This window comes from Antarcticibacterium flavum (assembly GCF_006159205.1).
GTDB classification, from domain to species: domain Bacteria; phylum Bacteroidota; class Bacteroidia; order Flavobacteriales; family Flavobacteriaceae; genus Gillisia; species Gillisia flava.
Genome location: NZ_CP040812.1, coordinates 3055542 through 3113212, shown reverse-complemented (window position 1 = coordinate 3113212; position 57671 = coordinate 3055542). Strand labels below are relative to the sequence as shown.

Below are 57671 nucleotides of genomic sequence, written 5' to 3'. Positions count from 1 at the left end.
AGACGCTCAGGAAGGGAGTCCACATCGTATAGTCTGCGGTAATAAATCCAGTTGTGGAAATAATGGAGACAACCTGGAAGAGGGCGTGCCTAAAGGCACTCTCTGCTTCCCCATAAAGCATTGGATGCTCTATGGCAGAGAGGCGCACATTAGCCTGAAAGTATATTATCAAGGCCACTACTGCCGTAAAAGATGCTATAAAAATAAAATACCATTTAAACTCAGTATCTACCAAAACCTTCTGAACCCTGCCTTTAAAACTAAAGTAGCTCAACACGAAATTGGTCCCTGCTAAAAACATGAATAATATGGTGATATATTGAATAACCGGCTGATCATTCCAATAGGCCAGGCTTACATTTTTCGTAGAAAATCCTCCGGTGGCTATAGTGCTCATCGCATGATTTACCGCATCAAAAATGCCCATTCCTGCTACCCATAAGAGGATTGATTGTGCCACGGTGTATGAGATATAGATAAGCCATAACCTTTTAGCAGTATCAGCTATCCGGGGTTTTAATTTATCTGTGTTTGGTCCCGGGGCTTCAGCTGCAAAAAGCTGCATCCCCCCAATTCCCAGCAAAGGCAGGATTGCTATGGTGAGTACAATAATACCCATCCCCCCAATCCAGTGAGTAAGACTTCGCCAGAAGAGGATGCTCCTGGGCATTACTTCGATATCATTTAAAATTGATGCCCCGGTAGTGGTATAACCGGAAATGGTTTCAAAAAATGCGTTTGTAAAAGTTGGAATAGCTTCAGTAATAAAGTAAGGAAGTGTACCACTAAGAGAGATAAAGACCCATCCCAAACTTACTATAATATAGCCTTCCCGCTTCTTTAATTCCCGGCGGTGACTTCTTGTGAAATACATTAACAGTATCCCGGAAATCGTGGCAATAAGGGACGAGGAAAGGATTTGCAGGGTCACGCCATCTTTATAATACCAGCTTACCAGGACTGCCGCAAGCATAAACCCTCCATTAAATAACAGGAGCAATCCCATTATATGGAGTATAAGCTTGAAATTCATTCTAGGCATTAGAGAAAAAGTCTTTCAACTTTATTTATAGAACGCGGCAGGCAACAAACCACAATCCGGTCCCCTGCCCTTATCATAAAATCCCCCAGGGCTATTAAACCCTCTCCATTCCTGATAATACCTCCAATAATAGCCGACCGGGGAAAATCCAGATCTTTTATCTTCTTATTGGTAACCTGCGAAGTTGGTTTAACAATAAACTCCAGCAACTCTGCATTCATATTATTGAGCTTGGTCATCGCAACCACCTCTCCCTTTCTTATATACCTGAAGATATTATTGGCAGCCAGCAGTTTTTTATTGATAAGCGTATCAATTCCTATGGAATGGCTTAATTGAAAGTAATCCATATTCTCCACCAGGGCGATAGTTTTTTTTACACTCTTGGACTTGGCTACCAGGCAGGACATTATGTTTGTTTCAGAATTACCGGTAACAGCAATGAATGCATCCATATCGTGTATATTCTCCTCTTCAAGCAGCTCTACATTTCGGCCATCACTATTTATTACCAGGGTTTGCGGTAACTCATCAGCTAGATCAAAGGCTTTCTCCCTGTTACTTTCAATAAGTTTTACATTGAAATTATTCCTGCAAAGGTCGCGAGCTGTTTTTTTACCAATTTTGCTTCCCCCCAGGATCATAATATTCTTTATGGTGTGTTTTACTTTTCCGGTAAGTTTATAAAGCTCTTCCACCCCACTGCTCACGGTGATGAAATAAACCTGGTCCCCCTCCTTGAATTGGGTATCCCCACGAGGTATGAGGGTATATTGGGTCCCAAACCTTTGGATGGCTATGGGTACAAAATGCAACTTCGGGAAGATCCTCGCAGCCTCTTTTACCGTTTTCCCCACGAAGGTTGCTGTTCTTGAAAGATCCAATCCAATCATTGTGAGCGCCCCATCCTCAAATTCATAACTGTCATTAAAGGCAGACTGGTTAAGGAGCAGGGCAATTTCCCTTGCTGCCAGGGCTTCAGGAGAGATCAACTCGTCAATTCCAAACTGCTTAAAACCTATCTCATCCTTATTTTCAAGAAATTCTGTATTAGAAATACGCGCGATGGTCCTCTTTGCTCCCAGTTGTTTGGCTAGTACACAAACTGTAATATTGGTGGATTCACTGGAGGTGACCCCAATAACCAGATCCACATGCTTCACATGGGCATCCTTAAGGATTGCAATAGAAGTTGCATCCCCTTTAATAGTACGAATATCCAGGTGGGTATCTGCATAAATTAGATTATCCCGGTTATTGTCTATTAAGGTTATATCCTGTGATTCAAAGGAAAGTAATTTAGCCAAATGAAAGCCAACTTCACCAGCACCGGCGATTATTATCTTCATATAAAGCGTTCAAATTGAAAGAGTTTTCAAAGGTACATTATTTTAATGCAATTCAGAAATTCCTCATTTTTAATAAAGTTTGGATCCGGTAAACACAATTATTACATATCTCTTATCTTTGAACCAAATTTTGCAGATGGAAAAGAAAGTAACACCCTATAAAGATTCCCAACTCAATAAAAAGGAGCAGGTGGAACAAATGTTTGACAAGATCTCCGGAAATTATGACGGACTCAACAGGGTGATCTCTTTTGGGATTGATGTTAAGTGGCGTAAAAAAGTAATAGAACATGTTGCAGCTACTGCACCCAGGACTGTTCTGGATATTGCCACAGGCACCGGTGACCTTGCTATAAGCATGGCAAATACTTCAGCAAAAAGAATTGTAGGTCTGGATATTTCTGAGGGGATGCTGGAGGTAGGTCGAAAGAAGATAGCCGCAAAAAATCTTTCAGAAAAGATTGAGATGGTGCAGGCAGATGGTGAAGCCCTGCCCTTTGAAGATAATACCTTTGATGCCATAACAGTTGCCTTTGGGGTTCGTAATTTTGAACACCTGGAAAAAGGATTATCTGAAATCCTCAGGGTATTAAAACCAAACGGAATATTTGTAGTACTGGAAACATCTGTTCCAACGAAATTCCCCTTTCGCCAGGGGTATTATTTCCATACAAAAGTGCTGCTTCCCATTATAGGTAAACTCTTTTCCAAAGATAAAGTAGCTTACTCCTATCTTAGTGAAAGCGCTGCCTCCTTTCCCTATGGAAAGAGGTTCAACAATATTTTAAAGAAAATTGGGTTTACTAATGTGGAGGATAAGCCTCAAACTTTTGGTGTTGCGACCATTTATACAGCTTCTAAAGAATAGTATGAAAAAATATTTTGTCCTAACAGCTTTATTATTCTGTTATTTCCAGGGTAATGCCCAGCTTTTTTCCGGGGAACGCTTGTTAAATCAACCGGATATTGACAATAAAAGGTGGTCCTGGGGATATTTCCTGGGGTTCAATACTTATGATTATAATTACACCTATAAAGAATATATAGCCAGTCCTTCAACAGGAAAAGACCTTATCACGGAAAGAGGGATAGGATTTAATGTTGGCCTTATAGGTAATTTAAAACTGGGTAACAACCTTGACCTTAGACTGGAGCCTGGGGTAAGTTTCAACAATGCCGGGGTGAGGCCACCATATACTTCAGAAATTGATGAAATTAACAATACACACGTTCATATCCCGCTGTTGCTGAAATTTTCTGCGGACAGGCTAAATAATTTTCGCCCGTTTGTTTTAGGTGGGGTTTCTACCTCGCTCAATCTTTCCAGCAATGAGAACAATCCTGAAGCTCCTATTAGGATGACAACAGCCAATTATTATTACGAACTGGGGCTGGGAGTAGACCTCTACTTCTTCTATTTTAAACTCTCCCCCTCCCTTAGAGGTGTTTTTGGGATCAATGATGAGCTGGTGGCAGGCACTGCAGATTTCTATAATGTTAAGAGCATGAAGACCCGGGGCATCTTTCTTAACTTCACCTTTCAGTAATTTTCCTGCCGGCGAAATTCGCTTAAAAGTATAGCAGTGGCAGTGGCCACATTAAGACTTTCTGTATTTTCTTCCGCTCCAAACTGGGGAATAGTTAGTTTTTGGGTTACCAGCTCCTCCACGGTTGTGGATATTCCATTTGCCTCGTTACCAAGAATAATTATTCCTGAAGCCGGAAGGGTAGCGGTATAAACATTTTCTCCTTCAAGAAAAGTACCCATCACAGGTAACTGTGTGTTATTATTGACCACCTCCTGCAAATCGTGATAATGCAATTTTACCCTTGTGAGGCTTCCCATACTTGCCTGGACCACTTTAGGATTGTAACAATCTACCGTATCCCCCGAACATAGCAATTCTTTCACCCCAAACCAATCGCATAACCTTATTATTGTACCCAAATTCCCGGGATCACGAACGCCATCAAGGGCTACGGTTAAACCTGAAAGTTCCGGCAGGGTTTCTTCCGGAATTTTGAAGAGTGCAAGTGCAGTTTGAGAGCTATGAAGTCGGCTTATTTTTTTTAGTTCTTCCTCTTTAACCATAAGGGTTTTTGAAGCAGGGGCATTGAAACTATCTTCAATTGTAAATAGAGTTTCCAGTTCAAAAGTTGAGTTCAAAAATTCCTGTATACCCTTCTTCCCCTCTACTATAAAAAGGCCATTCTTAGTACGGTATTTTTTTTGCTCAAGACTGGTTATTAACTTAATTTGGCTTTTACTAACCATGCAATTGAAGTATTTTTGAATCCTTAATAAACATTTATTGAAACCCCTTCCTGCAAAAATATCGTTATTTATTTTAACCATCCTATTTTTAGCCTCCTGTAATGCCGTTAAACGAATTGAAAGCGATGAATTATTACTTACAGATAACACTATCTACAGGAACGGGGAAGAAGTAAAGGAAAACAGGATCTACAACCAGTTATATCAGGAGCCCAATACAACATTACTGGGTTTTCCCATACAGCTCCACTTTTACAACCTGGCCAAGCCACAACCTGATTCAGTTTTTTTAAATTGGTTGCACAAGAATCCTAACAGGGAACAACGCCTGGTGAATATCTATTCCCGCAAGCAGGTGGATAAAATGCGGGAATCTTATATCAACCTTAATCAATGGATAAAAAGAGCCGGGGAGGCGCCAGTGATCATTGATGAGGAACTGGCAAAAAAATCACGTAACCGGTTGCTGTCCTGGTATTTTAATCACGGCTGGTTCAATGCTGAGATTGATTACGAGATAAAACCTTCAGAAAAAGAAAAAAGAGGGGAAATCGATTATTTCGTAACCACCTATAAGCCTTATATAGTAGATTCCATACGCAGGCGAATTGCTTCCCCCGTTATAGATTCTCTTTATCAGGCGCACGAGGCAGAGTCAATAATCACGACAAACACCCAGTACCGTACCCTTGATTTTAATGAGGAACGGGACCGGCTCACCCAGCTTTTTAGGAACAACGGGGTGTACTATTTTGACCAGGAATATATTTCCTTTGAGGCAGATACCGTAGACACCAATCATAAGGTAAACGCTACCGTGATCATTAACAACAGGCAGGTAACAGAAGGGGATTACACCACCAGGGTCCCATTTAAGATCCATAAAATAAGCGAGGTAAATGTTTTTACAGATTATTCCTTCGCCAACCGCAACTCCCCGGTGACAGATAGTGTGCAGTTCAACGGCTACAACATCTATAGTTTCGATGAGATGGAATTCAAACCCCGGGCAATTACAGATGCTCTTTTTATAAGGCCGGGAGAGATCTTTCGCGACCTGGACAGGACCAGGACCTATAACAGGATAAGTTCCCTGCGGGTGTTTAAATATCCTACTATAGAATATACAAGGGATCCTGCAGATACTACAAATACCGCCCTTATCGCAAATATTTTTCTCTCACCACAGCAAAAATATTCCCTCGGTTTTGATTTTGACATTTCTCAAAGTAATATCCAGGATTTTGGGATTGGGTTTGGAGGAAGCCTTTTAATTAGGAATGTATTTGGTGGTGCTGAAAATTTTGAGATCTCCGGTAGGGGAAGTATTGGGGCATCATCTGATGCTGCCAGGGGAAGTTCCCGCGACAGGTTCTTCAATATATCTGAAGTGGGGGCAGATATAAAACTCACATTCCCACGCATCTTTCTTCCTTTTGATACAGAGAGTTTCATTCCAAAATACATGAACCCATTTACCTCCCTTAGCCTGGGGGTGAGCACACAGAATAATATTGGGCTTGACAAACAAAACCTAAACGGGATCCTGAATTACCGCTGGAACCCTTCCAGGATTTTATCCCACAGGATGGACCTGCTCAACATACAATATGTTAGGAATCTCAATACCGATAATTATTTTAATGTATACCGTAGCTCCTACAATAACCTGAATGAGATCATCCGTTCCGGGAACGTGGTTACCTCTCCGGAATATTTAAATGAGGTGGGAAGATTGACCATCCCGGAGGGGGCAGAGGGTTTCATTCGTGATGTCACCAGGGATCTACCAGGTACCTCCGGCCTTTCCCCTGCACAGGAACAGGAAGTGCGTAATATAGGAGAACGTAAAAATAGATTGACAGAGAACAACCTTATCTTCTCCTCCAACTTCACCTATTTACGCAATAACAAGCAAAATCTTTATGATAATGATTTTTCAAGGTTCAGGTTTAAGATCGAAACAGCAGGAAACATTCTCTCTGCAGTTTCCTCCTTAGCAGGGATGAGCAGGAATGAAGATGGAGCCTATGAAGTGGTGGGAGTAAACTTTTCACAATATGTGAAAACCGAAATAGATTATATAAAACATTGGGACTGGGGAAATAAGAACATTTTTGCCATACGCACATTTGGAGGTGTTGCTATTCCCTATGGCAATGCCAACAGCATTCCATTTATACGCAGTTTCTTTGGTGGCGGCCCCAATGACAACAGGGCGTGGCAGGTTTACGACCTGGGGCCGGGAAGCAGCGGCGGTAGAAATGAATTCAATGAGGCCAATATGAAAATAGCCCTGAATGCCGAGTACAGGTTCAACCTCTTCGGCGCCTTGAATTCTGCTTTTTTCATAGATGCGGGAAATATCTGGAATGTCCTGGATATAGTGGAAGATGAGGCTGCTACTTTCACTTCATTTTCAGATCTAAAGGAAATAGCAGTAGGTACGGGTACCGGTCTTCGATATGATTTTAATTTCTTTGTCCTGCGCTTTGACGTGGGTTTCAAAGCATACAACCCCGCACTCCCAGAGGAAGACAGGTGGTTTAACAACTTTAATTTCAATAATGCCGTATATAACGTTGGGATCAATTACCCCTTCTAACCGAACAAATTTTCCTATTTTTGTAAAACAAATTTTTGAAAAAACCTATTATGAGTCATAATATAAAACCCGGTGTTGCCACAGGAAAAGAAGTACAGGAAATCTTTAAATATGCCAAGGAAAAAGGCTTTGCACTTCCCGCGGTAAATGTTATAGGTTCCAGTTCCATCAACGCAGTACTTGAGACAGCAGCACAATTGAATTCCCCGGTTATCATCCAGTTCTCAAATGGAGGAGCACAGTTCAATGCAGGTAAAGGCCTCTCCAATGAGAACCAGCAGGCGGCTATTGCCGGCGGGGTTGCAGGAGCAAAGCATATTCATGAACTTGCAAAATTATACGGGGCAACGGTGATCCTTCATACAGATCATGCTGCCAAAAAATTACTTCCCTGGATAGATGGCTTACTGGATGCAAGTGAAAAGCATTTTGAGCAAACAGGAAAACCTCTTTACAGCTCACATATGATAGATCTTTCTGAAGAATCTCTTGAAGAGAATATCGATATCTGCAAGCAGTACCTCAAGCGGATGAGCAAAATGGGAATGACCCTTGAAATTGAGTTGGGTATTACCGGGGGCGAGGAAGATGGAGTTGATAATACAGATGTTGACGATTCCAAACTTTATACCCAACCGGAGGAAGTTGCCTATGCTTATGAAGAATTGAGCAAGGTGAGTGACCAGTTCACAATTGCCGCTGCCTTTGGAAATGTTCACGGGGTGTACAAACCAGGGAATGTAAAACTTACACCAAAGATCCTTAAGAACTCCCAGGAATTTGTAAGTGAGAAATATGGATTGGGTCCCAACCATATTGACTTTGTTTTTCACGGAGGAAGCGGTTCAACCCTTGAGGAAATTAGGGAAGGGATTAGTTACGGGGTAATTAAAATGAATATAGATACAGACCTACAGTATGCATACCTGGAAGGAATAAGGGACTATATGGGAAGCAAAAAAGATTATCTTGCTGCTCAAATTGGAAATCCGGATGGACCAGATTCGCCAAACAAAAAACATTATGACCCAAGGGTATGGGTGCGTGAAGGGGAAAAGACCTTTATTGCCCGTTTAAAGAAAGCTTTTGAGGATCTTAATAACGTAAACACTTTATAATCTATTTATACCAGCCGGAGCTACTTTAATGTACTCCGGCTGTTTTTATTTTAATTAAACCTTCATTTAAAACTGAAGGATTCTGTAATTTTGACGCGGAATAAATCTTTAATCTAAGAATTCATGGCCTGGTTTAAAAGAACACAAAAAGGTATTCAAACGCCCACTGAAGAAAAAAAGGATGTGCCTAAAGGATTATGGTACAAATCCCCAACGGGTAAGATCGTAGATGCAGAGCAGCTGGAAAAGAATTTTTACGTAAGCCCCGAGGATGGTTACCACGTGAGAATAGGGAGTAACGAATATTTCAAGATCCTTTTTGATAACAACCAATATAAAGAACTGGATAAAAATGTAAGTTCTAAGGATCCTCTTAATTTTGAGGATACTTCAAAGTATACAGACAGGCTAAAAGCCGCCCAGGAGAAAACCGGCCTGGTAGATGCGGTAAGAACTGCTGTTGGAAAATCCAAAGGCAAGGAACTGGTAGTAGCATGTATGGACTTTGCTTTCATTGGAGGTTCCATGGGCTCTGTGGTAGGTGAAAAAATAGCCCGTGCGGCAGATTATTCCCTGGAACACAGGATACCTCTACTTATAATTTCCAAATCTGGTGGTGCCAGGATGATGGAAGCGGCACTTTCTTTAATGCAGCTTGCAAAGACCTCGGCCAAACTTGCACAACTGGCAGATGAGGCTATCCCTTACATTTCCCTTTGTACAGACCCTACCACTGGTGGAACCACGGCATCTTTCGCAATGCTTGGAGACATTAATATATCAGAGCCGGGAGCTCTTATAGGTTTTGCCGGGCCAAGAGTAGTTAAAGATACTACAGGACAGGACTTACCAAAGGATTTCCAGACTGCGGAGTTCCTTTTGGAACATGGATTCCTGGATTTCATAACCCCACGATCTGAACTTAAAAATAAGATCAATTTATATTTGGATCTTATTCAAAATGAGAAGATAAGGGCCTAAAAATAAAAATTGGCAGGCAAACCGATTTTATGAAAAATATACTATCTTTGCCGCTTGACAGAAAAGCTGTCAATACATAAAAATCATTAAATTTAATATTGGAATGTATTTAACTCAGGAACAAAAACAGGAGCTTTTTGCAAAGCACGGTAAAGGAAAAGATGATACCGGAAGTGCAGAAGGACAAATCGCATTATTCACTCACCGTATCTCTCACCTATCAGAGCACTTAAAGAGAAACCGTAAGGATTTCAATACAGAGCGTTCATTAGTGAAGTTGGTAGGTAAAAGAAGAAGCCTGCTTGATTACTTGATGAAAAAGGATATTTTGAGATATCGTGCCATCGTAAAGGAATTAGGATTAAGAAAATAATTTTCAGGGGGCTTTATGCCCCCTTTTTTATATCTTACAATATTATTGTAAGGTCTTTTTATTTTTATTGTTACAAAACTATAACTCCAGGCCATCCGGCAGAGAGTAGTTTTTCATTGGTCTGCAACAACAACTACACAACAACAACACAGCAAGTCCCGATGAATTATTCATAGGGAGACCATTGTTTAACGTAATATGTAGTGATACATATTGAATTCAAAAAATTTTTATGATTCCAAAGACATTTAAAGAGGTTATCGATCTAGGCGATGGCAGGACCATCACCCTCGAAACCGGAAAATTGGCAAAACAAGCCCATGGCTCTGTTGTTGTTCAAATGGGAGACGCAATGCTCCTTTGTACAGTTGTTTCCTCTTACAAGGAAAGCACTATGGATTTCTTTCCATTAACTGTAGATTACCGTGAAAAATTTGCTGCGGCAGGACGTTACCCGGGCGGTTTCTTCAAGAGAGAAGCAAGGCCAAGTGACGGGGAAGTATTAACAATGAGGATCGTAGACAGGGTGCTACGTCCACTTTTCCCATCAGATTATAAGACAGAGACCCAGGTAATGATCCAGTTGATGTCTCATGATGAAGAGGTGATGCCGGATGCCCTTGCAGGATTGGCAGCATCTGCAGCTATACAGCTTTCAGATGTTCCTTTTGAGTGTGCTATTTCTGAAGCACGCGTTGGTAGGGTAAACGGTGAGTTCATCATCAACCCAAGCCGAAGCCAGCTATTGGAATCAGACCTTGATATGATCATTGGTGCCTCTGCAGACTCTGTAATGATGGTGGAAGGTGAGATGAAAGAGATTTCAGAAGAAGAAATGGCAGAAGCTATTAAATTTGCCCATGAAGCTATCAAAGAACAGATCAAAGCCCAGGAACGCCTCGTGGAAGCTGTTGGAAGAAAGCCGGTGAGAGAATATGAGCCTGCAAAGAAGGACGAATCCATTCAGCAAAAAATTCATGATACTGCTTATCAAAAGATCTATGATATTGCTAAGGGTGGACACGGAAAAAGAGAAAGAAGCGAAGCATTTGCAGCAGTAAAAGAAGAAGTACTTGCATTGTTTACTGAAGAAGAACTGGAAGAAAACAGGGATCTTATCAAATCTTATTTCAGCAAAACTGAAAAGGAGGCGGTAAGGGAACTTACCCTGGCTGAAGGTCTTAGACTGGACGGAAGAAAAACAGATGAAATTCGCCCAATATGGTGTGAGATAGATTATCTGCCATCTGTCCATGGTTCTGCGATCTTCACAAGAGGAGAAACCCAGGCGCTTGCAACAGTGACCCTTGGAACTTCCAGAGAAGCAAATATGATAGATATGCCAACCCACCAGGGCGAGGAAACTTTCTATCTACATTATAACTTCCCTCCATTCTCAACAGGGGAAGCATACCCAATTAGAGGGACTTCAAGACGTGAGATTGGTCACGGGAACCTTGCACAACGTGCACTAAAAGGAATGATCCCTGCAGACAATCCATATACTGTGAGAATAGTTTCTGAAGTATTGGAATCCAATGGATCTTCTTCTATGGCAACGGTTTGTGCCGGTACAATGGCAATGATGGACGCCGGGATCCAAATGAAGAAACCGGTATCCGGGATCGCAATGGGATTGATCTCTGATGGGGACCGCCACGCGGTATTATCAGATATTCTTGGAGATGAAGATCACCTTGGAGATATGGACTTTAAAGTAACCGGAACTACAGATGGAATTACTGCCTGCCAGATGGACATTAAAGTTAAAGGATTACCTTATGAGATCCTTGTAAAAGCCCTTAAACAGGCGCGTGCAGGAAGACTTCATATTTTAGAGAAACTTACAGAGGCAATTGCCCAGCCAAATGAAGGTGTGAAAGCTCACGCTCCAAAGATCGTTACCAGAGAGATCCCACAGGAATTCATTGGTGCGCTTATTGGACCAGGTGGAAAAGTGATCCAGGAAATGCAAAAAACTTCCGGGACCACTATCGTGATCAATGAGGTAGATGAAAAAGGAATTGTTGAGATCCTTGGAACGAGCCAGGAAGGTATTGACAGTGTTCTTGCAAAAATAGATTCTTTGCTATTTAAGCCTGAAGTTGGAGAAACCTATGATGTGAAAGTCATAAAGATGCTTGATTTTGGTGCTGTGGTAGAATTCCTTGTTGCCCCGGGTAATGAAGTATTGCTTCACGTATCTGAACTTGCGTGGGAACGTACAGAGAATGTAAGCGATGTGGTTAATATGGGAGATGAATTTAAAGTAAAATACTTTGGAATTGATCCTAAGACCCGTAAGCAAAAAGTTTCAAGAAAAGCGCTTTTACCTAAACCGGAAGGTTACCAGGCAAGGCCGCCAAGAGACAACAATGACCGTGGTCGTGATAACCGTGGTTCAAGAGACAACAGAGGCCGTGACGATAGAGGTCGTGATGACAGAAGGTCCAGAGACAACAGGAATAACGACTAAATAAAAGTCATTTTATATTAGAGATCCCGGGGCAAACATCCCGGGATTTTTTTATTTTGCCCCTGCCTTATTAGCGTTCTTACCCCTCCAAATTTAACAGCTCAATTCCACTCAATTAGGAAAATATCCTTAATTTTGGAATAAATCCAAATAAGGTAATTGAATGTCGTTTGAAAGAATAAAAGAGAAGCTGAACATCCTTGCAGATGCAGCCAAATATGATATTTCCTGCTCCAGTAGCGGCAGCAAAAGAGCCAATAAGAACAAAGGACTGGGCAATAGTGACGGGATGGGCATTTGCCATAGCTACACAGAAGATGGCCGTTGTGTATCCCTCCTAAAGATCCTGCTTACCAATCACTGCATTTTTGATTGTGCCTATTGCGTAACCAGAAAGAGCAATGATATTCCCAGAGCTGCTTTTAAAGTTCAGGAGGTGGTAGATCTCACCATGAGCTTTTACAGAAGAAATTATATAGAAGGCCTTTTCCTGAGTTCCGGCATCTTTAAAAGTCCAGACCATACCATGGAACGGCTGGTGCAGGTGGCAAAAAAACTTAGACTGGAAGAGAATTTCAACGGATACATACACCTAAAATCCATCCCGGGAGCTAGCGATGAATTAATGATGGAAGCGGGGTTGTATGCAGACAGGCTTTCAGTAAATATTGAGATCCCAACTATATCTGGTTTGAAATTACTTGCACCAGATAAAAAACATGAGGATTTCACCAAACCAATGCTGGCGGTACAAAATGGGATCAATAAATTTAAGAGTGAACAAAAGATCATAAAAAGCACCCCTAAATATGCCCCTGCAGGACAAAGCACTCAAATGATCGTTGGGGCTACGGGAGAGAGTGACAGGGATGTAATGTATTCTGCCACTTATTATTACAAAAAGTACCAGATGAAGCGGGTGTATTATTCCGGCTATATTCCTGTAGCAGATGATTCCAGATTGCCTGCATTGGGCAGCCCGGTGCCAATGTTAAGAGAAAACCGGCTCTACCAAACAGACTGGCTGCTTAGGTTCTATGGTTTTGATGTAAGAGAGCTCCTGAACGACGATACCCCAAACCTGGATTTGGATATTGATCCAAAATTAAGCTGGGCGCTGCGCAACAGGAACCTATTTCCTGTAGATATCAATAAAGCCGGTAGAGAAATGATCGCCCGGGTACCGGGCATTGGAATGAAATCTGTCCACAAGATAATTGAGGCCAGGCGTTTCAGGAAATTAAACTGGGAACATCTTAAAAAAATTGGTGTGGCATTAAACAGGGCGAAATATTTTATCACCTGTGACTCCTCGCAGTGGGTGAAACAGGATCTTAGCTCATTAAAGATCAAAGGCCAGATCTTGCAGGGTTCCGGCAGTAAATACCTGCAGCAGCTAAGCCCTCAATTAAGCCTATTTTAATAAAACCCTGTATATGCACCAACCTATTCTAACCCTGGTCTATGACGGCAGTTTGGAAGGTCTATTCTGTTGTATTTTCGCGGCTTTTGAACAAAAATTGAAGGTAGACTCTATCTACACCAGGGACAACCTGCAACCAAATATGTTTTCCCCTCCAGAAGAAATATACACAGATTCCCTGAAGGCGGAAAGAGTAAAAAGCGGTTTAATTAGGATTTTGGGTGTGCAGGAATTCCGCAGATTATATTTTGCATTTCAAAGCGAGGTCCCCGGGATGGAAATGAAGATCCTGGAATTTGCTCAAATGGCTTTTACAAAGAAAAATTTCAGCCCAAAGGATTACGGGGAACCGGCGATCCTTTGGGTGGCTAAGACTGCAAAGATGGTGAGCAGGGAAAAACATCGTATGGAAGCATTTGTTAGATTCAAACTTACCGCAGATGAGATCTACTTTGCACAAATCGAACCGGATTTTAATGTACTCCCACTTATCCGGAAGCATTTTGAAAGCCGTTATGCCGACCAAAAGTGGTTAATTTTTGATAAAAAGCGCAATTATGGGATATTCTTTGACCTTGAGACTACGAATTTTATAACATTTGACAATTGTGAATTCAGCAATGAAGATGCTCTTAATGACTCTGTTTTTGATGCAACTGAAATAGAATTTGAGGATCTTTGGCAAAATTACTTTAATAGCACGAATATCAAATCCCGGAAGAACCTAAAATTACATAACCGGCATATACCCCGACGCTACTGGAAGTATTTAAGTGAGAAGAAACCTTTGCATAAATAAAATTTAATTTAAATTTGCTGCTTCAACTAATCAAACATTTTTTAAAATGAAAAAATTATCCCTTTTATTATTAGCTTCTGTTTTCACTTTATCTATTTACTCTTGTAGAGAAACTACTGAAGAAAGAACAGAAGATTCTTTGGAAGAAGTAGGAACAGATATTGAAACTACTACTGAAGAAACGTACAACGAAGCAGAAACTGAAGTACAGGAAGAAATTGATGGTACAGATGATCTTAATGCTGATGATGACATGCAATAGTCATTTGCTTTAATTTATTTTAAGCCATCCCAAAGTTTTCTTTGCGATGGCTTTTTTTAATCTTAAATCTAAAAATAATGAAAAAGGTAATTTTAATAATGATGCTGGCAGGTTTGGCAACCACTTTCCAATCCTGTAGGGAAACTACCCAGAAAAAAACGCAGGATGCCGTTGAAGCCATAGGGGAAGATATAGAAGACAACACCAAAAAAGCAGGGAAGAAAATAAAAGACGGGGCTAAAAAGGTTCAGGAGGAAGTACAGGAGGAGATCAATAATACTGACGATGTAAATTAAAACAAAGCAGAACGGAACCTATCGTTCCCGATTAAAAAAATAGGGCGCCTGAATTTCTCAGGCGCCCTATTTTTTATATTCTATATTTAAGAACCACTGTTTTCCGCTAAAAGAGTCTGGACCGCTCTGTACTAGAATATAGAACCTAGACAAAAAACTCAGTGTCAGAAAAGCAGTTATTTACATTTTGCTGTATAATTTAAAATTTCATAAATTATTTTAGATCCCAAACCACCCCCTGGTTGAAGGTGAAATGACCTCTGACAAATTAGAGAAAAGGTTATGGAAGATTTTTCATTATCTAATCGGACATCAGGGATTTAAGAACTACAAATCCATTCGTAACCCCTGGTCTATTCTGGCAATAAGATCATTCCAGTGATATTGGGTCAAAGGATCATTAACCCGGGACTTCCTTTGGCTTATATCCCTCTTCAAACGCTCCATCTCCCCCCTCATCAAGGCAATAACATCGCTTTTTAGGATCCTGTCGTCTTCTGCTCCATTTACTTTTCTTACATAGGAAGAAGCAGCATCTACGAAAGAACGTTGTAAATTCCTGCGGTAGGCATCTGTTCTCTGGCCTGCATATAATTCTTTAAAAATTCCGGTTCTAAGGTCCTTCATCAGTTCTACGGCCGTGTAGACATCCCGCCCATTGACCTGCTCATTGGTGATCATCCTTTGCAGGCGTTTTTCATTAAGCAAATTGTTAAGGGAGTTAGTTTGAAGTGCCTGCACCCTTTCAATAGCACCACTGGATTCTATCCTGTCCAGCAGGTCTCTTTCCAAAAGCCACTCCGGTGAGGTAAAGGCGTGGTTATTCAAAAATGCCACGGCTTTCTTTTGCATTTCTTCCGGAACAGGAGAATAGATCGCTCCTTCCTGGTCAGATGTTTTTCGGGTTTCATAAACTCCTCCAACATTGGCTATCACGTGAGAAATATAACCTCTCCACATTCCTGTAAGTTCTCTGTAAACCTCAGCGAGTTCATCATATCCATATCCATCCTTTGAAGTCCACTCTATTAAATTGGGAACCACCTTCTTTAGATTGGCAAGCCCATATTCACTTGCCATTACCTGGTCATCCCCAAGACTTTCTCTTTGGGACTGGGGGTCCACACCATCATATCCTCCTCCAAATTCATAAACAGGATCCCCAGCCTTCTCTGCTATCCATTTATCCAAAGTTGCTTTCTCTTCCCGGGCACTCTTAGCCTCAGGAATATAGCGGTAACCCCAATTAATAGCATAGAGATCATAGGGGCCCATCATTCGTATAAATCTTACTCCTTCATCTTCCGGTTGTGCCACATAATTTACCCTGGCATAATCCATAATAGACGGGGTCAACCCATATTCCTGTGTAAAGCTGGCAGAACGAAGCGAATCTGTGGGATAAGCTGCACTGGCTTTCATGTTGTGCGGAAGGCCTAAGGCGTGGCCAATCTCGTGAGCAATTACCATCCTCATCATTTCCCCTATTTCTTCTTCGGGAGTGTTTAGGGTTCTGGCAGATGGATTTTGAGCCCCGGCCTCAATCATATACCTGTTCCTGTAGGACCTAAGATGATTATGGTACCATATAATATCACTTTCAATGATCTCCCCTGTACGAGGATCTGTAACAGATGGCCCGGTGGCATTACGGGTAGTACTGGCCACATATCTCACTACAGAATATCTAACATCCTCCGGACTAAAATCCGGATCCTCTTCCTTTGATGGAGGATCTTTGGCTATTATAGCATTTTTAAAACCTGCAGCCTCAAATGCCACGTTCCAGTCTTCTATACCCTGTCTAAAATATGGCCTCCATTTTTCCGGGGTCCCCGGGTCAAGGTAATAAACGATAGGCTTCACCGGTTCTACCAGTTCCCCGCGCTTATAAGCTTCAACATCCGTAGGCTCCAGTCTCCACCTTCTAATTATTTCATAGTCATCAGATTTTAATTCTTCAGAATCATAATCGAATTTTTTAGTGGTAAACCATCCTACCCTATAATCTGCAATACGCGGTTGCATTTTGTCATCCGGGAGAAGGACCATGGACTGGTTCATCATAAGGGAAATAGTTCCCGCCTGGCCTCTTTCAGGCGGTTCCTCTGCCTCATAGGTCATTACGTGTTTCACCTCAATATTCTTTGGAAAGGAACGCACAGATTCTATATAAGACCTGTTAGAATCAAGCTTTTTGACCTTATACCTTTTTTTAAGGGAGGAGGATACCCCGTTTATTGCTTCAATATCGTTTTCAAAAAGACTGTTTACCTCTGCCACCACCGCAGTGGAATCACTATTATAGGCTGCTATTTTGGCGCTGTATAATATGGGGAAGAAATTATTCACCAGTACAGACTGGTATATTGGGGAATCCTCATCACTTTCATTTTCAAAACTTATTACTTTAAGATCCACATTGTCCCCTCTCCTGCTCCAGCGTACTACCTGCTCATTTACTTTAGACCCTGCATTTACGTAACCTCCTCCAAAACCGGAAGGGACCTGGGCTATACGGCTCACCAGCAACATATCCTTTTCCATTAGGTCCAGGGGTATTTCAAAGTAAAGTTTATCGCCCACCCTATGAGTATTAAAAAGGCCATCATCTGTAACAGCCTGGGAAGTAATCACTTCATTGTAAGATTTAAGTCCATTACTGTTCTTGGAAGCCTGGACTGTTGCATTGGGGGATTTACCTGTATTACCTGCCACTTTGCCCTGGGTTTGACATCCCATTACAGCAAAAGCAAGCAATCCAAGCGTGCTTAATTTTTTTATCATTATATAAAGTTATTTAGAAGCCCAAGATAACAAAGAAGTTGCTAAACGGGGTGCTCTAAAAAGTAAAAAGCCACCCACAGGTAGCTCTTCAGTATTTGAATTCACCTTTTCTCAGGATGCATCCTTTTTTTCCAGGATATGGTTGATCTTTTTTATAAGATCTTCCATCTCGAAGGGTTTTGCCATGAAATCATCTGCTCCGGCTGCTTTGCATTTTGGGCCGGCATCGTGCAGGGCAGACATCATAAGCACCGGCACATCTTTGGTCTTTTCATTCTCTCTAATCCCCATACAAACATCTGTACCATTAACGCCGGAGATTAACATATCCAACATGACAAGATCAACTCCCTTTTCCTGAATGAGATCTTCTGCCTCATCGGGCTTTTCGGTAACTGTGACATCAAATCCGTAGAACTCAAGGAGGGTTTTCAGCATTTCCCCAATGCCGGAGTCATCATCTACAACAAGTATTTTTGTTTTATCATCCATTTAAAAAGTAATTAATTTTGTGAAACTTCAGAAAGAATAAATGTGAATTCAGAGCCTTCCCCTATTTTACTCTTCACCTTTATTGAGCCATTATGCCTTTGAATTATTTCTTTTGCAAGATACAAACCAATTCCGAAACCTGAATAAGTTTCCTCACTCTCCACTCCCACCCGGTAGAACCGTTTGAAAATATTCTTATGGTTTGCTTTATCTATCCCAATTCCCCGATCCTTTACGCTTACGGCTACTTTATTGTCCTCTGTACTGTTAATAAGAACATTCACCTCCCTGCTTTCCGGAGAATATTTAATTGCATTGGTAATAAAGTTTATAAGTACCTGTCCAATCCGGTCTTTATCTGCATATACACTGCACCTGTGCTGGTGAGTGACCTCCACTCTGTGCTGCGTATTGGTATAATGAATGTCCTGCACGGTTTCAGCCACCAAATCATTGATGCTAAAGAAACTTTTTTGCAATTCCAGTTTGTTTTCCTCGATCCTGGAGAGATCCAGCATTTCAGAAATTAGACGGGTTAATCTTAGAATTTGATGATCTATCCTTTCCAGGGACGGTTTTAAGGGTAGGGGGACGGTATTGCCATCTTCCTCTCTTTGTAACAGGTTTAATAGTAATTGTACATAGCCCTTTATGGAAGTGACAGGGGTCTTTAACTCGTGACTCACCATCTTTAAAAAGGACTCTTTTCTCTTTTCCTCCTCTTTTAACCTATGGATCTCTGTATTTGTCCCTATCCAAAGTTTTATTTTTCCGCCTTCATCCTTAACAGCCTCAGCTCTTCTTAAGTGCCATTTGTATTTACCATCCTTATTCTTATACCGCACTTCCATTTCAAAACTTTCTCCTGTGTTAAGAGATCTTTCCCAGTTTTGATCAAAGAGTTTCTTTTCTTCAGGGTGCACCAGGCTGGACCATCCGTTTTTCTTTAATTCTTTAAAGCTTAGCCCGGTATAATCCAGCCAGTGTTTGTTGCAATAGATAAAATCCCCTTCAGGATTTGTGGTACAAAATTTTTCTGGGATAAGATCTGTCATTTGGCGAAAGTAGGCTTCACTTTCTTTAAGCAGGTTTCTTGATTCAACCATCTCTGTAACATCAATGGCCATATTAAGGATCCCATATATCTCCCCATCTTCATTTTTTAAAGGTTTGTAGGTGAAATTAAAAAACCCTGTTTTCAAATTCCCGTCTATGACAAGATCAACCTTATCCTCCTTTCCCCAATATGTTTTACCGGTGGAAAAGACATCATCCAGCAGCTCATGAAAAGGCTGGCCCTCCAGCTCCGGCAATGCCTCCTTTAATGTCATTCCAATTATAGAAGCATCTTTCCCCCAAACTTTTATCATTGCTTCATTGGCCAGTTCAATTCTCATATCCCGGCCTGTGTAAACCGCGGTAGGAACATCTGCCTCTTCTACCATAGAACGTATACGGTGTTCTTTCTCTCTTATAAGCTGTTCCTTTACCTTTTCTTCGTGAACATCTACCACTGTACCTACCATCCCTTCGTAATCCCCGTTCTTGTTGTACTGTGGCATTCCATTGTCAATAACCCAACGGTACTCTCCGGAGGTATTTCGCAATCTAAAGGTGGCGGTATATGGTTTCCTGCTATTATTAGCTTCCAGGAAGGCATCTTTTGCCTGTTTCTTATCATCTGGATGTATAGCTTCTACCCAGCCATAACCCTGCGCTTCCTGTGCTTTTTGACCGGTATAGTTATACCAGTTTTTATTAAGAAAAATGCTGTAGCCATCCTTATTGGTTATCCATATCATCGCAGGTACAGTATTAATTAACTGTCGCAGCTCTGTTTCGCTTTCTTCAATCTTTTTTCGCGAAAGCACCTGTTCTGTAGCATCAACTACATGAACAAACACTCCATCCACCTCCCTTTTTGCATTAAAAGTTGGCTGATACACAAAATTTAGAAAGGAATTCTTTTTACCAAAGTGTTCATCACTAAGTTGAATGGGAACCTGGTTTCCAACAAATGCCTCCCCTGTTGTATAAACCTGGTCCAATAAATCAAAAAAACCCTGGCTCTCTGCCTCTGGTAATACTTTGCGGACAGACTTTCCAATGATATCCCTTCTTCCAATGAACTCAATATATTTATCATTGGCAACTTCAAAAACATGTTCAGGCCCTTTTAGCAGACATATCATAGCCGGTGCGTTGGATAAGATTTCACTTATTTGGGTTCTTAAGGCACCTTTTTTAGTAGCTAATGGTTTATCCGGACTAATACTTAGAATGGTCATTTCCCGGTTTTGCCAATTGAAAACCCTGGCGTTCATGGAAACAGGGATTTGGCCAGAATTCCGGAATTTCAAGGTTATGTGTAGATCTTTTACCTCCTTTTCCTGAGCCAACTCACTTTCAAATAAGTGCCGAACCTTGTCCCGGTCCAAATTTCCCTCCTGCAGGGAGTAAATAGTTTCTCCCTCTATTTCTCCTTGTGTTATTTTAAAGGTGGTGAAAAAGGGTTGTGAAGCAGCAAGTACTTCAAGATTTTGATTTAAAACCAATACGGGCTCCCGAAGCGGGGAAACCAAAGAGTTTGCAAAAAGTTTGGCTTCTTGATTTTCATTCTCCAAATAAGGAGACTTCCGGGATTTTTTTTTCATGAAATGGTGACCTCTGCATTGTACCCTCTGGGTACTGAATAAATTAGGCCACTAATATATTGATTTTTTCCTCCGGGTCTTCCTTTAAAATCTTAAGGTGTTTATAAAATTACAATACCTGAAAACCCTGTCAACCATCAAAAAGGTCTTTTCCACGGGTCAAAAAAAATCTTTACTTAAATCCTGGTGCTTTAGTAAAAGCCACTACCTCTACCAGGAACTTTTAAAATTTCCGAATCTAATCCAGAATCAAAACCACCTCTTCAAATTGGATATACTTTTCCATGAGATAAAATTTATACGCAGCCGTACTGAAGGAGCTTTGAAATAGATGCTACCACAAAAACAAAAGGTTGCAGCAGCTTATTGTGCAAGATACCCCCATCTATTGGATAGTAAGCCCCTGTGGCAAAAGAGGATCTTTGGGAAGCCAGCCACAAGTGCAATTGTGCAACTTCGTCTGCTTTCCCCAGTCTTCCTATGGCATGCTTGGCCACAACCTGCTCCAAAACATCCTTATCAAGATCCTGGATCATAGGGGTTTTGATGAATGCAGGGCCCGTAGAATTCACCCTGATCCCTTTAGCTGAGTATTCCAAAGCCGCTGTTTTGGTCAACCCCAGGACCCCGTGTTTTGCAGCCACGTATGCGGCGCTATACGCAAATCCCACGCTTCCAAGTATAGAAGCAACATTAATGATAGATCCTCCACCGTTTTCCAGCATTGCAGGGATTTGGTACCTCATTCCATAGAACACCCCGGACAGGTTGATCCTAACCACCTTATCCCATTCCTGTGGATCATATTCACCCACAGGCGCAGCTGCACCACTAATCCCTGCGTTATTAACAGCAATATCAAGTTTGCCAAATGTCTTTATAGCCAGTTTAACGGTCTCTTCAGAGGCTTCAGGGAGTGAAACATCTGCCTTGAGAAAAACAGCTTTTCCGCCTTCATTTTTTATGCTTTCAACAAGTTTTTCTCCTTTTTCGGTATCAATATCTGTAAGCACGAGTTGCGCACCTTCTTTAGCAAATAAAAGGGCTGTTCTTTCTCCAATCCCGGAAGAAGCTCCTGTAATAATTGCTACTTTGTCTTTTAGTTCCATAATAACGTTATTAGCCTGTTACTTTAAATTGCTCTAAATTAAGGAATTATAATATTTTAAAATATGAGATGCATCAGTAAAATTCTTTTTTTTACCTTCCCGAATAAATTTAAAAAATGAGGTTTTCATTTCTTTTATTCAGCATTCTATTCACAATCAACACTTACGGGCAAACCACCTCCTTACCAAAAGGTTTTGTCTATGTAAAAGAAGTAATTCCAGATGTGCTGGAGGAAATGCGGTATTATTCAGATAATAATTTTATTGGGAAACCTATAGAAGGCTACAAAAGTAACCGTGCAATCCTGGCAGAACCTGCTGCCCTGGCCTTAAAGAGGGTCCAGAAGGAATTGAAAAAAGGGGGCTATTGCCTCAAGATATTTGATGCCTACAGGCCTCAAAGGGCTGTGAATGAATTCATCTCCTGGGCAAAACAGCCGGAGGACACCCTTAAAAAGCAGTTGTTTTACCCTGAAATCCCTAAGGATGAATTGTTTGAACGTGGCTATATTTCCAGCCGTTCCGGCCATTCCAGGGGCAGTACGATAGATCTAAGTATTATAGATGCCAATACCGGAGTGGAGATTGACATGGGATCACCCTATGATTTCTTTGGAAGCCTTTCACACCATGACACCTCTCTTATTACTCCGGCCCAGAGAGAAAACAGGCTATACCTTAAAAGCATAATGAGAAAACACGGCTTTGTGGCCTATCCCCAGGAATGGTGGCACTATACTTTTAAACCGGAAGCATTTCCGGAAACTTATTTTGATTTTGTTGTGGAATAATCCAGATGCTATCCTATTGAACCTCTATTACCTTCTGCAAGGAGACCGCTTCCCCATCTTCTGTAAAACCTTCAATAGTGATCTCGTAATTTCCGGGAACATCTGAGGTGTAAAATTCAATTTCTGCAGTAGTTCCATCTACAACCAGCAGGGGCAACCATAAAAGTTGTAAGCGATAATCTGGCACCCTGGAATATAATTGTTTCTTTAAACCATAAACTGGCTGGTAATAGGTTTTTTTAGGTTGCAGGATCTCAATTCTCTTAGTCTTTATAAAGTTGTGGTTTATATATTCATAGAAATCTCCATTAATAGTTTCTACAACCATTAATCCATTGAAAACCTCGGGTCCCAGGTAATATTTCTCCCTTTGAAGGCCTATGCTTTTAACTTTTCCGGCATCATAATGAATAAAATCCTCGTGGTCCTGGAGAATGAGGCCGTCAACTATGAGCAAAGGTTTTAAACTTTGGGAACCGGCGCTCCCGGTTAATTCAAAATGTGAAGATCCACGCCTGTTCCTTCTCACCCTTGCCAGTTGGATTATTTCCACAAAGGTCTCCTGGAGGGTAGGAAACCTTGTAAATTCATCAAGATTATAAATCTCCGGCAGGGAGCCGTAAAAAGGTATTGATTTCACCTGGCTGTCAATGGAATCCTGTTTTACTGAAACATAGCTATTTTCTACCTGGTTGTAAATACTACGTTGTCTAATAAGCTCCACCATCCCGTTCGTTATCTTTACTTCCTGGAATCTTATATCCTGCTTCTCAACAGCAGGAGCGTTATCCAGGATAATTTCGAAATGTTCCCTATCATCTCCCAAAACCTGGAAAAAAGCGCGGGAACCAAAATCCATTTTATCCAGATTCAACTTGAAGGAGCCATCTGTAGCTGTTTTGACCAATCTTACAAAGAATGGTTTTCCGGGTAGGGAAACAATTAAAGTCCTTCCACCTGCCTCTACATTTTTATCCCGGGCAATGACCTTCCCAGATAATATTTCTCCTCTTAGGTCCGGCAATACCAAATTTTTATTTCTTTCCCAGTTGGAATCCTCTAACGTACTGTGAAAACTTTCAGCGGTTAATGGCTGTGGTATTAAAAAGTTTTCAAGTTTTTTCACTGAAACTGAAAAATTTCCCCTTACAGGGCCGGAGCCTACCTTGCTTAAGTTAATAGTGACTTTTTCCCTCCTACCATAGACATCATTGTTTACTTCCAGGCAAAACTTTTTATTTTTACGAATGCTATTTCCTCCTGAAGGATCCTGGAGCAAGGTGGTAACATTTGATCCGGGAACACTATCATTTAACCAAATAACATTGCTTTGATCTTCCATATATGGATTGATAATGACAAGATCTCCACTAAAAAAATGTCCTTTCCCGGCATTCTGCATCCAGCGGGTGTATCCTAAAAGCTTATATGCACCAGAGGGGACCGTTGAAGGTATAAGAAAATCTCCGTAACCAGCGCCACCTTTAAGACTAACTTTGTGTAGAAAAATTTGTTCCCCATCCTGGCTCGTGAGTTCCAGGTAACCTATGGAACTAAGGTTTGAAAGTTTACCGGAGTTGGGATCTACAGAATATAATTTATACAGAAGGCTTTCCCCCGCGACAAGGAATGTAGAATTGTAGTGTATAAAAACCTCCTCCTTATTATCAAAAAGCCGGTCTCGTGCAGAAAGATCCTGCTGGCTGTAACCAAATGTGGTAAACATTAGACAAAGCAGCAGGGTAATATATAATTTTTTCATTCGCTCTCTTAAATTATTCCTCCCAAAATTCAGGAACTATATTACTTCCTATCAGGGTACAGTCCACACACTCTGCACGCACAAACTCATATCGTTGTGGATCATTGGTGTAAGGCAGCATATGATTTCCCTTATCTTCATAAAACCGCAGAAATTCATTACGGATATTTGCAAACAGATCAGATTCTGTGGTGGCAGTCACTAAAGGACAATATGAACTAAAACTAGGACGCGGACCCTCACTGAGGCTGTAATAATCTGTATAATTGAAGTAAACTCTCTTTTCAGTCACAGATGAAACGCTAAAAAAGCCAAGGACATTCTCTTCCGGATTACTACGGGAATATATGTTCCCTGCTAAATAACCCGGCTGGATCTGTGAAAAAAGACTTTCAGACTCAGACAGGTCTTTGAGGCTTTGATAAAATGAAAATGCTTCCCTGGAGATTCCATATTGTTTCACGAGTATACTATACCTGTGTGCAAACACAGGATTATCATAAGGTATAAATCTTAGCAATTCCCCCTGTACATTATCCTCATTTAGAATATTGGTATTACTTATAACAATATTACGAGAGAAGTCTGTTTTAAAACAGGTATATTCCTCCTTAGTTTTAGGGATTAGATCTACATTTCCGTCATTAAGAATTATATCGTAACTTTTGTAAAAAGGAGATACAATCTTATAGGTTTCTTCATATTCATACCTGTAATAACCGGAACTACCATTGGTACCCCTGCTATCAACCAGAATCTCAATACCGGGAACCCCCTCAATATTTTCACCCGGCTTTGCATACACTTCTTCAATGATCGTTGTGCCGGAGAATTGCGCAGGATCTGATGCGTAAATTTCCCCACTATCTGTAGTAAATTCCAACTGGTAGCTGCGCCCAACTTCGGCTTTAAATGGGGTTATTGAAAGATATTTTCCAGGACTTCTCTCTTCAAAAAGAAAAACACTACCTGCATCATCTTTTACGCTTACTTCAGCATATCTTAATGGTACAGGGCCATCCTCTTCTAAATTATATGTCCTGGAAATCATTATCTCCTGGTGCTTTTCCTCATTAGTAATAGTTCCCTCTACCACCACAGCACTGTCAAATGTTTTACTTTGAAATTCATAGGGCTCAACACAGCTATGTGTTAATAGACCTATGATGAAAAGGATTCCAATTATATATTTGTTTCGAGTACCCATTAAAATTTAAAATTATAAGTTATAGTGGGAATAGGAATAGAAAAAATAGAACTTTGATATGCTTTTACCTCTCCGTTATCTGTAATAAAGAACACAGAATATGGGTTATTCCTTCCAAGAACATTATAAACAGAAATATTCCAGAAGCTGTGTGCAAACTTTTGGATCCTGTGATTCCCTTCTATATTAAGGCTTAGGTCCAGGCGGTAATAATCCGGTATACGAAACTGGTTCCTGTCACTGTAGGTCACATACTCCGCTCCATTAAAGGTGTACTTCCCAATTGGAAAGGTGACCGGCCTGCCGGTTTGATAAATAAAATTCGCAGACAGGCTAAACCTTTTGGTAAGTTTATAATTTGCTACTATGCTTAAGTCATGTGGTTTATCAAAATTGGCAGGAAAAAATTCTCCATTATTAACACGCTCTTCCCGGAAGTCACTATCAAGTTTAATAAAGGAACGTGAATAACTGTAACCAATCCAGCCATTAAGTTTACCTCTCGTTTTCTTTAGCAAAAATTCCACGCCATACGCTTTTCCTTCTCCCTGCAACACCTCTGTTTCAATATTCTCATTTAGAAACAGTTGGGCGCCTACTTTAAAATCCAGCATATTATCCAGTGTTCTGTAATAACCCTCCACACTGGTCTCAAACATGTCATTATCAAAATTACGATAAAGCCCCAGGGAATATTGGGTAGCGGTTTGCGGGCGTATATTGCCATCAGATAATTTGTAAGTGTCTGTAGGAGATACCGTGGTGTTATTGGAAAGAGTATGAATATATTGATAGGTGGTATTATAACTTGCCTTAGCAGAAAGTTCCCTGCCAAGAAAATATCGTGCAGACAACCTTAATTCAGGACCACCGTAGGTTTTAATAACTTCATTATCATCAAATTCCAGGATCTCTTCTACGGTTGTTTCATCCCTTGGAAGACCCTCTCGATACCTGGCTTCCTCCCCCGGTCCCAATGCGGTAAAAAACGAATAACGAAAGCCGGCATTAATTAAAAGCTTTTCGTTTACAGTAAAATCATCTCCTATGTAAATTGCGGTTTCAAGGCCCCTTTCACCAGCAATATCAAAAGGTTCTACCAGGGATTCCCTGCCATCGGGACGAATTTGCCCGGGCTCTACCCCGTAAAGTTTTGCCGAAACCCCATAATTAAAATCATGTTTGTCACTATAGAGATAATTTAAATGTAGTTTCAGTTCTGTTTCATTAATATTATAACCAGAGGTGAAATTGTTATTGGCTTCTCCCTGGTAATCTATATTAAACTTGTAATTACTGTTGGTAAGAATAACTGCGCCACGGTTCTTCTCATCAAACCTATGATTGAACTTTAAAGATCCAAGACGATTTTCATAACTAAAAAGCGAATCAGAAGTGATACTAAAAACATCCCTGCTAAAATAACCTGTTGCCTCTATATCACTCTTTTCATCTATTTTATGGTGGTATTTTGCAATAATATCATAGAAAGAAGCCCTTGTATTTTGGAGTGCCGGATCATCCAATGTATTCAATATCCAATCTGAATAAGTACTGCGACCACCTACCAGTAGGGCAGATTTTTCTTTGACCACCGGAATCTCCAAAGAAAGACTGCTGGTCACGGGGCCAATAGAAGCTTCACCTGTAAATTTTTCTGTATCCCCTTTTCGGGTTTTAATATCAAATACAGAAGAAAGGCGCCCCCCATATTCGGCAGGGATGCTACCCTTATAAATATTCACCTCTCCAGAGGTAAAAGGGTTTATTGCTGAAAAAATTCCGAAGAAATGTGCCGGATTATAAATTACCGCGTCATCCAAAAGAATTAAATTTTGATCTGCCCTTCCTCCCCTTACATTAAAACCTGCAGCACCTTCTCCTGCCGTACTTATACCTGGAAGGGTTGTGGCCACCTTGATAATATCCCTTTCACCCAATACGAGCGGGATTGTTTTGATTTCTGCCACATTTATTTGCTCGATACCTGTAATGGCTTGTTTCACATTCCTGTTGGAATTTGCCGCAACAACTATTTCCCCCAATTGCTGCAGGTTCTCTTCCAGTTCTATATCCAGTCTCCCATCATTAAAAATTACTATTTGTCTTCTGTAAGCAGTGGATTCCAATGAACTTGTTTCCAGTAGATGTTGCCCGGCAGGAAGCTGCAGTTCATAATATCCTTCATTATTTGTGGTGGTACCTGTTCCCCTTTCCCTTACAAGGATGGAAACATCTGGTAGTCTTCTTCCGGTATCTGCATCTGTAATATATCCGGAGATCCTGAAGCTTCTTTTATTATTTCCTTTTATCTCTTTTCCAATATATATAGTCCCTTCCTTAATATCCCCTGCTGTACCGGGTTTAAAGACCGGTTCCACGTCTCCTATGGGCGTTTCACTTACTATCATCTTATCCTCACGCGGTCCTGCAAGACTCTTGGCAACTTCATCATAGATTATATTGTTCCTGGTAAGAATTATACGCTCTTCATCTATTTGGAAGAAGTTTATTACCGTGTTTTGGAAGATATGAGTTAACACCTCCTCAAGGTCTGTATTTTGAAAATGGCCGCTTACGTTATATTCCTGCAGCCATTCTTCAAGAAAAAAGAATTTGTACGATGTTTGATCTTCAATTTCCTGCAAAACCCTTACGGCTGATTTATTCTCGAAATCCAAACTGATTCCCTGGACTTTCACCTCCTGTGCCATCGAAAGTTGAAAAATAAAAAGCAGACACCAAAAGAATATATTTTTCATCGTTGTGGCATTTTCCTTAACTCATCTTCCAGTCCGGAAAGTTCACGGAATAAGTTAGTGTAAAAAGTTTCCGGCCGGCTTCTTAAAATTGACCGGTCGCTCCTGTAGTGGTTTTGAATTTCGCTTCTATATTGCGGAAATATTGTTTCGAGATCATTCCTCGAACCAAGAATGTAATTTCGATCTCCATAAGTAAAGGCATAATGGCCCTCAATAGGTTCAAACTCAAAATAAGATATCTCTCTGTCCCTTTTTTCGTTTAACCTTAGCGCATGCTTTTTTAAAACCTTAAAATTGTTATCCTCCCATAATACTTCGTGAAATCCTGTGACCCCTGCATTATTTTGAGGTATAATGTTTATGAAAGGTGTTCCGTTTAAGTTGAAGCGCTCCACCTTCTCCTTCACAAGTTGAATGATATTAAGCCCCAGGCCGCTTTCCAGTTGCACCACCAATACATCATCAAAAACATTATATCTCATTTGAAGGTCCGGGAACCACTGCCCATCATATAAAACAGATCCTTTTCCTGTGGCACTTCCAAAAAGTTTATTTTTTTCATTGATGGTGCGGTGACGATCTGAATATGCAGTCCCATTTAGCAGCCTTGTATTCTCTGTTCCAATTTGGTTATCAAACCATTTAAGCAGTTCAGGCTGTTCCTGGCCCATAAGAAAGACAGGAGAAAACAATAAAATTATAAACAGGGAGAAGGAGAAATAGTTTTTTATCATTAAGGAAATCCAGAGGATGATACAGTATAATATTTAAGGCAAAGCTCCTAAAATCTCTATAAATCTAAGGTTACTCTAAGCTTCAAAAGGTAAAACTACATTATTTTTGCATTTATACAACTGCGCGTAAGTTTAATTATAGGTGCTATTAATCTTACAAGCACTTTTTTTCAATTTTCCTCCTCCCTTAAAACGCGCTTTGCCTCCTCTATTTCCTGTAAAGCTTTTTGATAAAGTAATTCATCACCCTCGCTTAATACCTTGACAAGGGCTTCCATTTCCCTGAGATATTTCCTTGCAAATCCTTTATCATTTTTAACTATATCCAGAGTGTTATCTATCACATCTGCCAATTTGATCGTTTTGGCCTCCCTGCTCATTCCCGCCTGTCTCTCCACCTCTCTTTGCTTGCGGGAACTACGGTTAAAATGCGGGTAATTTATCTTCAGGAATTCATCTGTCAATTCATCTACCAGGTCTCCAATTCCCTGCCCAAACTCTGCATGGATTTCGTCAATGCTTACAGGGGTATCCTCTACTACATCATGCAAATAGGCAGCACAAACCATATCGTGAGAGTGGGAAACGGTCTTTACAAGTTCTGCAACTCGTATAGGATGCACGATGTAAGGTTCGTTTGAATATTTACGGAACTGCTCTGCGTGAGCTTTGCGTGCAAACTCCAAGGCCTCTTCTTCCATAAAAGGTTTTTACCCAATATAAGAAAATCCTTCAATGCTGAAGGATCCCCTATGAGGAGATCAATTTACAACTAAGGAAAGTGTTATTCTCTCCTGAGAATAAATCTTAAAAACTGAAATATTTGAGAGGGAGATTTAACGAATCTCAATCTTCTTCCTCCTTCTTCTCATAATAGACCTTTGCCATTTGGCTTCCCCCTGCAGTAATTAATAATAGTACCACATAACCTATTATTAGATAAAATAGCGGCATTGAAAACAGATCCTTAAGCATGGCGAGGAAAAAAGCACTTAGCCAGGAAACTATGGAAATAGCTCCAAGCGCAAAGGAAATGCGGGTTAATTTCTCGTACCTGTTCTTTTCCTCATCCACCAGTGAGATTTTTTTCATTTTAGGAGTAAGGTAAAGGTTAAGTATTCCTCCATTAATTATAACAATAAGTACCACGATCATTTTCATGATAAATCTTGGATTCTCATTAAAACTTTCTGCAGCCGGAAGGTACAATGCCAGTCCGCTTAAGATCAACAGGAAGATCCCAAAGATGATCATTTGGGAGATAAGGTGCATAATGACAGATTCCCGTGCAGAGATTGAATAATTTCTCATGAAGTGAGTGAACATGATATCTACTACCAGGGTACCACCAAGACCCATGGCAAGGCCCAGCAAATGTATGGTCAAATTATACTCTCTTGTTTCTTCCAAAAATTCCTGGATTCCCATAGGCATGCCTGTATAGACAGCTATGAAAATTACCAGGGAAAAAACCATGGAGAAGAGCAGCCAGGGATGGAATCGATTCACTACCCCAACACTCATAGCCATTTTATAGATCCCGAGAAAAAGAGTGATCCCGGAAAGATATAGAACAGCAAGGTCTATCCCGGGAATCCGTAGATTAAGAATGAATTTAACCAGATAAGTAAGAGTTACGATCACGAAATAACCCAACAGGATCTTTTCTACCGGGATCTCAAAAAACAGCTTATTGCGAATATGGAGGATAGGGTCATCTTTTTCGGGATCATCCGGTAGGTCCTTGTCTTTCCTTTTTCGCCTTTTGAGAAAAGCGTAAAACAGTATCCCAATTCCCGATAAAGCAACAACCAGTAATGTAATAAAGTTAAGTACCATACTTGTAGGGTTTTCCTTAAAGATAAAGCTACTTATTTTAAAATTAAAGTGAGATTAGAAAAGTATTCAGGCTCTTACTCAAAGGAATAGGATCTACTTTAAATCAAATGGAAACATCGATTAGTGACCTTTCCTTTCCATTTGTGAAAAGGGTAGCATATAGGAACCTACTGTTTTGATGAGGTGCTTGTTATTTAAAGTTTAATTATATCTTTTAAAAATGTTTATCAGTAGATAATTATAGGAACTTCACAGAAACCATTGTTCGGAAATAAATCATAAAGAAAAAGTGCAAAAAATTGGAAAACAAAAAGCTTATAAAACACAAAGCCCTCTAAATCAATAAGATAAAGAGGGTTTCTGTACTCGGAGCGGGATGTTGAATTTAATTTTATTAAATCGAAAAAGTTTTGTTATACCTGTATATCACTGATTTTAAAATCATTCCAGAAAATTTTAACGGTAATTAAAATCAAATAATTCTATTGAATGTCGGGAAAGTGTCGGGAAAGGTTTATTTTTAGAATAAACAATTTTCGCTATGGCTACAGTCAAATATATTATTAGAGGAAAAGAAGATCCTGTAACCATTTACCTCCGTTTTATCCATGGCCGGAAACATGATTATATCAAAAGCACTGGAAAAATTATAAATATCTCCAATTGCATTTTATCCGGAAGTGGCAAAAAAAGCCCAATTTTAGAAGGGGTTAAAAGAAATTCTAAAGAAATGAAAAACCTTAACAGGAAGTTGAGGGACCTTAAAAATCAAATAATTGATCGCTACGACGAAGCTGCGCCAGGTGAAATTAACAGTGAATGGCTTCAAAAGCAAATCGATATTTTCAACGGAAATGTTGCGGTGGAAGAGACCGCAAAAAGTGATCTGTTAGTAGATGCTATTCAAAATATTATTGATACTGCTGGACTGAGAGAAAACTCCAAAGGAGGGTTAGGCCTCTCTAAAAATCGAATTGATAACTATAAAAACCTTCTCCAAATTATAATAAAATATCAGGGTAAAAAAAGGCTTAAGGTGCAGGATGTAGACATAAAATTTGGCAAGGATTTTCTTGACTGGATGCTTAATAAAAGAAATTATGCCGAAAGCTATGCCAAGAAAAAAATAGATGATTTGAAAACTGTTTGTGCCGATGCTGAAATAAATGGTTTCACAGTTAGTCCTCAGCTCAAAAGAGTAAAAGGAGGCAAGGCTAAAAACCAATACATTCTATATTTAAGCCCCCAGGAGCTTCAAACAATTGAACAGGCACCACTTACCAGTAAATCATTATTGAACACCAGGAAATGGCTCCTTTTGGGTTGCAACCTTGGACAAAGAGGTCAGGATCTTCTTAACTTAACTGAAGAGAACTTCGTAACACGAAATGGATTGGAAGTTATAGAACTTAAACAAGAGAAAACAGGGAAACAGGTTACTATTCCAGTTCTACCGGTTACGAAGGAAATTTTAAAAGAAGGTCTACCTTATAACATTTCACTTCAAAAGTTTAACAAACACCTGAAGGATCTTTGTAAGGAGGTGGGTATAGATGAGGTCATTCCGGGTATGAAAATTGAAATGGTTGATAAGAATGGAAAAATAATACCGAAGGATAAAAACGGAAAGAGAAAAGAAAAAGGTGAAAAACGAAAAGTAAAAGGATCTTTCCCTAAATGGCAATTGATGAGTTCACATGTGTGCCGAAGATCTTTTGCCACAAATACCTACGGAAAATTGCCCACTCCTTTAATTATGCAAATAACTGCTCATAGTACAGAAAAAATGTTCCTAGGTTACATAGGCAAATCTTCAATGGACTATGCTCAACAAATTGCGGATTTTTATGCTAAAGAAGCACAAAAAACAGTAATTAAATAAACCTCATCACATTTTTGTCAGATCTATAACTATCTCTTGGGTAGAGGTTCGGTTCTCCTATCCCCATAAAAAAGTTTTGATTATTAAATTCTTATGAGTGTTGCACTATAGAATTAACAACACTAATTCATATTCCGAAACTCCTTTGGTGTTAATCCCACTCTTTGTTTAAATAGCCTGGTAAAATGTTGTGGGTATTTAAAACCTAACTCATAAGCAATTTCATTTACAGATTTTTCAAGATTGAACATTCTGTTCTTAGAAACCTCGATGATCTTATTTTGTATATATTCCTGAGCAGATTTACCTGTTTCTTTTTTTATAAGATCTCCAAAATAATTTGGAGATAAATGTAATTCATCTGCAAAATAGGCAACAGAGGGTAAACCGCTTAGTTGCGGCATTTCAGATCTAAAGTAGCCGTTGAGCAACTCTTCAAATTTTTCCAGTATTCCCCGGTTAGCATTGTCTCTGGTTATAAACTGACGGTCGTAAAAACGATCGCAATAATTTAAGAACAGCTCAATATTGGAAGTGATAAGTTTCTTACTATGCTTATCCACCCCTTGTTGTAATTCATATTTAATTTTAGAAAAACAATCAAGCACAAGCTGCCTTTCTTTTTCTGATAAGTGCAATGCTTCACTCATTTTATAGCTAAAAAATCCATATTCCTGAATACTGCGAGCGAGAGATGTTCCCGATATTAGATCTGGATGAAACACCAAGGCATGACCTATTGGCTGGTACATTTCCCCACTATTCTCAATTTCCATTACCTGTCCCGGAGAAACAAAAACTAAAGTACCTTCCTGGTAGTCATAATAATTTCGGCCATACTTTAAATCTCCGCATTTTACTTCTTTTAAGAAAATACAGTAAAGACCATAATTTATTTTTATAGTCTTCGCTCCGCCCCAGCTACGTGGATTTGCCTTAGAGAAATCAATGATATTCACCAGGGGATGCAGCGTCTCGTGATTATTTAATGCATTATATTCACTTACCGTCTCGAACTTAAATAAACCCTCCATGCTTTCCTTAATTATTAATTCAAACAAATTTACAAAATCCACTCCTCACTTTTAACCCGTTGAAGGTCAATCAGTAATATTGGTAGAAAATGCAGTAATCTGTATAACTTACTGAAAAGCAGAAAAAAGGATCTTTGAAAAGTTCAAAATCAAGTAAAAATAAGGATATGGAAAAAGATAATCTTAAAGATACTAACGACAAGTCAGGAATTAATTTTAATAGACGGTCCTTTTTAGGCAGCACAGCAATTGCGGGTTTAGGCCTTGCGTTAAATCCGTTTTCTCTGGGAGCACAGACTTCGCACCAGAATTCCGGAAAGAAAGAGGAGAAAAAAACAAAACTAGCCACCAATCGTAGAAACCTTGGAAAATTGGAGGTTTCCTCTCTTGGTTTAGGCGGCCTTCCTGTTGTTGGCTTCTATACCGGAGGTGTACGGGAACAGGAGAAAGTAAATAAGCTTTATAGAGAAGCCTTTGAAAATGGCGTAACCTTTTTTGATACAGCTGAAGTTTATGGTCCACACATGAATGAAAGACAGGTGGGAGAAGCAATAAAGCCCTTTAGAAAAGAAGTGGTGCTGGCCACTAAATTTGGGTTCAATGTAGAACCTCAATCCGGGGAAAGAGGAGGAGTTGACAGTAGCGCCAAAACCATTCGTAGAGCTGTTGAGGGAATGCTGAAAAGACTGAATACAGATTATATTGACCTGCTATACCAGCACCGTGTTGATCCGAATGTCCCTATTGAAGATGTGGCAGGTACCGTTCAGGAATTAATTAAAGAAGGAAAGGTGCTGCATTGGGGGCTTTCTGAACCAGGTCTAAACACAATACGGAGAGCACACGCCGTACAACCACTAGCTGCCATTCAAAATGAATATTCGCCATGGACGAGAGATCCTGAAGCTGAAGTTTTGCCTCTCTGTAAGGAATTAAATATTGGTTTTGTTCCCTGGTGCCCTTTGGGATATGGATTTTTTGCGGATGCAATCAATGAGAACACCCGGTTTTCTGAAGGAGATTTCCGAACTATTTTACCACGAACCACGCCTGAGAATATTCCTCAAAATTTAAAAATGCTTTATTACATAGAAGAATGGGGACTTCGTAAAAATGCAACACCCGCTCAGATAACCTTAGCATGGTTACAGGCTCAAAAACCCTGGATCGTGCCAATCCCAGGGACTTCAAATTCGGTTCATCTCAGGGAAAACATAAAAGCAAATGAAATTTCCTTTACTTCAGAAGAACTTAATGATTTTAATGAGGGACTTTCACAAATTGAAATTGCAGGTGCCCGTAATGCACAACCTGTTCTTGATGGGATGGGTGTAGAAGCTCCTCCAAAGGAATAAAAAGGAAGGGGAAAATCTTTAAAAGTATTATAAAATTATCCAACGTATTCTCTGTTTGCTTTGCCAAAGTGTCAAGTTCAATCAGTAGTATTGGTAGAAAAAGCAGTAACTTATGTAATAATACTTACAAAGAATCAAAAGAAATTTGCAGATGAAAAGCTTTTTATAATGAAATATATAATTTTTAGTATTAAACCGGTTTACATATTTTTAATTGCCATTACCTTCTATTCCTGCAGCTCCACGAAGAGCGGTATTATCAAAATTCAGGAACAGGGAAGTTTTGCAGTGGGTGGTACAGTCAAAAAGAGCCCCGGCACTTTTGATCCTGTAGAACACGGGGCTTTCAATCCTCGCAATCAAAGTACAGAAGGTCAAACATTGCATGGCGATCACGGCACTGTGTTTTACCAAAGGCCTGTAAATGCCAGGGAACTCCCGCTGGTTTTCTGGCATGGCTTCGGACAATCTATGAGGACCTGGCAAACTACACCAGATGGCAGAGAGGGATTCCAAAGTATTTTTCTTCGGAAACGTTTTCCGGTATATTTAATTGATCAGCCACGACGAGGCCTCGCCGGACGGGGTACTGAAGGAACTACAATTCCAGCCGCTACAGATGATCAGTTGTGGTTCGGGATTTTCCGTTTAGGAATGGGAACCGAATTTTATGAAGGAGTTCAATTTTCTAAAGATCCACAGGCCTTAGATCAATTCTTTAGACAAATGACGCCCGATACTGGACCCCTCGAGATTGATTTAAATATAGCTGCAGTTTCTGCTTTATTTGACAGAATTGGACCCGGCGTTTTAGTTACCCATTCTCATAGCGGTGGCCAGGGTTGGCTTACTGCTTTACAAAATCAAAATATTAAAGGGATTGTTTCTTATGAACCTGGAAGTAATTTCGTGTTTCCTGAAGGAGAGGTGCCGGAACCTATGCCCTATCTGGGTGGGCAATTGAGCGCCCGGGCTGTTCCAATGGATGAATTTAAACGTCTCACTGAGATCCCCATTATCATCTACTATGGAGATTATATACCTGAAGAAGTTACCCAAAACCCCGGAAAGGAACAGTGGCGTGTAGCTCTTGCCATGGCAAGAAAATGGACAGAAACTGTTAAAAAGCATGGTGGGGATGTAACATTAGTGCCACTGCCTGAAATAGGACTTGAGGGGAACACCCATTTCCCAATGTCTGACCTTAACAATAAAGAAGTGGCAGATCATTTGTTTGAATGGTTGAAGGAAAAAGGACTGGATTAAAAACAACTAAATTTAAAACTCATAATATGAAAAGCGTACAAAATTTGTTTCTGATTCTGGCTTTAGGATTATTAATTCCAAATTTCCTGTTGGCTCAGGAAAGTATTTTTCCTAAAGGTAACAAAGCACCTAATGTTAATCATACCGGAGATGTGTGGTTGAGCCATGTGTTTGATGCCGATGAAACATTCGATTTTAACATCTCTCAGGCCGTATCTGCTGAGGGATCTAAACTAAACTGGCATTTGCATCCTGATGGACAATTACTATTAATTACTCACGGGGTTGGTTATTATCAGGAAAAGGGAAAAGAAGTTATGGTGGTCCGTGCCGGAGACGTTGTGAAGTGTCTTCCAAATGTTGAACACTGGCACGGTGCTACACCCAATAACACGGTTACTTATCTGGCAATAAGTGGAAATTCGCCTACAAAATGGACAGATACCCTTACTGCTGAAACTTATAATGCGCTAAAAACTCCTGAATTAGCACATAAAGATTCCGAGCAGGAAATCATAGAACTTTCTAAAAAGAAATGGAAATGGATGGCAGATAAAGAAGCCGATACTTTGGCAGATCTCTTCCACGAAAAATCCCAGTTCGTTCATATGGGTGGAAGCTGGGGCAAGGAGCGTGAGGTGGAAGTGATAAGGTCCGGTGGTATTCATTACAAAAATGCTGAGATTCACGATGTTTCTGTAGATGTTATGGGCAATACTGCCATTCTTTTAAATCGTATCACTTTACTGGCAGTAGTCGGAGGAAATGAAGTAACAAATCCGTTTATGGTTACAGAAGTATATAAGAAAGAAGATGGGGACTGGAAATTAGCTAATATGTCATTTGTCCGGCAAATGGACCGGCCAGGTAATTAATAAAGGAATTGAAAATGGGAAATCATCTAGCTGTTGCACTACTGGTTCTCCTGTGGTTGAATTTTTCCTGCAACGGAAAATCGACAGATCAGCCACGGGGGGAGGATATGGTTGAACAGGAAAGTGGCAAAACTTTGATCGTTTACCTATCCCGAACAAATAATACAAAGGCTGTAGCTGAATTAATCCAGAGTCAAGTAGGCGGTGACCTGGTTGAACTCCAATTACAAGATCCATATCCTGAAAATTATCGGGAAATTGTTAACCAGGTTGACAGAGAAAACGAAACCGGATATTTACCTCCTTTAAAGACTGGAATAAAGGAGCTGAATCAATATGACACAATTTTCATAGGATTTCCAACCTGGGATATGCAATTGCCTCCTCCAATGAAATCTTTTCTGAATCAATATACTCTTAGTGGTAAAACAATAATTCCTTTTAATACCAATGGAGGGTATGGTTTAGGAAGCAGTATTCAACAAATAGAAGAGCTATGTCCTGAATGTAATATTCTGGAAACGTATTCAACCAGAGGTGGTTTGGAAAGAGATGGAATTTACCTTGCCATCGAAGGAGAAAGACGAGAAGAAGTTCGCTCTCAAGTTAATGATTGGTTGCAAAAAATTGGTTTAATGCAACAAAATTAAAGAAAATAGAATGAAAGAATTTAGCAGAAAAATAATATTGACCTTGTTGGTAGGGATGATGTCTCTTGGCATTACTACAAATGCCCAACAGCAAGGAACAACAACGGAAAAGGCACTAAGCCTTAAACAACAATCCATAGTTTCCATTGCAGCTTTAACGGCAACTGGCAATTTAGAAGACTTAAAACCTGCCTTAAATGACGGGCTTGATGCGGGTCTAACCATAAATGAAATTCAGGAAATAATTATTCATCTTTATGCGTATGCTGGTTTTCCGCGTAGTATCCACGGGCTTCAAACTTTTATGACGGTCTTGGATGAACGTAAAGCCAAAGGCCTCAACGACAAAGTGGGCCCGGAGGCTTCTACAGTTACAAACAACCGCTCAAAGTACGTACGTGGCAAAGAAAATCTGGAAAAGCTTACTGGGAAACCTCTGGAGGGGCCAAACAAAGGCTATGCGGCCTTTGCCCCGACAATAGAAGTTTTTCTGAAAGAGCATCTCTTCGCCGATATTTTCGAGCGGGATGTGCTGAATTATCAGCAAAGGGAACTGGTTACTGTATCTGTACTCGCAGCCCTTGGTGGGGTAGAACCTTTCATGCGATCGCATATGGACATCGCCCTATATCAGGGGGTGACCTCCGGGCAGCTGGAACACCTCGTGGATTTAATAGAAGAAAATATTGGTGAAAAAGAAGCGGACGCGGCGGAACAGGTATTGGAGGAGCTTTTAAAGAGCAAATGATTTAAATGAAAGAAATGAAACAAACAATCACAATAATTTTAATAGCAGCAATAATGAATACCGTATATGCTCAATCCCCTCAAAAGGAACTTCAATTAAATCCTTTTGGATTGGTATATGCTGACGCCATTATTGAAAATGTCAAGGGGAAGGTAAACATCCATCCTGTGACTTATAAGATTAATAATATTGAAATAGCAGCCAATGTTTACACCCCTGCAAATTTTGATCCCTCCAATAAGTATCCCGCAATAGTCATTGCACATCCTAACGGGGGTGTAAAAGAGCAGGTTGCGGGTTTATATGCACAACGATTAGCAGAACAGGGTTACATTACTATTGTAGCAGATGCAGCTTATCAGGGTGCAAGTGGCGGTACCCCTCGAAATGTTGATAAGCCCGTACATCGTATTGAAGATATCCACGCTATGGCCGATTATATTACCCAACATGGAGGTGTGGACAAGGATAGATTAGGACTGCTGGGCATTTGTGGTGGTGGAGGATATTCTTTAAAAGCGGCACAGGCAGACAAAAGGTTTAAAACGATTGCCACATTGAGCATGTTTAATTCGGGAGTGGTAAGGCGCAATGGTTTTATGAACTCACAATTACCAAGCATTCAGGAGCGATTAAAGGAAGCATCAGATGCCCGGGCGTTAGAAGCTGCCGGAGGTGAAGTAAAGTACGCTGCTGATATAGAGTGGTCCGATGAAATGGCAGACAAAATGCCGTTTGATTTATATCGAGAAGGCCACTACTACTATCACAGAACACACGCACACCCCAATTCAACCTTCAGGTATACGATGAGCAGTTTGATGGATTTAATGAGATTTGATGCCAGTACTAATATGAACCTAATCACTCAACCCTTACTAATGATCGCCGGAAGCAAAGCAGATACATTTTATATGACAGATGATGCTTTTAATAAAGCTCGTAATGCCAAAAATAAAGAGCTACTTCTAATTAATGGAGCTACTCATATAGAAACATACTGGAAACCAGAATATGTATCGCAGGCGGTTAACAAACTAACTGATTTCTTCAGTAAATACCTTGGAACAAATGACAATAAAGAGAAAAATATTTAAAATGGCATTGGCTTTAATAGCCCCAATCATAATTTCCTGCAACCAATCTGGAGATAACGGTACATTAGAAGATCCATTCCCGAAAGGTGAAAAAATAAACAGCGAAAATTTCACAGGTATTGTATATGTAAATATGCTTGCGCCAAACGATACTATTCATAATATTTCTATGGGAAATGTCACTTTTGAACCAGGGGCAAGATCAAATTGGCATTATCATCCCGGAGGACAGGTTTTAATTATAACTCACGGAGAAGGCCATTATCAGGAAGAGGGAAAAGACGTACAGATTATTAGCGCAGGTGAGGTTATTAAATGCCCTCCCAATGTCAAACATTGGCACGGTGCCTCGCCAGAGGAGTCAATGACTCATACCGCCATTAGCACAAACATAGATCAAGGGAGCGTAGTCTGGCTTGGACCCGTGACCGCTGAAGAGTATAGTCAGATAGAAAGGGAATAAAATCTTACTTTTCATCATTTATCCACTGGAAATATTCTGCTTTAACTTTAGGATATGCTGAAAAGAAATCCTCCTGGAGCTGATGTTCTGATTGCAGAATCGTACGATAGATTTTCAGGCTTTCTTCCTGTTGAGCCTTAGTGGAATAGCTCAAGTAGCCGATCACCCCCAAAACAAATACTCCCAGTGCTCCGAAGAGGATGAGAAGATAGTTAGGAATGATCCTGGCATTCTTTAGTTTTTGATTAATAGACTTTAAAATTTCATCCCTTGCCTGACTTTCCAATTCCTGCCTTTCTAGAAATTGGTTCAGGTTCTTCTCCAGCGCTTCCGCGCTGATGGGGATGCTCAGCTCTTTTAATTGCTTGGAAAGCAATTGAAGCTGCAGAACAGCGGATTTAAAATCTGCCATTTCATCAGCCATCAGTTCCATGATCTCGTCTAATTTTTTCATCGCTCAGGATTTTTATATCACATACCAATTCCCGTATCCAATGCTCTTTTAATAACTCCTTTGATGAGTTCTTTGCCTATTTTGGTTGTAAGACTAGCACTTAATTGTACTGTTTTGTCCAGGATCTGCAGGCTTTTGGGCGCTTCAATTGACCTGCTCCAACTTCTGTTCTGCAATATTTCAGCAATAAGTCTATTGCCACTCATGTTCCGGTGCACCTCGCTTGCTTTGAGATTTACTCCTTTAAATTCAAACCGAAACCCCTGTAGCTGATGGGATTTGTTAATAATAGGTATCATTTTCACCTTATGATCTTGCATGAGCCTGATATAAGCGTTGAGCGACTTTGGCCTAGAACCCAAAACTTTTTCATGGATCTTTCTAATTTCCTGACGGATTCCATTTAATTCCTGAAGCCTTTCCCGTTGTACCTCCCGTACCCTTGTAAGTCCTAATTCTTTTGCCACATTATCTGCAGCCAGTTGGCTCCGCTTTCCAATAAAATTGTCTTTGTAAACTTCTCCTGTAAGACTGATCCTGTTGGCATAAATATGAATATGGGTATGCTGTTTGTCCCGGTGTACAAATGCGATTACCTGATGGTTTGTTAACTTCATCTCCTGTAAAAACTTTTGAGCGATTTCTCCCAAATCTTTCCTGCTCATGTTCTTTCCATCTTCTACGGTTGGACTTACAATAAAACTCAGGGTATTATTGGTGCACCGTTGGTTTTGGGATTGGATGATCTTGAACTCTTCTGTAATTTCCACGGGTGTGTCTCCGGCCAGATACTCCTTAAGCACCACTTCAGCTTCTTTTTCCTGATTCCAGCCATACGCAATAGATGCTCCTGTTCTGGAAATGGAATGTCCTTTCCCGATCATTTTTTAAAGTTTTTTAAATGGTTTCTTATTTCTTCGGCAAGCTTCTCCACCGTTGCAGCCAGTTTCGGATCCCGCTTTTTAAACATATTGCTGATTCTGGAAAAATTGTTCTTGTATTGTACCAGCATCCGGTAATGCTCTAATTGCTCAGGAGTGATCAGTTCAACAACATTTCGTTCAAAGGCAGTGGAACGAAGATATTCTGAAAGGGAAATCCCTGCTCTGGCTGCCCTTCTTTTGAGTAGCTTTTTCTCGTAAATCGAACACCGTATCTGAATGTACTCCCTTCTCATTTTTATCTTTTTTTCCTTTGCAACCTCCGGGCGTAAAACAAGATTGTCATTACAATGACACATCTTGCTTTGCTACTCAAAAAAATAGAACACTTCCGTTAGGTAATTTCTAATTGTAATCATTTTGTATTCAGAAGTTTTTCATTTAAGTCTTTAAAGCCTGTATAAATTGAACTCCTATCGATGCTTCTTGAGCAGCTTCTTAAAATATTACCTGTGGCTTCTATACCTGAAAAATCCCTGTCCAGGTATAAGTTAATGGTAACGTAGTTTTCTAAAAGAGGTAGTATCTCGGGAATGAAGGAAAGGGAATTCAGAATCAGCAGATCTGAATTTTTTACTTCTGCCGGAGATATGATGGCTAGCGATAATAGATCAAACATTCCTTCCAAGACTATAATATGTTGTTTACCCTTCTTCCTATAAGAGTAACTCTTTGGTGAGGTAGAACTTTTAGAGTACAAATTCCGAAGTTCCCATCCGTGCAATTTGTTCTCAAGACCCACGGCAAAGAATTTCCTTTCATTGCATTTATACCAAATTTCCCTACAGTAGGTTCTAGCTACCGAAATTGGAATTTTTCGAGAAATAAGGTACTTCTTCAGTAATGGGTGTTCTATTGTTTTCACCCCGAGTACTTTGTTTTTAGGTTTAGTTTTCCTTTCCCTTGATTGGTAATTACCATAGTATGATAATACCGGCAGTTCATTTGAGAAATAAGATAATGCATCTATAACCGAACAATTAGAAATAAGGCATACTAGATCTATCACGTTTCCTCCTCTTCCAATTCCGAAGTCGTACCACCTGTTCAGAGGAAGAGAAACTTTAAAAGAGGCCTGTGTTTCTGACCGAAGGGGACTCAGAAACCAGGCTTCTTTTTCCGATGTGCGGCTCGGAAAGTGCCCAAACTTTTCAAGAGTTTTGACGATGCAAATGCTTCTGGCTCTTTCACAGCTTATTCTTTTTGTTTTCATCAGCCTTTTATATTTCAAATTTGGTTCTGTGTGGACATCTAACTCTTCTCATTATTCATCATTTTTATTTTGATGACAGTTTGATGACAATTTGATGACAGCCGTAACCCTTGCTGTTACTGGTCTTATCTTATTTTATCATCAAATCATCAAAAAATAATAGACTTTCAGCCATTATACCCCGAAAACAGTTTTCATTTTGATGATTTGATGACAGCAGCTGAAACCCCCAGCAAATACTGGAGGTTTAACGTCATCATTTTTTCATCGTTTCATCATTTTTCCTTTGAAGAACTCAATTCAGCTGAATTTTTCCTCTTCGAAGTTCTCAACCAGGAAACTTTTATTTACAGTGAAATAGCGTCCTTTAGCATCCTGAAAGTTGGTACTGCCATCTGACCAAATGACGAACTTCCGGTAGTTGTTGGAATTAGACTGGTTCTCCAGTTTCCAATCCCTCTTCAGGATCTTTCTTATTTGGGTGAGATCTGTTCGCAGCCTTGTTTTGCTGATGGCATTGAAGGCATCCAGCGGACAGAGATCGAGATGATCCAGGTCGTGGTTTTCCATTACCATAACCAATATACCGGCTAATTCTCTTTCCACACGGTTCCGGTTGTTCTGAACCAGCTTCTTAAGGGCAGGTGTTTCTATTTGATCAGCGGAAAACCACATACGGGTTTGGTGTTTGGTAGATAGCTTTCGTTTCTTCAGGTAATTCAGAAAAGTTGGAATTTCTACAGCTAAGGCTTCAAGAAATTCTGTTTGCTCTTTTGCTATGGAAGGCACCTGTATTACCCAGAAACGGGTTTCGTGGTGGTCGATCTTTATGAAGTTTTCTTCATTATTACTGCATAGGATAAACTTACCGAAGAACTCTACTTCCCGTTTGTCTTTTCCTTTAGCCTCTAGTTTATTAAAATTTGTAGTGCTTAAGTATTTGATCCTTTCAGTTAGCTCCTCTTTATTAAAGAGCACTTCATCGATACAAATGAGGAGTTTATTGGCCCAGTCAGAATTGAACTGGCTGGTAAAGCTGTCATTGGTGAGATAAGTTAAGTTGTTCTCAAAGATCAATTTCAGCCACTTCAGAAAAGTACTTTTTCCTGTTGAGCGTTCCCTGGATACCAGGCAAAGGATCGGAAGGATCTGGGTAGGTTTTACATACAATAATTGCAGGTAGTCAAGACCCAGTTCATAATGACTTCCAAAGATGTGCTTAATAAAATTTAAAGAAACAGGGCATTCACCTTCACCCAATATATGGCTCAGCGGTGCATAAGTGTTGTAAAAATTGTGGTAGGAATATCTAAAATTGAGATGATCTGGAATACAAGTGAAGCCATCAAACTTCGGAATTGCCGCGAGATATGTCTTCCCATGATCCTGCCTAATGGTTTCGATATTCCAGGGCACTAAGGATTCAACTATATGACCTGAAATACTTGGTGTTTTTACCTGCTTATAATATTGGGTTCCAACTCTAATATATATATCCTGTTTTTTCATCCATTGGAATCTTAATGTATTGACAAAACAACATTTCAATTTAATCAAATAAACAATTGATTATCAATTATTTACAAAACATATGTTTTAATTGCGAATAATACTATTTAAAAACAAATAATAGGAAGACCAATTTTTTTCTATATAAATGACATTATCTGAATAGAAAGTAAAATTTGGTTCTATAGAGGTTTTTAAAGGAATTGCCTTGAAAAAAGTCGAAAGAGGATAAATTTGGCATAAAGTTCTTTCCGATATGTCTTCTCTAGGTCTTAAAAGTAAGGAAGCAACCCTAATGGTTAAATGGAGCCGTGAGAATATAGCAGAAAAAGCTATTTTGTTTTCAAAATTTCAGTTTTCCCGCCACTTTACTGAGCAGGTGGAGCTTTTACAAGCTGAGGTCCAAATCTTTACTTTTTGCACCCCGAGCGTTTTCCATTTTTTGATTTAATCTTCAATGAAACTGAATATAAAATAATCAATTCTTTCTTTTCAGTTTCTGTATCATTTACTTCCCGCAGAGCCCTCGCCGTTACCATTTTTTGATTGCCTGTTAATTTGGAATTTAGAATTAGGATAGGACGTATTGAAAATTAGGATGGTGAAGCAAAATTACCTCCCAGTCCGGCTAACTTCTAAATCCCATAACTTTGCTTTTCCTAAAAAAATGGTGACGGTGATGTTGGGGAAAAGCTTAAGAAGGGACTACTCTCCTTTGCTTGGTAATGACCTTTTAAAAAACTGAAGGGGCTTTATTTTTGACCGAAGGAACTCGAAAATAAAGCTCCTTCTTCCACTTCTATTTGAGCTCCCATTTTTATGGGTGCTCCGCTTTTAACGCTTCTCCTTATCTAGATCAGAAACTAAATCTAGGCCCCTGAAATAGATTTAACTTGATATGCCTATTGAAACTAACTAAATGACTATAAATAAAATGACTGCTCTAGTATTTGTTGAAATGTCGGGAAAGGGTCGGGAAAAGGTCATAATAAAAACCAAAAAACCCTGATAATCAAAAGAATATCAGGGTTTAAAGTACTCGGAGCGGGACTTGAACCCGCACGACCGTTGCTGATCATTGGATTTTAAGTCCAACGTGTCTACCAATTCCACCATCCGAGCGTGGATCTTCTAAAAAATAATTTTGGATCTCAGGTCCTTGTATCGAACCCAAAAACAAAAGTTGCTTTTAAAACGGTATGTCATTAAGAGCGAAAAACGGGATTCGAACCCGCGACCTCCACCTTGGCAAGGTGGCGCTCTACCAACTGAGCTATTTTCGCGAATTTTAAGAACTTCTCACGCCTTACGGGTGATCACAATGATTAATTGCGAGTGCAAATTTAAAACAATTCCATTAATAGCAAAGGTTTTTTTGTAAAATTTGAAGCTAAAATAGTATTGAGATATTAGTATTGAGAATTGAGACTTTGATAGGAGAGTCTAGAGTCTGGAGTCTAGAGACTAGACTCTGGTTTCTATACGCGAGCCTAATTCTCAATTACCTGAACGTTTGTATCTTTTAACCACAAGGACACAAAGTACGGCACAGAGATCCCCGGAGTATTTATAATTTACACGCCCCGACTATCCACTCTCCTCTTTCCACTCTCCACTAAAAAAAAGTCTAACAGCGAAGCGGTCTAACATCTAAACTCTAGCAGCGCCAGCGGTCTTTTTCCATTTTACGCCTTCGCCTTCTTCTGCTTACTCCCCAGCATCCTCTTGATCTCATTGAGCTTCATCAATGCCTCTACCGGGGTAAGTGTATCTATATCTATGTGAAGCAATTCTTCTTTCAGTTCTACCAGCAAGGGATCATCAAGGTTGAAGAAACTAAGCTGCAGGTCGTTCTCTGCGCTTTGCTTTAAGACAGCACCTGCATCCTCCATTTGATGTGATTTCTCGAGCTTTTTCAGGATCTTATTGGCCCTGTTTAGTACCTGCTGTGGCATTCCTGCCATTTTCGCAACGTGGATCCCAAAACTATGAGCACTGCCACCGGGAACAAGCTTTCTAAGGAACAGCACATTGTCTTTAAGTTCCTTTACAGAGACATTATAGTTCTTGATCCTGCCAAAGGTCTCTCCCATCTCGTTGAGCTCATGATAATGGGTGGCAAACAATGTTTTGGGCCTTGCAGGGTGCTCGTGTAGATATTCTGTAATAGCCCAGGCGATGGAAATACCGTCATAGGTACTGGTACCCCGGCCTATCTCGTCCAGCAACACCAGGCTTTTATCTGAAATATTATTCAAAATACTTGCAGTCTCATTCATCTCCACCATAAACGTAGACTCGCCCATGGAGATATTATCACTGGCACCAACCCGGGTAAAGATCTTATCCACCAGGCCAATCCTGGCGCTTGCCGCCGGTACAAAACTGCCCATTTGGGCAAGCAGGACGATAAGGGCGGTTTGCCTTAAAATGGCCGACTTACCACTCATGTTTGGCCCCGTGATCATAATTATTTGCTGCATTTCCCGGTCCAGGTAAACATCATTGGCAATATAGCTCTCCCCCGGCGGCAATTGCTTTTCGATTACCGGGTGGCGGCCTTCCTTGATGTCCAGCTCCCCTGAATCTTCTATAACAGGCTGAATATAATTCTCCAGGATCGCATGTTTAGCAAAAGAGCAAAGACAATCTAGCTGACCTATCAACCTTGCATTTTGCTGCACAGGCTGGATGTAATCTCCCAGCCAAGAAACCAGTTTCCCGAAAAGCTCCTGCTCCAGCTGCTGTATCTTCTCCTCTGCCCCCAGGATCTTTGATTCGTATTCTTTAAGCTCCTCGGTAATATATCTTTCAGCATTTACCAAAGTTTGCTTTCTTATCCAGGTAGAGGGCACCTTGTCCTTATGAGTGTTCCTTACCTCGATATAATACCCATACACATTATTGCTGCCAATCTTAAGCGATGTGATGCCGGTTTCCTTTGTCTCCCGCTCCAGCATCCCGTCCAGATAATCCTTGCCTGAAAAGGCTATATTTCGCAATTCATCCAGCTCGGGATAAAAACCTCTTGCAATACATTCTCCCTTAAGGATATTCACCGGGGCATCCTCATTTAATGTTTCCTTTATCTTTGATCTTAACACCTCGCAATGCTGCAACTGGTCTCCAAGGACCTTAAGTGCCTCCTCCCCGCATTCCATCGCCAGGGTTTTTACCGGCACTATGGCATCCAGGGAATTCTTGAGGTGGACCGCCTCGCGCGGGCAGATCTTCCCGGTGGCTACTTTGGAGATAAGCCTTTCCAGGTCGCTTATTTGTTTTATATGCTGCTGGATCTTATCGAGCTCATGGCGGCTCCCCATTAAATGGGCGACCACCTGCTGCCTGCTCTTAATCCTATCAGGATTTTTAAGCGGCAATGCCAGCCAGCGCTTTAGCATTCTACCTCCCATGGGAGAGATAGTTTGATCTATAACTTCCAGCAGGGTTACGGCATTTTGCGCAGTGGAATGATATAATTCAAGATTCCTTATGGTGAACCTGTCCATCCACACGTATTCCTCTTCAGCAATACGGTTAAGCGCAGTGATATGCTGCAGTTTGTGGTGTTGAGTTTCCCCGAGGTAGTGCAACACCGCCCCGGAGGCTATGATCCCTTCAGTTAAATGATCAATACCAAAACCTTTAAGGGTCCTGGTTTTAAAATGCTCATTTAAGGATTCGTATGTATAGTCATATTTAAATACCCAGTCTTCAAGGTAAAAGCAGTGAAAGGCATCTCCAAAGGTCTTTGTGAATTCCTTCCTGTAATGCTTTTGCACCAGCACCTCACTGGGGCTGAAGTTTTGGAGTAGTTTATCAATATACTCTGCATTCCCCTGGGCGGTCAAAAACTCGCCGGTAGAGACATCCAGGAAAGACACCCCCAAACTCTTTTTACCATAATGCACGGCACAAAGAAAATTATTGGATTTGCTGTTAAGCACCTCATCGTTCAAAGACACCCCCGGGGTTACGAGCTCTGTAACACCACGCTTCACAATGGTCTTTGTCATCTTTGGGTCCTCCAGCTGGTCACAAATTGCAACCCGAAGCCCTGCCTTAACCAGTTTTGGCAAATAGGTATTAAGAGCGTGATGAGGAAAACCCGCAAGCGCAGTTTCACCTTCACTTCCGTTCCCCCGTTTGGTTTGGACAATATTGAGGATCCTGGCGGTGCGTACAGCATCGTCACCAAAGGTCTCATAAAAATCTCCCACCCTAAAGAGCAGCAAAGCATCTGGATACTTCGCTTTTATCGCGTTGTACTGCTTCATCAAGGGAGTTACCTGCTGTGCTTTTTTGGCTGCCAATTTCTTCGGAATTTAATTGAGGCTAAAGTACTTATTCCTCTTTTCTACTGAAAATATAAGATACGGGATTTATCCCGAATTATTCACAACAAAATAGCCCCGCTGTGAATATCGATCCTGTTGCTAAAAAACAGTATCCGGGCCACCTCGATTCTATAAACCAGGCTTATTTTTACTCCAAATGAGCAGAACAACCTTTATTAAAAAGTTATTTCTCCCACATATAAGGCTATAATTGTAAGCTGAAGGTTTCCCTTGCCTAGTTCCTTATCATCAAAGTAAGATCTGCAGGACTTAAGCGGGTAATGGATTCCTGAAAGAAATAATTCTCCTGCGATTCCCCAACATTCACTGCCCTTACCACATAGGTATATTCTACAGTTAGCTGAATGACCATCTCTTCTCCCGGGGCAAGTAAGCCTTTCCTTTCGAAATCCTCACTGGTAAACCCCTGCAGGTAGATCTCGATCTCTTCCTCGGTATCATTTTCAAGGGTAAGATCGTAATTAGCATCGCCCGGAATAAAATCCAATTCGTCATCACTGTTCTTATGGCAGCCGGTAAATAGTATTGCTCCCATAAGGAGAACAAGGATCAACATTTTCTTTTTCATAAATCATACATTTTAAAGGAACAAAGTAAACAATTATCCCGAAATTTTTATTTTTTCAGCTTACGTAAATTATCATTTAACATTAAAATTCGAGCTGTCATTTTTTAAAATTCAAAATACTATTGATATCCTGCGGCCTGCAGCCTGAATAATTCCGCATACAGCTTATCGTTTTGCATCAACTCTTCATGTGTACCAATTTCCAGGACACTTCCGTTTTTTAGTACCATGATCCTGTCTGCGATCCTAACAGTACTAAACCTGTGGGAAATAATAACGGCGGTCTTTCCTTCTGTAAGCTTAATAAATCGATCAAAAGCTTCAGTCTCTGCCCGGGCATCTAGTGCAGATGTGGGTTCGTCCAGGATAAGTACCTCCGCATCCTTCATATACGCCCTGGCGATAGCAATTTTTTGCCACTGCCCTCCTGAAAGGTCTTTCCCCTGTTTAAATCTTTTTCCAAGTTGCTGATCATATCCCCGGGGGACCGAATTTATCACTTCATTGGCAAGGCTTTTTTCTGAAGCCCGGTCAATACGCTCCTGGTTATTTATTTCTCCAATCTCGCCCATAGCAATATTCTCCCGCAGCGTGAGTTCAAATTTGACAAAATCCTGAAAGATCACCCCGAAGTATTGCTGATATGCGGTTTGGTCATATTCCTTCACCGGCACCCCGTCCAGCATGATCTCCCCTTCTGTAGGTTCATAGAACCTAAGCAGCAACTTGATAAGAGTGGTTTTACCTGCCCCGTTCTCTCCAACAAAGGCGAGCTTTTCCCCAGCCCTAAGATCAAAATTTATATGCCGCACCACCCAAATTTCAGATTTTGGATACTTGAACCCCACATTCCTGAATTCAAAACCTTTTTGGATCTTCTCCGGTAACGGCAGCTTCTCCATGGTTTCCTCATCATCGGTATATTTAAGGTCCAGAAACTCGAAGTAATCCTGCAGGTAAAGGGCACTTTCAGTAATTTGGGTAAAACGGGTAAAGAAACCCTGCAGCTTTGATCTCAACCTGTTAAAGGAACCCGAAAGAAAAGTAAGATCCCCAAGGCTGAAGATGCCCGCAACGGTCCTGAAAATAATAAACACATAGGCCCCGTAATAGGCAGCAGTACCAATGACATTAAAGAAGGACCCCCAGGCAGCACGTTGTTTCGCCAGTTTTTTACTTTGCAGGTAATATTTATCTGAAAGATTCTTAAACCGTAAGGCAAGATAATCTGAAAGTCCGAACAGCTTCACCTCCTTGGCCGTAACATCACTTGCACCCGCATAGCGTAAATAATCCAGTTCCCGCCGCTCCTGGGTCCAGCTCCTGGCAAGGGAATAACTGGTCCCGCTGAATTTTATTTCATTGATAATTGTTGGAACAATAGAAACTACCAGCAAAATGATAAGCCAGGGTTCAAATGCCACCACCCCGGTGAGCAGGGACAGGATCACGATCACATCCTCCCCCTGGGTAAGGATATTCGACATCAATCCAACCCGGCCCGTAGTTTGTTGCCTCGCCCGCTCCAGTTTGTCATAGAATTCTGAATCTTCCAGCTGGTCCAGGTTTAATTCTGAAGTCTTTTTAATGATCTTAACCGAGGTGTTGATGGAATACTGGTCCCCCAGCAGCGCATCGCTAAGGCTTATCCCTCGACTAAGAAGGTCTGAAAGGATAGCCAGGCCAAACTCTGCCGCTACCAGGACCCAAAGCCGATCAAGGTCGCGAACATCTGCAGCTATTTGCAACACCACCTCATCGATGATCAACTTTCCCACCCAAAGCATGAGTACCGGCAGGATAGCGTTAACCGTGCGGCAAAGCAGGTTGGCATAGAAAAGTAACGGATTCACTTTTCTTATTTCTTTGAAGAACCGGGGAACAAACTTCAGGGAAGCGAAACTCTCCCTGAAGTTGATCTTATTGGGTTCCAGCGTGGATTTTGGTCTTGGCAATTTTTTTTCTTTGCAAGTTAAGGAGGAAAAACTAAATGTCCTTATATCACTTAATTTCCAGGACTTCCTTCGATTCTTCCTTATCGCTCTCCTCCACAAATTTCCCGGATTTATCACGGGAATAAAAAATAAGAGGTACAGGTAGAATAGACGCCAGGATTATGAACATTATGAGCATAATCCTGCTTTGGATTTTATAAAACTTTTTCATTATTGTAAGGCTTATCTCCCCGTAGGAAGTAAATAATCAATGAACTCGTAGCAGCCCGAAAATGACTATTAAAGAATCAATAAAGCCTAATGAATAAGTAAATTGGAATATGCCAGTCTTGCGGAAAGTTTTTGTTCCAGAAAGATCGATTCCAATTCTGAAAAAATGCTTTTTTGAAGTTTTAGCTGAAGTTGTGCTATGTTTTGCTGAAGGTCAAGGAAGAAAGGAAAATAAAAATCCTTATACCCAGCACTTGTAAAAACAGCAGGAGTCCTTGCTGCGTAGATATATCCGGCAGCCGGCGCCTCCTGCTTTTCTTCTAAAATTAGTTCTGTAACTACTCCATTTCCTAAGGACAATGTCTGTATAGGCACAGCATAACTTAGTCCTGAGACCAAAAGCCCCAGCATCAAAAGCCAGTATTTTATTTTCAGGATCATTTATAATGCTGAAGTTATTGAAGAAGTACCTATACTTTCGCTTTTGAAATTATCTTTACCAATCTGTAAGTAATAGAGGAACCATCAGCCGGCGGATTTTTCACTTTTTTCTTATGCACTTTTAGATGATAAATATATCCCGGCTCATAATCAAAGCCCGAGATACTATCCTCGTAATAAAAAAGGCTCCAGTCATCTGTCCCAATTTGGTCACCTTCCTGCACAAGAAGGCAATTGCCTTCCATCTCACCAACACATTCCACGGTGTAGCTGTTCACCATCATGTCTTCTACCTTGAGGGCATCTCCACTTAAACTACAGCTAAAAAGTAAAAACACCATTCCCATAATTCCGTTCTGTATCATATCCATAGGTTTTCTCTAAAGATAATTTTTTTTCAGGATCGGGAATGGGGGATTTTCCCTTATTTAAGAAAAGAAACAAGAAACAAGAATCAAGAATCAAGAAACAAAAAACAGGAAACAAGAAACAAGAAACAAGAGTGTAGCGGGCCGGAATGTGGACACATGGTTCTATTTATTCGCCTAAACCCGTATGATGCAGACAAAACTAAAAGAAAACCATCGAAAGGAGCAGCATAGTTTTTTCGCCACCCTTTAAGGAGGTGCAAAGCGGAAAAAGACTCGATGAGGGAAAATAATATCAAAGTTTGGATATCTGGGCCAAAAACATCCCAAGTTACTCTTAACTTCAAATCCTCTAAGTTATTCTTTCTAATTTGTCATTCTGATGACAGAAGGATCCCGCTTGAATTTAAAGCCTGAAGTTCCAGATTCTGGACTCTAGTCTCTGGACTCACTTTTTTTCTTGTCTCTTATCTCTTGATTCTTTCCCTTCACATCCTCCAGCATTTCCTGCAGGTCCTCCCGGCTATGAACCCTGCCGGCCTTTACTACAGCCCTGATGGTTTGTAAATTCTGCAGATTTTCAAGCGGGTTCTTTTCCAGTAGTAAGAGGTCTGCCACTTTCCCCTCTTCCACGCTACCATATTTTTCACCAAGGCCGAAGAATTCAGGGCCGTTAATAACTGAGGTTTGCAGGGACTGAAGGGTGGTGAGGCCTGCCCGCGATAGTGCACGAAGTTCCCCGTGCAGCGATTCTCCCGGGTAGACGTAAGAGTTAAACGGTCCGCAATCTGACCCTGCAAGGATTCGCACTCCGTTCTTATACATAGGTACTATCATCTCCTCGCTTATCTCCTCCATTTTCTGTCTCATCTGGCTACCACTGTTCCTGGCCCGTTTAGCACCTTCCACCCTGCCGCGGTAAGTTTCCTGTATCCCTTTTCCCATATACGGCAGGAGGGTATCTTTGGTGTGATCAACATCCAGAATATCTGCGAGCGTTTTACCGATATAAAGGGTGGGGGTCACATAGACTTCATTTTTGCTCATCTTTTCAAACACCTTATTGGCTAACGCAGGATCGTAGGTATCAATGATCTCCTCGATCATCGCATAACCCAGGTTTAGCTGCGTGAGACTATCAGCTTTTGGAGAGGCGGCTTTTAATGGGTAATACATATGCTCAGAGCCATCGAGCCCATGGTCTATCGCCTCCATAAAATTTGCACTTAAAGGCATATGTCCTGTGGTTTTAAGTCCGCGCCTTTCTGCCGCAGCGATTATTTGATAAAAGGCCTCCCTGGAAAGATTGCCATCATACATTTTCACATAATCTGCTCCCATGGCCTGCAGGGAATCCAAAGCAGCTTCGATCTCTGCTTCATTATCCACCCTAATAGATCCCGGCCAGGCCGGGTTGGTACCATCGAGTTTGGGGCCGGGAGTAAAGATCCGGGGGCCTACCAGCTCTCCATTTTTTATTTTCTCTCTCCATTCCAGCACAGCAGGGGTTATGTCTCCCCCTGCATCCCTTACTGTAGTAATCCCATATGCCAGGAATAATGGAAGCATATCTTTGTTTTCTTCAATAAGGGTATCCCCGCCCCTAAAATGAACGTGCATATCCCACAGGCCAGGCATAAGATAGGCATTACCGGCATCCAGGTTCTCACGTCCTACAAAATCATTTTCCTCTCCTGTCTTCATTATCCTTACTATACTGTCACCCTGTATTGCCACTACCCGGTTGGGCAGTATATCACCAGCCCTTATATCTACAATATTTACATTTGATATGACCAGGTCGTATGAATTTTTTTCAGCTTTATCGCAGGAGAGAAAAAGGAGAATGGTTAAAAGGCAAAGGGGGAAAAATTTTATCATTACGTATTATTTAGTTTATTTTAATAAGCTACAGGTTGATCCTGTGGATCTGGCATAGCTTTTTGGGCCTGAATCACGTGTCTTTCATTATGATATATTACGACCCGAAAAGTATCTCCCAGCCGCAATCTTATAAGTTTACTTATGCTTATGCCAGTCTTTGTGCGGGTAAGGCTCACCTGTGAAGCGCCGCATAAAAGGTCCAGCAACTGCTCCTGCTGCTTAACGAATCTATTAACAGCTTCCCTGGAAAGATCACTGCCAATGGGATCTTTATCTTTAAAAGTTTTAATTTTCCTAAGCTTCTCCTGCGGCATCATCATTTTGGCGAAATAATTCCCCAGGATCCCGCTCTTAAAAACATCTTCTGGCTGATATTTGGAGGTTGCTATTGCGCGCTCTATTTCCGGCAGGTAAAAATCACCGTAGAGATTAAGGTGTTCCAGGCATTCCAACGGGCTCCACTTTTTCTCACCCGGCCGGTTATTTAGAATATCCAGATCTTTCTTCAAAAATTCCCGCCCTGCATCCAGGTTTGTTCTGGTTTTTTCTGAAAGTTCTTCCAGCAGTAAATCTGTTCTTATTTTCATAGGCCTTCCTTTACATAGAGGATAGTGACAACTATTTAATTGACCCCGGCCTTGGGATATTCAGGTGACGGAACTTTTGCCGGCGGATTCTCCTCCAGTTGTTTCAGGACGATCTCAATGGCTTTTTCAAGTTGAGGGTCACGGCCTGCAATAACATCGGCAGGGGTTTGTTCCACCTCAACATCTGGCGCCACTCCCTCATTCTCTACCCTGAAGCCTTCTTCAGTATAAAAAGCCACATTTGGTGCAGTTACAGAACCACCATCAATGAACTCGGGATATCCCAGCACTCCTACCAGGCCTCCCCAGGTAGTTTTCCCCACGATGGTGCCCAGCTCAAATTTCCTGAACATCCACGGCAGGTAATCCCCGCCTGAACCGGCAGTCTCATCTGTTATCATCACCTTTGGCCCCTGTATGGAAGCACTTGGCGATTTGAGATCTTTCCCATACCGGAACTTCCAGTGCGCCTGCTCAGGTTTTTTAAGCATGTCTATCACATAATCTGCCAGCTGCCCGCCTCCATTAAAGCGCTCATCCACAATAATGGCCTGCTTATTGGCTTGCGGGAAGAAATAGCGTTTAAAGTATTCGTGGCCTGCAACCGCAGTATTTGGCACATACACATAAGCCACCCGTCCATTTGTTGCCTCGTGTACTTTCTTAATATTTCCTTCTACCCAGTCGCGATTCCTCAGGGCTCCTTCATGCTCAACAGGCGTAACCTTCACCTTCCTCGTATTTCTCATATTGGGGTTTGGCCCTACAGTGAGCATCACGATCTTCCCGGCAGTATTTTCAAAGAATTCATAGATATTATCACTTCCCTTCAACTCTCTTCCATTCACTTCAAGAATATAATCTCCCTCCTGCACATTTACTCCCGGCTCTGTGAGTGGAGACCGAAGATTTGGATTCCAGTTAAGTCCCCCATATATTTTCCTAAACCTGTACCTGTCATTTTCTATACTATAATCGGCACCAAGGAGGCCGCCTTTTACAGATTCCTTGCTATGGAGCCTGTCTCCCCGGCTGGAAAACCTGTGATGTCCAACTCCCAGTTCGCTGAACATCCACTCCATTACCCGGTAGAGATCACTTCGGGAAGTAACGTCACCAATAAAAGGCTCATATTTTTCTTTCATCGCATCCCAGTCCACGCCATGCATCCCTGGGTCATAAAAGTAATCACGGTTAACCCTCCAAGCCTCATTGAAGATATTTGGCCACTCTGCCACAGGGTCAATTTTCACCTGTACATCCCCGGTGTTAAGGGCCCGTTTGTCCTGGATCTTATCGATCTCGGCTATTCCCCATTTTCCTTCGGCCTTGTAAAGTATTTTTTTAGCATTGGCGGAGATTTCATATGAGGTCGCAGGCATTATTTCCTTGTTTTCCCTTTCTGTAAGATCAAACATATTCAAAGTAGCTTTGTTCTGTTGGTGTGGAGGATTGGAAAGATAATACAGGTTCCCTTCCCTGGGCGAACTTAAAAAAGCATAATTCCCCGCAGGAACAGGTATATCGACGATCCTGTTCTCAATTCCATCAAAATCTATCTTCAGGGCTGGGGCTTTGATCTCTTTGTTTTCCTCTTCAGCTTTTTTCTTTTTTTCTTCCTCCTTCTCTGCCTGCTCTATCTTCTCCACATCATTTTCTCTCGCAAAGGGAGACTCCACCTCCTTTTGCAAGGTGACAATGTAGATGGAACTGGTCATTTCCATATCCTGGTTGGACTGGTCAAACCAGTTCACCACTGGACCTGCATCTGTAGAAGCCAGCATATACAGGTATTTCCCGCTGGGGTCAAACACCGGGCTGGAAACACTGGAAAAACCATCAGAAATTGGATAAGACCTGTTTTCAGAAAGGGAATATACGTGGGCCTGTTCAAAACTGGTACCCGTAACTACCGTGTAACTTATCCAGTTGGAGTCATGAGACCAGCTGCCAAACAGGTCCCGAAAAACCCCCGGCATATAGCGTTCATCTTCAGCAATCTTTGTAACCCTGCCGGAATCTGTATTAAGCACATAAAGATTGCGGCCGTTATCCACGAAGCTAATTTTCTTACTGTCCGGAGACCATCGTGGGTGGGCATAAAAGCCGGTACCGTCCAGTTTAAATTTGCGTGGCTCATTTTGCTCGCTTTGATCGTGGACGTGCAGCGCGTACTCCCCACTTTCATCACTAAAATAAGCGATGAATTTCCCATTAGGGGACCACACGGGATTTTTCTCATGAACTCCCGGGGTAGAGCTTATATTCACCACATCCCCCTTCTCCCCGGGCACGGTAACCACTTCTCCCCTAAAGTCCATCACTACCCTGGCTCCTGTTGGAGAGATCGAGGCACTGCGTATATATTCATCACCTTTCACAAACCTTGGCCGCAGCTCAAGAAGATCTGTTGCGATACCTACTTTGATCCTATTGGTATTTCCATTTTGCGGATCAAAAGTATGCAGGTATCCGGCCTGTTCAAATATGATCTCATTATTCCCTGCGGAAAGGTCCATCACCGGGAAATCTTTATAATTTGTATGCCGGGTAACCTCCCGGGAGTTCATATCATAGCTGTACAAATTAAACTCCCCATCCCTGTCACTCCTGAAGAATACACGGTTCCCCAGCCATTGCGGCCTGGTATCATTGCTGCCGCTTACGGGCTTTGGGA

At 40.9% G+C, this 57671-nt stretch carries 48 protein-coding genes and 2 tRNA genes (2 of these 50 cut by a window edge); 20 read left to right on the top strand and 30 right to left on the bottom strand.

All coding sequences use genetic code 11. The features are described 5' to 3' along the window. Together FHG64_RS13465 and trkA are read right to left on the bottom strand one after the other, a co-directional pair. A protein-coding gene (locus FHG64_RS13465) for a TrkH family potassium uptake protein (protein ID WP_139066894.1) crosses the window boundary here: on the bottom strand, positions 1-1042 show its 5' portion. It extends 455 nt beyond the left edge of the window; only the first 1042 of its 1497 coding nucleotides appear in the window; it begins with the start codon at positions 1040-1042; its stop codon lies beyond the left edge, outside the window. Continuing rightward, positions 1042-2391: a Trk system potassium transporter TrkA gene (gene trkA / locus FHG64_RS13460; RefSeq protein WP_139066893.1), complete on the bottom strand. Its 1350-nt coding sequence runs from the start codon at positions 2389-2391 to the stop codon at positions 1042-1044. Before trkA ends, FHG64_RS13465 begins: the two co-directional genes overlap by 1 nt. Positions 2392-2527: 136 nt before the next feature. Between trkA and ubiE the strand changes: the two genes are divergently transcribed. Both ubiE and porT read left to right on the top strand, forming a co-directional pair. Continuing rightward, complete coding sequence (gene ubiE / locus FHG64_RS13455; RefSeq protein ID WP_139066892.1) at positions 2528-3259, top strand: bifunctional demethylmenaquinone methyltransferase/2-methoxy-6-polyprenyl-1,4-benzoquinol methylase UbiE; 732 nt, start codon at positions 2528-2530, stop codon at positions 3257-3259. Between the two features lies 1 nt (position 3260). Next, on the top strand, positions 3261-3938 hold the full coding sequence (gene porT, locus FHG64_RS13450) for a type IX secretion/gliding motility protein PorT/SprT (protein WP_139066891.1): 678 nt from the start codon (positions 3261-3263) through the stop codon (positions 3936-3938). Here porT and FHG64_RS13445 read toward each other — a convergent pair. Further along, positions 3932-4666 carry a TrmH family RNA methyltransferase gene (locus FHG64_RS13445; RefSeq protein WP_139066890.1) on the bottom strand — a complete coding sequence of 245 codons (735 nt, stop codon included), beginning with the start codon at positions 4664-4666 and terminating at the stop codon, positions 3932-3934. The genes porT and FHG64_RS13445 overlap by 7 nt on opposite strands. 37 nt (positions 4667-4703) lie before the next feature. On the opposite strand from FHG64_RS13445, the gene tamL reads away from it, so the two are divergent. The 9 genes from tamL to FHG64_RS13400 all read left to right on the top strand — a co-directional run bounded on the left by tamL (position 4704) and on the right by FHG64_RS13400 (position 14999). Next, on the top strand, positions 4704-7271 hold the full coding sequence (tamL, locus tag FHG64_RS13440; protein ID WP_139066889.1) for a translocation and assembly module lipoprotein TamL: 2568 nt from the start codon (positions 4704-4706) through the stop codon (positions 7269-7271). Between the two features lie 50 nt (positions 7272-7321). Next, on the top strand, positions 7322-8389 hold the full coding sequence (gene fbaA / locus FHG64_RS13435) for a class II fructose-bisphosphate aldolase (protein ID WP_139066888.1): 1068 nt from the start codon (positions 7322-7324) through the stop codon (positions 8387-8389). A 123-nt stretch (positions 8390-8512) separates the two neighbouring features. Next, a complete protein-coding gene (gene accD, locus FHG64_RS13430; RefSeq protein ID WP_139066887.1) occupies positions 8513-9370 on the top strand; it encodes an acetyl-CoA carboxylase, carboxyltransferase subunit beta in 858 nt (285 codons plus the stop codon). Between the two features lie 103 nt (positions 9371-9473). Continuing rightward, positions 9474-9743, top strand: a complete 270-nt coding sequence (gene rpsO / locus FHG64_RS13425; RefSeq protein WP_139066886.1) for a 30S ribosomal protein S15 — start codon at positions 9474-9476, stop codon at positions 9741-9743. 232 nt (positions 9744-9975) lie between these two features. Then, positions 9976-12219, top strand: coding sequence for a polyribonucleotide nucleotidyltransferase (locus tag FHG64_RS13420; protein ID WP_139066885.1), 2244 nt, complete (start codon positions 9976-9978; stop codon positions 12217-12219). A 163-nt stretch (positions 12220-12382) separates the two neighbouring features. Beyond that, entirely contained in the window at positions 12383-13642 is a 1260-nt protein-coding gene (locus tag FHG64_RS13415) for a putative DNA modification/repair radical SAM protein (RefSeq protein WP_139066884.1), read from the top strand. Between the two features lie 13 nt (positions 13643-13655). Then, on the top strand, positions 13656-14441 hold the full coding sequence (locus tag FHG64_RS13410) for a TIGR03915 family putative DNA repair protein (protein ID WP_139066883.1): 786 nt from the start codon (positions 13656-13658) through the stop codon (positions 14439-14441). Between the two features lie 46 nt (positions 14442-14487). Further along, positions 14488-14703 (top strand): hypothetical protein, encoded by a 216-nt coding sequence (locus FHG64_RS13405; protein ID WP_139066882.1) that lies wholly within the window; start codon positions 14488-14490, stop codon positions 14701-14703. 77 nt (positions 14704-14780) lie between these two features. After that, on the top strand, positions 14781-14999 hold the full coding sequence (locus FHG64_RS13400; protein WP_139066881.1) for a hypothetical protein: 219 nt from the start codon (positions 14781-14783) through the stop codon (positions 14997-14999). Positions 15000-15326: 327 nt separating this feature from the next. Here the strand turns inward: FHG64_RS13400 and FHG64_RS13395 are convergent, their stop codons facing one another. From FHG64_RS13395 to FHG64_RS13380, 4 genes are all read right to left on the bottom strand, one after another. Then, positions 15327-17786: a zinc-dependent metalloprotease gene (locus FHG64_RS13395; RefSeq protein WP_139066880.1), complete on the bottom strand. Its 2460-nt coding sequence runs from the start codon at positions 17784-17786 to the stop codon at positions 15327-15329. Between the two features lie 111 nt (positions 17787-17897). Continuing rightward, positions 17898-18278: a response regulator gene (locus FHG64_RS13390; RefSeq protein WP_139066879.1), complete on the bottom strand. Its 381-nt coding sequence runs from the start codon at positions 18276-18278 to the stop codon at positions 17898-17900. An 11-nt stretch (positions 18279-18289) separates the two neighbouring features. Beyond that, positions 18290-20932, bottom strand: a complete 2643-nt coding sequence (locus FHG64_RS13385; protein ID WP_139066878.1) for a PAS domain-containing sensor histidine kinase — start codon at positions 20930-20932, stop codon at positions 18290-18292. Between the two features lie 296 nt (positions 20933-21228). Next, positions 21229-22041 carry an SDR family NAD(P)-dependent oxidoreductase gene (locus FHG64_RS13380; RefSeq protein ID WP_139066877.1) on the bottom strand — a complete coding sequence of 271 codons (813 nt, stop codon included), beginning with the start codon at positions 22039-22041 and terminating at the stop codon, positions 21229-21231. A 116-nt stretch (positions 22042-22157) separates the two neighbouring features. On the opposite strand from FHG64_RS13380, the gene FHG64_RS13375 reads away from it, so the two are divergent. Beyond that, positions 22158-22832 (top strand): M15 family metallopeptidase, encoded by a 675-nt coding sequence (locus FHG64_RS13375; protein WP_139066876.1) that lies wholly within the window; start codon positions 22158-22160, stop codon positions 22830-22832. A gap of 13 nt (positions 22833-22845) precedes the next feature. On the opposite strand, the gene FHG64_RS13370 is transcribed toward FHG64_RS13375, so the two are convergent. The 6 genes from FHG64_RS13370 to FHG64_RS13345 form a co-directional block, all read right to left on the bottom strand. After that, the gene (locus FHG64_RS13370; protein WP_139066875.1) at positions 22846-24594 is read right to left on the bottom strand and encodes a hypothetical protein; all 1749 of its coding nucleotides are present in this window, start codon (positions 24592-24594) and stop codon (positions 22846-22848) included. Between the two features lie 13 nt (positions 24595-24607). Further along, positions 24608-25801: a DUF4249 domain-containing protein gene (locus tag FHG64_RS13365; protein ID WP_139066874.1), complete on the bottom strand. Its 1194-nt coding sequence runs from the start codon at positions 25799-25801 to the stop codon at positions 24608-24610. Further along, on the bottom strand, positions 25801-28563 hold the full coding sequence (locus FHG64_RS13360) for a TonB-dependent receptor (RefSeq protein WP_139066873.1): 2763 nt from the start codon (positions 28561-28563) through the stop codon (positions 25801-25803). Before FHG64_RS13360 ends, FHG64_RS13365 begins: the two co-directional genes overlap by 1 nt. Continuing rightward, positions 28560-29297, bottom strand: a complete 738-nt coding sequence (locus tag FHG64_RS13355; RefSeq protein ID WP_139066872.1) for a hypothetical protein — start codon at positions 29295-29297, stop codon at positions 28560-28562. Before FHG64_RS13355 ends, FHG64_RS13360 begins: the two co-directional genes overlap by 4 nt. Before the next feature lie 170 nt (positions 29298-29467). After that, complete coding sequence (locus FHG64_RS13350) at positions 29468-29998, bottom strand: HD domain-containing protein (protein ID WP_139066871.1); 531 nt, start codon at positions 29996-29998, stop codon at positions 29468-29470. Between the two features lie 145 nt (positions 29999-30143). Continuing rightward, positions 30144-31136, bottom strand: coding sequence for a hypothetical protein (locus FHG64_RS13345; RefSeq protein ID WP_139066870.1), 993 nt, complete (start codon positions 31134-31136; stop codon positions 30144-30146). Between the two features lie 541 nt (positions 31137-31677). Here FHG64_RS13345 and FHG64_RS13340 point away from each other — a divergent pair. Next, positions 31678-33018, top strand: coding sequence for a phage integrase SAM-like domain-containing protein (locus tag FHG64_RS13340; RefSeq protein ID WP_139066869.1), 1341 nt, complete (start codon positions 31678-31680; stop codon positions 33016-33018). 122 nt (positions 33019-33140) lie between these two features. On the opposite strand, the gene FHG64_RS13335 is transcribed toward FHG64_RS13340, so the two are convergent. Beyond that, complete coding sequence (locus FHG64_RS13335; protein ID WP_139066868.1) at positions 33141-34052, bottom strand: helix-turn-helix domain-containing protein; 912 nt, start codon at positions 34050-34052, stop codon at positions 33141-33143. Between the two features lie 167 nt (positions 34053-34219). Between FHG64_RS13335 and FHG64_RS13330 the strand changes: the two genes are divergently transcribed. From FHG64_RS13330 to FHG64_RS13300, 7 genes are all read left to right on the top strand, one after another. Next, positions 34220-35407, top strand: a complete 1188-nt coding sequence (locus FHG64_RS13330; protein WP_139066867.1) for an aldo/keto reductase — start codon at positions 34220-34222, stop codon at positions 35405-35407. A gap of 168 nt (positions 35408-35575) precedes the next feature. Beyond that, on the top strand, positions 35576-36673 hold the full coding sequence (locus FHG64_RS13325; protein ID WP_139066866.1) for an alpha/beta hydrolase: 1098 nt from the start codon (positions 35576-35578) through the stop codon (positions 36671-36673). 26 nt (positions 36674-36699) lie between these two features. Then, positions 36700-37548, top strand: a complete 849-nt coding sequence (locus FHG64_RS13320; RefSeq protein ID WP_139066865.1) for a DUF4440 domain-containing protein — start codon at positions 36700-36702, stop codon at positions 37546-37548. A 14-nt stretch (positions 37549-37562) separates the two neighbouring features. Next, entirely contained in the window at positions 37563-38198 is a 636-nt protein-coding gene (locus FHG64_RS13315) for a flavodoxin family protein (RefSeq protein ID WP_139067975.1), read from the top strand. 10 nt (positions 38199-38208) lie between these two features. Then, complete coding sequence (locus FHG64_RS13310; RefSeq protein WP_139066864.1) at positions 38209-38946, top strand: carboxymuconolactone decarboxylase family protein; 738 nt, start codon at positions 38209-38211, stop codon at positions 38944-38946. A 14-nt stretch (positions 38947-38960) separates the two neighbouring features. Beyond that, positions 38961-40043, top strand: a complete 1083-nt coding sequence (locus FHG64_RS13305) for an alpha/beta hydrolase (protein ID WP_139066863.1) — start codon at positions 38961-38963, stop codon at positions 40041-40043. Between the two features lies 1 nt (position 40044). Continuing rightward, the gene (locus FHG64_RS13300; protein WP_139066862.1) at positions 40045-40506 is read left to right on the top strand and encodes a (R)-mandelonitrile lyase; all 462 of its coding nucleotides are present in this window, start codon (positions 40045-40047) and stop codon (positions 40504-40506) included. Between the two features lie 4 nt (positions 40507-40510). Here the strand turns inward: FHG64_RS13300 and FHG64_RS13295 are convergent, their stop codons facing one another. The 16 genes from FHG64_RS13295 to FHG64_RS13225 all read right to left on the bottom strand — a co-directional run. Continuing rightward, complete coding sequence (locus FHG64_RS13295; protein WP_139066861.1) at positions 40511-40960, bottom strand: DUF6730 family protein; 450 nt, start codon at positions 40958-40960, stop codon at positions 40511-40513. A gap of 17 nt (positions 40961-40977) precedes the next feature. Beyond that, positions 40978-41844 carry a relaxase/mobilization nuclease domain-containing protein gene (locus FHG64_RS13290; RefSeq protein WP_139066860.1) on the bottom strand — a complete coding sequence of 289 codons (867 nt, stop codon included), beginning with the start codon at positions 41842-41844 and terminating at the stop codon, positions 40978-40980. Then, positions 41841-42137 carry a mobilization protein MbpA gene (mbpA, locus tag FHG64_RS13285; RefSeq protein ID WP_139066859.1) on the bottom strand — a complete coding sequence of 99 codons (297 nt, stop codon included), beginning with the start codon at positions 42135-42137 and terminating at the stop codon, positions 41841-41843. The genes FHG64_RS13290 and mbpA overlap by 4 nt, the downstream gene beginning before the upstream one ends. 119 nt (positions 42138-42256) lie before the next feature. After that, the gene (locus FHG64_RS13280) at positions 42257-43114 is read right to left on the bottom strand and encodes a toprim domain-containing protein (protein WP_139066858.1); all 858 of its coding nucleotides are present in this window, start codon (positions 43112-43114) and stop codon (positions 42257-42259) included. 300 nt (positions 43115-43414) lie between these two features. Continuing rightward, positions 43415-44623 carry a primase-helicase family protein gene (locus tag FHG64_RS13275; protein ID WP_139066857.1) on the bottom strand — a complete coding sequence of 403 codons (1209 nt, stop codon included), beginning with the start codon at positions 44621-44623 and terminating at the stop codon, positions 43415-43417. 1036 nt (positions 44624-45659) lie between these two features. Next, positions 45660-45745: transfer RNA gene (locus FHG64_RS13270), tRNA-Leu, on the bottom strand. 88 nt (positions 45746-45833) lie between these two features. Continuing rightward, positions 45834-45906: transfer RNA gene (locus tag FHG64_RS13265), tRNA-Gly, on the bottom strand. Between the two features lie 402 nt (positions 45907-46308). Continuing rightward, entirely contained in the window at positions 46309-48936 is a 2628-nt protein-coding gene (gene mutS / locus FHG64_RS13260; protein WP_246054108.1) for a DNA mismatch repair protein MutS, read from the bottom strand. 259 nt (positions 48937-49195) lie between these two features. Next, positions 49196-49549 (bottom strand): hypothetical protein, encoded by a 354-nt coding sequence (locus FHG64_RS13255; RefSeq protein WP_139066856.1) that lies wholly within the window; start codon positions 49547-49549, stop codon positions 49196-49198. Positions 49550-49668: 119 nt separating this feature from the next. Further along, positions 49669-51504 (bottom strand): ABC transporter ATP-binding protein, encoded by a 1836-nt coding sequence (locus tag FHG64_RS13250; RefSeq protein ID WP_139066855.1) that lies wholly within the window; start codon positions 51502-51504, stop codon positions 49669-49671. 46 nt (positions 51505-51550) lie between these two features. Next, the gene (locus FHG64_RS19230; RefSeq protein ID WP_168191364.1) at positions 51551-51715 is read right to left on the bottom strand and encodes a hypothetical protein; all 165 of its coding nucleotides are present in this window, start codon (positions 51713-51715) and stop codon (positions 51551-51553) included. Between the two features lie 86 nt (positions 51716-51801). Next, entirely contained in the window at positions 51802-52155 is a 354-nt protein-coding gene (locus tag FHG64_RS13245; RefSeq protein WP_139066854.1) for a hypothetical protein, read from the bottom strand. 29 nt (positions 52156-52184) lie between these two features. After that, the gene (locus tag FHG64_RS13240; RefSeq protein WP_168191363.1) at positions 52185-52520 is read right to left on the bottom strand and encodes a DUF4377 domain-containing protein; all 336 of its coding nucleotides are present in this window, start codon (positions 52518-52520) and stop codon (positions 52185-52187) included. A gap of 438 nt (positions 52521-52958) precedes the next feature. Beyond that, positions 52959-54404, bottom strand: a complete 1446-nt coding sequence (locus tag FHG64_RS13235) for an amidohydrolase family protein (RefSeq protein WP_139066852.1) — start codon at positions 54402-54404, stop codon at positions 52959-52961. Positions 54405-54424: 20 nt separating this feature from the next. Continuing rightward, positions 54425-54994, bottom strand: coding sequence for a DinB family protein (locus FHG64_RS13230; RefSeq protein ID WP_139066851.1), 570 nt, complete (start codon positions 54992-54994; stop codon positions 54425-54427). Between the two features lie 35 nt (positions 54995-55029). Beyond that, positions 55030-57671 carry the 3' portion of a S41 family peptidase gene (locus FHG64_RS13225; RefSeq protein ID WP_139066850.1) on the bottom strand. Its footprint extends 622 nt past the window's final position, so 2642 of the gene's 3264 nt are visible here — the last part of the coding sequence; the start codon falls outside the window, past its right edge; it ends in the stop codon at positions 55030-55032.

Bases quoted from the DNA above. Each gene is read 5' to 3' on its own strand.
- FHG64_RS13370 (WP_139066875.1), bottom strand. From the start codon at position 24,594: ATGAAAAAATTATATATTACCCTGCTGCTTTGTCTAATGTTTACCACA.
- ubiE (WP_139066892.1), top strand. From the start codon at position 2,528: ATGGAAAAGAAAGTAACACCCTATAAAGATTCCCAACTCAATAAAAAG.
- FHG64_RS13405 (WP_139066882.1), top strand. From the start codon at position 14,488: ATGAAAAAATTATCCCTTTTATTATTAGCTTCTGTTTTCACTTTATCT.
- FHG64_RS13295 (WP_139066861.1), bottom strand. From the start codon at position 40,960: ATGAAAAAATTAGACGAGATCATGGAACTGATGGCTGATGAAATGGCA.
- FHG64_RS19230 (WP_168191364.1), bottom strand. From the start codon at position 51,715: ATGAAAAAGTTTTATAAAATCCAAAGCAGGATTATGCTCATAATGTTC.
- FHG64_RS13360 (WP_139066873.1), bottom strand. From the start codon at position 28,563: ATGAAAAATATATTCTTTTGGTGTCTGCTTTTTATTTTTCAACTTTCG.
- FHG64_RS13280 (WP_139066858.1), bottom strand. From the start codon at position 43,114: ATGAAAACAAAAAGAATAAGCTGTGAAAGAGCCAGAAGCATTTGCATC.
- FHG64_RS13390 (WP_139066879.1), bottom strand. From the start codon at position 18,278: ATGGATGATAAAACAAAAATACTTGTTGTAGATGATGACTCCGGCATT.
- FHG64_RS13290 (WP_139066860.1), bottom strand. From the start codon at position 41,844: ATGATCGGGAAAGGACATTCCATTTCCAGAACAGGAGCATCTATTGCG.
- FHG64_RS13340 (WP_139066869.1), top strand. From the start codon at position 31,678: ATGGCTACAGTCAAATATATTATTAGAGGAAAAGAAGATCCTGTAACC.
- FHG64_RS13365 (WP_139066874.1), bottom strand. From the start codon at position 25,801: ATGGGTACTCGAAACAAATATATAATTGGAATCCTTTTCATCATAGGT.
- accD (WP_139066887.1), top strand. From the start codon at position 8,513: ATGGCCTGGTTTAAAAGAACACAAAAAGGTATTCAAACGCCCACTGAA.
- FHG64_RS13300 (WP_139066862.1), top strand. From the start codon at position 40,045: ATGGCATTGGCTTTAATAGCCCCAATCATAATTTCCTGCAACCAATCT.
- trkA (WP_139066893.1), bottom strand. From the start codon at position 2,391: ATGAAGATAATAATCGCCGGTGCTGGTGAAGTTGGCTTTCATTTGGCT.
- FHG64_RS13255 (WP_139066856.1), bottom strand. From the start codon at position 49,549: ATGAAAAAGAAAATGTTGATCCTTGTTCTCCTTATGGGAGCAATACTA.
- fbaA (WP_139066888.1), top strand. From the start codon at position 7,322: ATGAGTCATAATATAAAACCCGGTGTTGCCACAGGAAAAGAAGTACAG.
- FHG64_RS13335 (WP_139066868.1), bottom strand. From the start codon at position 34,052: ATGGAGGGTTTATTTAAGTTCGAGACGGTAAGTGAATATAATGCATTA.
- FHG64_RS13230 (WP_139066851.1), bottom strand. From the start codon at position 54,994: ATGAAAATAAGAACAGATTTACTGCTGGAAGAACTTTCAGAAAAAACC.
- FHG64_RS13415 (WP_139066884.1), top strand. From the start codon at position 12,383: ATGTCGTTTGAAAGAATAAAAGAGAAGCTGAACATCCTTGCAGATGCA.
- FHG64_RS13375 (WP_139066876.1), top strand. From the start codon at position 22,158: ATGAGGTTTTCATTTCTTTTATTCAGCATTCTATTCACAATCAACACT.
- mbpA (WP_139066859.1), bottom strand. From the start codon at position 42,137: ATGAGAAGGGAGTACATTCAGATACGGTGTTCGATTTACGAGAAAAAG.
- FHG64_RS13320 (WP_139066865.1), top strand. From the start codon at position 36,700: ATGAAAAGCGTACAAAATTTGTTTCTGATTCTGGCTTTAGGATTATTA.
- FHG64_RS13395 (WP_139066880.1), bottom strand. From the start codon at position 17,786: ATGATAAAAAAATTAAGCACGCTTGGATTGCTTGCTTTTGCTGTAATG.
- FHG64_RS13445 (WP_139066890.1), bottom strand. From the start codon at position 4,666: ATGGTTAGTAAAAGCCAAATTAAGTTAATAACCAGTCTTGAGCAAAAA.
- FHG64_RS13350 (WP_139066871.1), bottom strand. From the start codon at position 29,998: ATGGAAGAAGAGGCCTTGGAGTTTGCACGCAAAGCTCACGCAGAGCAG.
- porT (WP_139066891.1), top strand. From the start codon at position 3,261: ATGAAAAAATATTTTGTCCTAACAGCTTTATTATTCTGTTATTTCCAG.
- FHG64_RS13355 (WP_139066872.1), bottom strand. From the start codon at position 29,297: ATGATAAAAAACTATTTCTCCTTCTCCCTGTTTATAATTTTATTGTTT.
- FHG64_RS13410 (WP_139066883.1), top strand. From the start codon at position 13,656: ATGCACCAACCTATTCTAACCCTGGTCTATGACGGCAGTTTGGAAGGT.
- FHG64_RS13315 (WP_139067975.1), top strand. From the start codon at position 37,563: ATGGGAAATCATCTAGCTGTTGCACTACTGGTTCTCCTGTGGTTGAAT.
- FHG64_RS13330 (WP_139066867.1), top strand. From the start codon at position 34,220: ATGGAAAAAGATAATCTTAAAGATACTAACGACAAGTCAGGAATTAAT.
- rpsO (WP_139066886.1), top strand. From the start codon at position 9,474: ATGTATTTAACTCAGGAACAAAAACAGGAGCTTTTTGCAAAGCACGGT.
- FHG64_RS13385 (WP_139066878.1), bottom strand. From the start codon at position 20,932: ATGAAAAAAAAATCCCGGAAGTCTCCTTATTTGGAGAATGAAAATCAA.
- FHG64_RS13345 (WP_139066870.1), bottom strand. From the start codon at position 31,136: ATGGTACTTAACTTTATTACATTACTGGTTGTTGCTTTATCGGGAATT.
- FHG64_RS13240 (WP_168191363.1), bottom strand. From the start codon at position 52,520: ATGATACAGAACGGAATTATGGGAATGGTGTTTTTACTTTTTAGCTGT.
- FHG64_RS13305 (WP_139066863.1), top strand. From the start codon at position 38,961: ATGAAACAAACAATCACAATAATTTTAATAGCAGCAATAATGAATACC.
- FHG64_RS13275 (WP_139066857.1), bottom strand. From the start codon at position 44,623: ATGAAAAAACAGGATATATATATTAGAGTTGGAACCCAATATTATAAG.
- FHG64_RS13420 (WP_139066885.1), top strand. From the start codon at position 9,976: ATGATTCCAAAGACATTTAAAGAGGTTATCGATCTAGGCGATGGCAGG.
- FHG64_RS13245 (WP_139066854.1), bottom strand. From the start codon at position 52,155: ATGATCCTGAAAATAAAATACTGGCTTTTGATGCTGGGGCTTTTGGTC.
- FHG64_RS13380 (WP_139066877.1), bottom strand. From the start codon at position 22,041: ATGGAACTAAAAGACAAAGTAGCAATTATTACAGGAGCTTCTTCCGGG.
- FHG64_RS13400 (WP_139066881.1), top strand. From the start codon at position 14,781: ATGAAAAAGGTAATTTTAATAATGATGCTGGCAGGTTTGGCAACCACT.
- FHG64_RS13235 (WP_139066852.1), bottom strand. From the start codon at position 54,404: ATGATAAAATTTTTCCCCCTTTGCCTTTTAACCATTCTCCTTTTTCTC.
- FHG64_RS13325 (WP_139066866.1), top strand. From the start codon at position 35,576: ATGAAATATATAATTTTTAGTATTAAACCGGTTTACATATTTTTAATT.
- FHG64_RS13310 (WP_139066864.1), top strand. From the start codon at position 38,209: ATGAAAGAATTTAGCAGAAAAATAATATTGACCTTGTTGGTAGGGATG.